The sequence below is a fragment of the Nocardioides stalactiti genome, from assembly GCF_014180715.1.
Taxonomy (GTDB): Bacteria; Actinomycetota; Actinomycetes; order Propionibacteriales; family Nocardioidaceae; genus Nocardioides; species Nocardioides stalactiti.
In genome coordinates this window covers 1-57,671 of record NZ_JACEFC010000009.1, presented here as the reverse complement: position 1 = coordinate 57,671, position 57,671 = coordinate 1, and the positions used below count along the sequence as shown (strand labels likewise).

The following is a 57,671-nucleotide window of genomic DNA, read 5'->3' as shown; positions in this document are numbered from 1 at the left end:
GCCAGATCGACACCGGCAAGCCCCAGCCGCTCGACCGTGACGAGCCCCGACGGGTCGCCGAGTCGGTCCAGAAGATGCAGCTGAAGTACGCCACCATCACCGGCGTCGCCCGCGACGACCTCGAGGACGGCGGCGCCTGGCTGTACGCCGAGACGGTCCGCGCGATCCACGAGCTCAACCCGGGGACCGGCGTCGAGAACCTGATCCCGGACTTCAACGGACAGCCCGACCTGCTCGCCGAGGTCTTCGAGTCGCGGCCCGAGGTGCTCGCCCACAACGTCGAGACGGTGCCGCGGATCTTCAAGCGGATCCGGCCCGCGTTCCGCTACGAGCGGTCCCTCGACGTGATCACGCAGGCGCGTGCGTTCGGACTGGTCACCAAGTCCAACCTCATCCTCGGCATGGGCGAGACCCGCGAGGAGGTCAGCCAGGCGATGCGCGACCTGCACGACGCCGGCTGCGAGCTGCTGACCATCACCCAGTACCTCCGTCCCTCGGTGCGGCACCACCCCGTCGAGCGCTGGGTGAAGCCCGAGGAGTTCGTCGAGCTCCAGGCCGAGGCCACCGACATCGGGTTCGCCGGGGTCCTCTCAGGACCGCTGGTGCGTTCGTCGTACCGTGCCGGACGCCTGTACCGTCAGGCGCTCGAGACCCGTGAGGCCTCAGCAGACACTCGGAAAGAGATGCAGGACAGCCACGCATGAGCACTCCGCTTGACCCGACGACGATGAGCCGTCGCCGGCAGATCCTCGAGACCTACCGGATGACCAGGCAGGTCGACCGCGCCATCGGCTTCTGGATGCTGGGCGCGTTCCTGCTGTTCGGCGGGATCGGCTTCAGCATCTTCTTCTTCCTCCTCCCCGGAGGCGGCGTCTTCAGCCTGGTGATGGCGATCATCAGCGGCATCCTCTTCGGCTTCCTCGCGATGATGATCGTCTTCAGCCGTCGCGCCCAGAAGGCCGCGTACTCGCGGATGGAGGGCCAGGTCGGCGCCGGCGCTCGCGCGCTGACGATGCTGCGCCGCGGGTGGCAGCTCGAGGAGGTCGTCGGCTTCACCAAGCAGCAGGACATGGTCCACCGCGTCGTGGGCCCGCCGGGCATCATCCTCGTCGGCGAGGGCAACCCCAACCGGCTGCGCCAGCTCATGCTGAGCGAGCGCAAGAAGCACGAGCGGGTCGCGGCCGACTTCCCTGTGCACGAGGTGCTCGTCGGCACGGGCGAGGGCCTGGTCCCGCTGCCCAAGCTCGTCAAGCACGTCCGCAAGCTCGGCCGCCAGGTCAAGCCCGCCGAGCAGACCGACCTGCTCATGCGGCTCAAGGCGCTCGATGCCCAGCGGCCCAAGGTCCCGCTCCCCCGTGGCCCGGTGCCGACCAGCATGAAGGGCATGCGGGGGAACCTGCGCGGTCGCTGATGACCAGCGCGCCCTCCGGCACGGCGGTGCCGTTCCCCACCGCGTCCTGGGGCCGCCGGATCCTGGCGCTCCTGGTCGACTGGTTCGCCTCGACCCTGGTCGTCATCGCGGCGGTCGGGCTCGAGGAGTACACCCGCCCCGAGACGACCGCCTCGGACTTCCTGCCGCTCATCGTCTTCGTCGTCGAGGCGGCGCTGTTCACCTGGCTCCTCGGCGGCTCGTTCGGCAAGCTGGTGACCGGGCTGCGGGTGGTCCCCGCGGCCGGGCGCGGGTCGCTGCGCAACCCGTTGACGCTGCTGGGTCGCCAGGTGGCGATCGCGCTCGTCATCCCGCCGCTGGTCTTCCGCCAGGACGGCCGGGGACTCCACGACATCCTGGCCGGCACCGCGACCGTCACCATGCCGACGTACCGACGGCTCACGACGTCCGGCGCCTGACCCGGGAACCTGTTACGTCCCCGAAACATTCGGGCAACCCAGCGAAATCTGGACAACCTACGGTCACCCGGAGGTCGCTCACGCGAGCGCTTGCCACGACCACCAGGGAGATCCACATGACTGCGAACCCGACCCGCTTGGGCGCGATCCGCGACATCGAGGCCAACGAGGCGCCGGCCGCCTTCTTCGACGTCGCCGAGAAGACCGGCGCCATCTTCGGCGAGAACGTCTTCTCCCTGGCGGTGATGCAGAAGCGTCTGCCGAAGTCGGTGTTCAAGTCCGTCGCCGCGACGATCCAGAAGGGTGAGAAGCTCGACCCGGCCGTCGCCGACGTCGTCGCCGCCGCGATGAAGGACTGGGCGATGGAGAAGGGCGTCACGCACTACGCGCACGTCTTCTACCCGCTGACCGGCCTCACCGCGGAGAAGCACGACTCCTTCATGGAGCCGGTCGGCGACGGGACGGCCGTGTGGGAGTTCTCCGGCAAGACCCTGGTGCAGGGCGAGCCCGACGCCTCCTCGTTCCCCAACGGTGGCATCCGCGCGACCTTCGAAGCCCGCGGCTACACCGGCTGGGACGTCCAGTCCCCCGCCTACATCCTGGAGAACCCGAACGGGAACACCCTGTGCATCCCGACGATCTTCGTCTCGATGACCGGTGAGGCGCTCGACCACAAGACCCCGCTGCTGCGCTCGCAGCACGCGATGTCGGAGCAGGCCCAGCGCGTGCTGGCCCTCTTCGGCCACACCGACATCGACAACGTGGTGTCCTACTGCGGTCCCGAGCAGGAGTACTTCCTGGTCGACACCTCGTTCGTGAACTCCCGTCCCGACCTGCTCAACGCCGGCCGGACGCTGTTCGGCGCCAAGCCCCCGAAGGGCCAGGAGTTCGACGACCACTACTTCGGCGCGATCCCCGAGCGGGTCCTCGGCTTCATGCACGACACCGAGCGGGCGCTGTTCAAGCTCGGGGTGCCGGCCAAGACCCGCCACAACGAGGTCGCGCCCGGCCAGTTCGAGATCGCCCCGGTCTTCGAGAAGGCGAACCTCGCCTCGGACCACCAGCAGGTCCTCATGTCGACCTTCAAGTCGATCGCCAAGGTGCACGGCTTCGAGTGCCTCTTCCACGAGAAGCCGTTCGCGGGCGTCAACGGCTCGGGCAAGCACGTGAACTTCTCGTTCGGCAACGGCAACCAGGGCAACTTCCTCAACCCCGGCGACAACCCGCACGACAACGCGCAGTTCCTCGTCTTCTGCGCCGCGGTCATCCGCGCGGTCCACCAGTACGGCGGCCTGCTGCGTCTCTCGATCGCCTCGGCCGGCAACGACCACCGCCTGGGCGCCAACGAGGCTCCCCCGGCGATCATCTCGATCTTCCTCGGCGACCAGCTCCAGGACGTCTTCGAGCAGATCGCCCAGGGCGGAGCGACCTCCTCGAAGCAGAAGGGCGTCCTGTCCGTGGGCGTCGACACCCTGCCGGACCTGACCAAGGACGCGGGCGACCGCAACCGGACCTCGCCGATGGCCTTCACCGGCAACCGCTTCGAGTTCCGCGCCGCGGGCTCGAACCAGACGGTGGCTGCCCCGATGGTCGTCATCAACACGATCATGGCCGAGGCGCTGGACTTCATCGCGACCGACCTGGAGGCCGCCATCGCCGCGGGCACCGAGTTCAACGTCGCGGTCCAGAACGTGCTCGCCAAGGTGATGGAGCAGCACGGCTCCGTGGTCTTCAACGGCAACGGCTACTCCGAGGAGTGGCACGCCGAGGCCGAGGTCCGTGGTCTGAAGAACCTGCGGACCACCGTCGACGCGCTGCCGGAGTACACCAGCCCCGAGGCGAAGAAGCTGTTCTCGACGTACGGCGTCTTCAGCGAGGCCGAGCTCGAGTCCCGCTTCGAGATCGGCGTGGAGCAGTACGTCATGACGGTCAACGTGGAGGCGAACCTGACCGGTGAGATCGCGAAGACCACGATCCTCCCGGCTGCGGTCCGCTACCAGACCGAGCTCGCCTCCAACGTGGCTGCGCTCAAGGCCGCCGGCATCGACGGCGACACGACCGACCTGGTGCGGGTGACCGAGATGATCGCGGCGCTGCGCGCCGGGATCACCGCGCTGGACGACGCGAAGGCGGCCTCGCACGACCACGAGGGCCTCGCCGAGGCGGCCTACTACCGCGACGCCGTGCTGCCGGCGATGCTGCAGATCCGCGAGGCGGCCGACGAGATCGAGACGTTCATCGCCGACGACCTGTGGCCGCTGCCGACGTACCAGGAGATGCTCTTCATCCGCTGACCAGACCCTCCGCGCCGCTGCCTCCGTTCCCTCCCTGGGCGGGGGCAGCAGGCGTTCTCGGGGTTGTTTACACGGACGAAACATGGCGGGGCTGTGCGCACCCTGGGGCATTCGGTAGGTTGCTGAGCGATTGTCAGTGGCTGACCGATGGCTGGGTCGTCCCCAGCCCAGGAGGAACGAATGTTCAACAACAGCGAAGAGCTGCTCAAGTTCATCAAGGACGAAGGCGTCGAGATGGTCGACGTCCGCTTCTGCGACCTGCCGGGCATCATGCAGCACTTCACCGTGCCGGTCTCGTCGTTCGACCAGTCGGTCTTCGACGACGGCCTCGGCTTCGACGGCTCGTCGATCCGCGGCTTCCAGGCGATCAACGAGTCGGACATGTCGCTGTTCCCCGACCCGACCACTGCCTACATCGACCCGTTCCGGAAGTCGAAGACGCTCAACCTGAACTTCTTCATCCACGACCCGATCACCGGTGAGCCCTACAGCCGCGACCCGCGCAACATCGCGAAGAAGGCGCTGGCCTACCTCAACACCACCGGCATCGCGGACACGGCGTACTTCGCCCCCGAGGCCGAGTTCTACATCTTCGACAACGTCCGGTACTCCACCGGCGTGAACGAGGGCTACTACCACATCGACTCCGTCGAGGGCTGGTGGAACTCGGGCCGCGAGGAGGAGGGCAACAACAAGGGCTACAAGACCCGCCTCAAGGGTGGTTACTTCCCCGTCGAGCCCTACGACCACTACAGCGACCTGCGCGCCGACATGGTCAAGAACCTCGAGGCCTGCGGCCTCCAGGTCGAGCGGGCGCACCACGAGGTCGGCACCGCCGGCCAGGCGGAGATCAACTACCGCTTCGACACGCTGCTCAAGGCCGCGGACGACGTGATGAAGTTCAAGTACCTCATCAAGAACACCGCATGGGAGCAGGGCAAGTCGGTCACCTTCATGCCGAAGCCCATCTTCGGTGACAACGGCTCGGGCATGCACGTGCACCAGTCGCTGTGGAAGGGCGGGGACCCGCTGTTCTACGACGAGACCGGCTACGGCGGCCTCTCCGACACCGCTCGCTGGTACATCGGCGGCATCCTCAAGCACGCCCCCGCGCTGCTGGCGTTCACCAACCCGACGGTGAACTCCTACCACCGCCTGGTGCCGGGCTACGAGGCCCCGATCTCGCTGGTCTACTCCTCGCGCAACCGCTCCGCGTCGGTCCGGATCCCGATCACGGGCACCAACCCCAAGGCCAAGCGCATCGAGACCCGCTTCCCCGACCCGTCGGCGAACCCGTACCTCGCGTTCTCGGCGCTCATGCTCGCGGGCCTCGACGGCATCCAGAACAAGACCGAGCCGGCCGCCCCGATCGACAAGGACATCTACGAGCTCCCGCCGGACGAGATGGCCGAGATCGCCCAGGTGCCGACCTCCCTCGGTGCCGTCCTCGACGCCCTCGAGGCCGACCACGAGTTCCTGACGGTGGGCAACGTCTTCACGCCCGACCTGATCGAGACCTGGGTCGACTACAAGCGCGAGAACGAGATCGCCCCCGTGCAGCTGCGCCCGCACCCGCACGAGTTCGAGCTCTACTACGACATCTAGGTCGTAAACTGATCGAATTACTCATATTCGATCGCCGATGGCCCCGGGACTCCCCGGGGCCATCGGCATTGGGGGCCTCGCCGGGATCCGGCATTGTTCCGTAGTGCACGACACGCCCGCCTTCCGGTGTCCTCGTGAGACACGCCGAGGCCGGCGACTGTCACCTCATCGATGCGACTGCTTCGTCGGCTGCCCGCTCGCCGGCGACCACCGCACCTTCCATGTAGGAGGGATGATTCCCGATGGAAGTGTCCGAGCCGGCCCAGTGGACGTTCCCGTTGGGCGCTGTGAGCGCGTCGGCGTACGTCGTGAGGACGCCCGGCGCGGTCATGTTCACGCAGCCATGAATCCAGGGTTCGTTGGTCCACAGTTTCTCGGCGTAACGACCGCTCCTGAACCGCTCGTCGCCGAACACGGTCGCCAGGTCCTCCCCCAGACGAGATGCGCGGAGGGTGGCGTCGTTGACTACGTCGTCGCTCCAGCGCAGGTAGGGGTTGGGTACGGGCGAGTCGGCCACCATGAACGTCACCAGCACGCCTTTGCTGCCATCGGCGGGTGAGTTGTCTGCGACGTACGGCGTCATCATCAGATCGCTGATCACCTGACCGTTCAGCGGTGCGCCGGCGTTCAGGCCCTGTCGCCAGAACGGGGTGTCGTAGACCATGAAGAGCTTGCTCATGGTTCCGCTGCCGCCGTTGCGCTGCAGCCCCGCCGTTCGAGAGGGCAGGTGGGGGGTGAAGTGGATGCGTGTCGCTTCCGTCGGCGACATCGCGACGATCACCTGGCGACAGGTGATGGTCGCGCGCTTGGAGACGACGGTCACCCGGTCGGTGCCCCAGCCACGGATCTCGGACACCGGTGAGCCGAGGACGACCGCTCCCTTCGGCATCTGGTCGGCCATCCGGGCCGAGATCAGCCAGGTGCCACCGTCGACGCGTGAGTCCTGGGCACCGCCGGCGACCGAGATCGGCTCCTCGAACCCGCCAGAGGTGTTGAAGAAGTTCAGCATGTACAGCAAGGACGTGGCGTGTGGGTCCTGGCAGGTGACCAAGGTGTACCCGAGCCCGATCAACCAGCGGGCCTCGGCGTCGAGCACGTTGCGGTCGAGCCAGTCACCGAACGTGGTCCGGTCCCAGGTCTGGGCGAGGAGCGCCTCCCAGGGGCGGCCCGCGGGCACCGTCGCCGCCATCGCACCCAGCTGCGTCTCGGCCTGGAGGAACGCCGGGAGCGCGGTGATCGACTGCGTGGGCGGAATGGTTCCCGTGTAGAGCGCGCGCTTGCCCTTGCGGTAGTAGATCGACCGGCCCTCGTTGTAGGTCTTGAAGGTCGTCAGGCCGAGCTCCGCGATGAGGGCGAGCACCCGGTCCTGGCTGGGGGCGATCCACTGTCCGCCGCCCTCGGTCGTCAGCCCGGATCCGAGGTCGAGCCGGTGGGTGCGACCGCCCACTCGGTCGCTCGCCTCGAGCACGACGACCTTCTTGCCCGCCTGCGCGAGTCGGCGGGCAGCCGTGAGCCCGGAGATGCCCGCACCGATCACGACGACATCGGCTGTGCGCGCCCCAACGACGGGTTCGTCGGCCCCGGCGGCGTTTGCTGGTTCCCGGCCGAGCAAGAGGGAGGCGGCCGCAGCGGCCGCTCCGCCGGTCAGCAGGCCGCGCCTCGACGCTCGAGCAGGCGAGCAACTTTCTTCGTGGGTTGCAGTCATCAGAGCGCCTCCAGGCTGCGCGAGTCGATGGGTGAGTAGAGCGACGTAAGAGGCCGCTGCTAGATCGGCAGGTCCGGCGAGTCCACCCCGACGACTCGATCGCCACAGAAGACGCGCACGGACTCGGCCGGACCATGACCTCCGATGCCCGCCGGACCCCAGAAGCTCTGCGCCGAGTCGTCGCCCAAGTCGGCGAGCTTCGCCCCGTTGATCCGGACCTCGCCGGATTGCACGCGCGAGCCGATCTCGATCGCATGGTCGAGGTCCGTGCCGAAGACGTAGGCGTCGAGCCCCGAGGGGTTGTGGTTCGCGATCCGCAGCGCCTCCGCATCCGAGTCGACCGCATGCAGGGAGATCACCGGACCGAACAGTTCGGCGGTCGCGTCCGCAGGATCGACTCCCGAAGCCACTGTCGGGGATAGGAAGAAGCCGGCGAGGTCCGGGAGCCCGGCCGGTTGGGAGATCCGTGCGCCGGCGCGACGCAGGCCGTCGATCCGGGTCTGCAAGGTCTCGTAGTGGGGCTCGTTGGAGATCGGACCGAGATCCGCGTCCTCGTCGAGCGAGTGACCGATCCGCAGCTCGGCGATCCGCTGCTCGAGGGCAACCAGGAGCGGACCGGCCAGGTGTCGGTGAGCAAGGACCTTGCCCGGTCCCTCACACCACTGCCCGTTCAGCTTGGTCAGTCCCTCGATGATGCCGTCGGCCGCGACGCCGACGTCAGCGTCCTCCAGGACTAGCACGGGGTTGTTGCCCCCGAGCTCGAGCTGCAGGACCTTGAAGTCCTCGGCCGCGGCACGCGCGATCGCACGACCCGCTCCCGGGCCGCCGGTGAAGGAGACCACCTTCACGCGTGGGTCCGAGGTCAGCCGAGCGCCGACGTCGCCGGTGCCGTGCAGCAGTTGGAGGGCACCCGTGGGCAACCCTGCCGCGACGAAGCACTCGACGACGATCTGGGCGCTGCTGGGTGCGTGCTCGGACGGCTTCAGGATGACCGGGCAACCAGCGGCAACGGCGCTGACGACCTTCGCGGCCGGGATGAAGCTCGGCCCGTTCCAGGGAGTGAGGATCGCGGCAGGACCCCACGGCAGGCGATGGAGCCGTACGTCGCGACCCCCCGCCTCCAGCTGCCTCACCCGGGGGATGCTGACCACGTCGGCAGCTGTCGATCGCACGCGCGCGGGCAGGAACGCCGCCAGTGCGCGTGTCGCGCTGATCGGGACGCCGCTGGTCATCGAGTCCGCGCGAGCGATGTCCTCGATGCGATCCTCGAGGTTCGCGGCGACCCGCTCGAGCATCTCGGCCCGTTCCCGGCGGGCGCCGTCGTCCCAGACGCCCACGTCGTAGGCCTTCTCGGCGTGCAGCAGCGCCCGCTCGACGTCGGCCGCGGCAGTGGTTGCCATCGCGTGCACGGGCTGACGCGTGTTGGGGTCGAGGTTCCACGCGCCCGGAAGGCTCTCGGTCTCGGCCCACTCGTCGGCGAGATAGTTCACCGGCCGGGGCAGTGGGATGTGAGTGGTGGACATGGAATCACCTCGTGACGCGGGTCAGGACTGGAGGTCGACGACGATGCGCGTCACATCGCCGGACGTCATGGCGTCGAAGCCTGCGTTGATGTCGGCGAGCCCGATCACCTTGGTGACCATCTCGTCGAGCAGGAGCCGGCGCTGGCGGTAGAGCTCGGCGAGTTGCCGGATGTCCTCGCGCGCCTGGCCTGAGCCCATGTAGGAGCCGATGAGCCGCTTCTCCTGGAAGAAGAAGGCCTCGGCCGGAAGGTTCAGGTGGGTCCCGCCGGGCGCGATCCCAACCAGGCATGCGGTGCCAGTCGGGCGCAGCACGGCCAACGCGGTCTCCGCGGTGCGTGCCGATCCGACGGCCTCGAACGAGTAGTCGACACCGTTGCCGAGCTGCTCGCGCACGGCCGCAGCGACATCGCCGGTCGCGCCGTTGACCACGTGGGTGGCGCCGTACTCACGCGCGGCGTCCAGACGCGCCTCGTCGAGGTCGATGGCGACGACGGCCGACGCCCCCGCAAGCCGAGCTCCCTGGATGATCGCCGAGCCGACGCCGCCGCAGCCGATGACGGCGACGGTGCTGCCGGGACGCACCTCGGCGCCGTGGAAGACCGCGCCCACGCCTGTGATAACGCAGCAGGACAGTAGGCAGCCGACGCGCGTGTCGACGTCGTCGGGCAGCTTGGCGAGGGCGTTCTCGCGCAGCAGGATGTGTCGCGAGAAGGCACCCAGGTCGCCGAGCCGCCCGATCGGCGCTCCGTGTGCGTCCTGGAAGGCCGGCCGCGGGCGGCGTCGAATCTCCTCGGTCCGCTGACATTGGGTGGAGCGACCTGCTTCGCAGTTGGTGCACCTGCCGCAGGACGGGGTAAGCACGCCGACGACCCGGTCACCCGGCACGACGGTGCTGACAGCCGCGCCCACAGACTCGACGACTCCGGCCACCTCGTGCCCCAGTACGACGGGTGCCTCGATCGGCACACTGCCGGTCAGGTAGTGCAGGTCGCTGTGGCACAGACCGACATGGGAGACCGCGATCCGCACCTCGTGCGGCTCGGGCTCGTCGACCTGGATCTCGGTCACGACCAGCGGCTGGTTCGCGGCAACCATCACCGCTGCCTCGGTGCGGATCACGAGCGGGCTCCTGTCTCGACGGGCTCACGTGTGCCGGCCGCACCCTTGGTCTCCCAGAAGCTCTCGATCCCGGCGCGGTAGACCCCGTCGTCCCACGCCTGCTTCGCAGCGACGTCCTCGCGCGCGAAGGCGGCCTCGATCTCCGCCATTCCGGGCCGCAACAGCTCCAGGTGCTGCACCGTTGTGTTGTTCGCCGGCGTCCACCGAAGGATCGTCTCCACCGCGCGCGCGACGAGCCGGTCCGGTTCGACGATCTCGGAGAGGAGGCCGATCCGCAGTGCCTCCTCGGCGGGCAGGCGTCCGGACCCGAGCACCATGGGCAGGGCGTGGCCGCCCACCAGCCGCGGCAGAAGCACGCTGGAAGCGTTGGAGATCGTGATGCCGCGGGCGTTCTCGGGCTGGTAGAACTCGGTCGCCGGCGTCCCGATCCGGGCATCGCAGCACAGCGTGATCTCGGAGGCACCCCCGACGGCCAGCCCGTTGACGGCCGCGATGACCGGGACCCGGGTCTCGAGGATCGCCCGGGTGATGTCGTGGAAGGTCTCGAACGCGACCCGGACGTCGTCGTACGAACTCGGGACCGCGCTGAGGTCCTCCCCCGCCGAGAACGCCCGGCCCGTGCCGGTCAGCACGATGCCGCGCACCTTCGCGCCCGTGCCGAGCTCGCGGACGGCGCTCGCGAGGTGCACCCGCGTGGCCACGTCCATGGCATTGAGCTTCTCCGGTCGGCAGAACCTCAGGATCGCGACGTCCTGCTCCACCGTGACGTCGAGGAAGCCCGGCCTCACGTCTTTCGCGGGCTGAGCCCGGCCGCCGGGGCGAAGGTCGTGGACCACGCCCGGGGAGGCAGTCGCCCGCTCCCTCAGCGTCGGCTTGGAGACGCGCTCGGACGGGGTGCGCGGGAACTCGTCAACGAACTCGACGTAGCGCGGCACCTTGAACCGGGCCAACTGATCGCGGGCACGGCCGATGATCGCCTCGGCGGACTCACGGTCGGCGGGCACGCCGTCGGCGAGCTGGAGGAAAACCTTGACCTCCTCGCCGAGCACCTCGTCAGGCTCGGGCACGACCGCCGCGCCCACGACTGCGGGATCACGCTCGAGCACCGCCTCGACCTCGACGCTGGCGACGTTCTCGCCACCGCGACGAACCATGTCCTTGATCCGACCCACGATTTTGACGCCGCCGTCGGGATCTCGGACCACGACGTCGCCCGTGTGCAGCCAACCGTCCCGCACGACGCGCGCCGTCTCGTCCGGTCGGTTCCAGTAGCCCAGCATCATCGGCAGGCCGCGAACGGTCAGCTCACCCGGCTCGCCGTCGGGCACCTCGGCGCCGTCCGCGTCCACGACGCGCACCTGCTTGGTGGGGACGGGCGTCCCGACCGAGCCGGTCCCGACGGTGGCGGCGTCGTCGAGCGGGGAGACCAGGTCGAAGCCGGACTCGGTCATGCCGTAGAGCTCGCGCCATGGGGCGCCCCACCGGGCCTCCAGGTCCGCGTGCAGGGCCGCGGGGATGCCGGAGCACCACACCAGGCGGAGGTCGTTGTCCCGGTCGCGGGGATTCGGCGGCTGCTTGAACAGCAGGGTCGGCATGGATCCGAGGACGTAGAAGAAGGTGACCCGGTGGCGCCGTACGTCGGCGAAGAATCCAGAGGCCGAGAAGCGCGGCAGCACCACCAGCGGGGCTCCGACGGTCAGCGCTGCCGCCACGTTCCACAGCGGGTCCATGTAGGAGAACGGTTGAGCGGTGAGGAGAACGTCCTCGGCGTGCAGGCCGGCAGCCGCGGCGCAGAGCCACCCGTTGCGCACCCAGTAGTCGTGCGTCAGCATGCACGCCTTGGGGAACCCTGTGGTGCCGGAGGTGTATTGCAGGTTGGCGAGGGTGCTGGGCGCGGCCTCGACGTCGGGCGCGGTGGCGGGGAACGCCTCGGCGCCGTCCGCCGCGACGTCGACGACCCGCACGCCTGCGAGCATCGCGTTGCCGTCCAGGACGTCACGCACCAATGGCAGGTGGTCGCCGTCGGTGACGACGACGCGGGCCCCGGAGTCGGTCAGGACGAACTCCAGGTCGGCCCGCTGGTACGCCGAGTTGATCGGTACGACGACCGCGCCGGCCTTGAGCGCGGCCAGCCAGAACACCGGCCACTGCACGACGTTGGGCAGCATGACCGCCACGCGGTCGCCCGGCTCGACCCCCTCGACACGGATCAGGCGGTGGGCCAGCTGCGACGTCCAGGCGTCGATCTCCCGGAAGCTCCAGGACCGGTCCTCGAAGCGGAGGAACTCGGCGTCGCCGGAGTCGGCAGCGCGCTGGGCGAGCAGTGCGGTCAGGGTTGCGGGGAACGGATCACGAGCCATGCGGTCGGCCGTCACGGTCATCTCTCACCTCTCTCGGGTTGACGGGTCTGCTGGACGCTCATCCGGCGTTCACCGGGCTCAGGCGGAGACGTTCGGCCGCTTCGGCGACGAGCCACCGCAGCGTCGGGTCGGGTCCGGCCATCCATTCGGGATGCCACTGCACCGCGAGCAGGGGACGGTCACGAAGCTCCGCGGACTCGACCACCCCGTCGCTGGTGCGGCCGGTGACGACGAGTCCTTCACCGCAGCGGTCGACGGCCTGGTGGTGCCAGGAGTTGGTGATCGCGCGCTCGCCGAAGAGATCGGCGGCGATCGATCCGGGAACGAAGCTCACGGTGTGGTCGGATGTGCCGTCCGTCGGCGCCGACTCCGGCGAGAGGTGCTGGACCGGGCCGTCGGGGAGGTCGGGCACGAGGGTGCCGCCCAGCGCCACGTTGATCACCTGCAGCCCGCGGCACACGCCGAGAACCGGGATGCGGTGCGCGAGCGCCTCGCGGACCAGCCCGATCTCGTAGGCGTCGCGCTCGGAGTCGTGTACGGCCGGGTCGGTCCGCGGATCGCCCTCGCGAACGATGGCCGTGTCGCCTCCCCAGCGCGCCGGGTGGACGTCCTGGCCGCCGCTGATCACCACGCCCGACAGCCAGGCCACGGCGTCCTCGGGCGCGGCGTCGTACGGCAGGTGCACGGGCACCCCGCCCGCCCGGGCGATCCTGGTCGCGAAGTCGGACATGTAGCTATCCGTCCCCATGGCGGCGTAGCGGTCGTCGGTGCCAGCCACCAGACCGAGCCGGTAACGGCGGCCGGTGATGCCAATCAGTGGCCTGTTCATGCGAACTCGAAGTAGCGCAGGGACTCCCACTCCGAGAGCGGCGCGAACGGGTCACCGCCCTTGGTGTGGAACTCCATCCACTCCCACCGCCGTGAGGCGACCCAGAAGTCGACGAACTCGTCGCCGAGGTACTCACGCAGCAGCGGGTCGGCGTCCAGGGCCCGCCACGCCTTCGACATCGTGTCGGGGATGCGGGCCACCCCCGCGCGTCCGGGCAGGCACCAGGCCATGTCGGTGACCTCGGGCGGGGGATCGATCTTGCCCTCGATGCCCGCCAGGATCCCTGCGAGCATTCCGGCCACGGCGTAGTAGGGGTTCACGTCGGCTCCGGGGAGGCGATACTCCAGCCGCGAGTACTTCGGGTGGTGGGTGATCGCCCGGACCGCCGCGGTCTTGTTGTTGAGGCCCCAGCTCATCGTGGTCGGCGGGCCGCTGAAGTCCTCCAGGCGGCGGTACGACGTGATCTGCGGCAGCGCGATCGACGTGTTGCCGGCCATCGTCGCCATGAGGCCGCCCACGGAGTGCCGCAGCAGGTCGGCGAGCTCGCCGTCGGCGTGGAACTGGTTCACTCCGTCCCGCTGCAGGGACAGGTTGAGGTGAGCGCCCTGGCCGAACCCGGCCGTGGGCTTGGCCATGAAGGTGACCGTGTGGCCCAGGTCGTTCGCGACCTCGCGCATGACCTGCTTGGTCCGCACCCAGTTGTCGGTGATCCTGATCGGGTCCGTCGGTGCCAGGTTCAGCTCGGTCTGCCCGGGCGCGGCCTCGTCCGTCCACGCCTCCCAGACGATGCCGAGAGCGTCCAGGCGCCGAGTGACCGCCTCCATGTAGGCGACCCAGTCGCTGGACCGTGCGATCTGGTACGTCGAGCCCGTGCTGCCTCCGAGAGGAGTCAGGTCGCGATAGCCCTTGGCTCGGGCCTCCTGAATCGACTCCTCGAACAGCGTCGCCTCGATCTCCACGGCGACCGTCGCCGTCAGCCCCTGCTCGGCGAGACGTGCGACGAGGCGGCGGACCATGTTGCGAGGGCACAGTGGCACCGGCGTGCCGTCCTGCTTGTGGAAGTCCCCGATGACCGAGTCCAGGCCCGGCCTCCACTCGATGAGCGTGCTCTGGTCGGGGACCATCGCGATGTCGTACAGGTTGCCGCGCCAGTCCTCGTAGGCGTCGCCGAGCACGAACTGCGTGCCCAGGTCGATCGCGAACAGCACGTCGGCGAAGGCGAAGCCGGATGTCTTGCCCGAGGCGAACTTGGCGGGCGTGACCGTCTTGCCGATCAGCGTGCCGTCGTGGTTGGTCGCCTCGAGGCGGACGTTGTTCAGGTTCTCAGACATCGAAGCGGACCTTCCAGGACGCGGAGCTCATGACGGACAGCTGGGCCCAGGTGCCCTGGATCCGCAGTCCGGACGAGAGGGCGGGGATGAACTCGTCCGCACCGGTGAAGAGCCCGCCGAGGACGTCGGCGGTCCCGGCCACGACGAACTCGGTGTCGCCGGACCCGAACCGAGCCTCGGTCGAGCCGCTCTCGTCCTCGACCACGACGACGAGGACGTCGGGGATCCCCGGGACGCTGCGCGCGGCCTCCCAGAACTGCTCCGCGCTCTCCCGCCAGTGCGGGAACGGCGGGTTCAGCGCGCTGAGCACCAGCTCGGCCAGCCCGGCGTCACCGGCCGGCTCGCCGGTCGGTCGGTACCGCGCCCCCACGTCGACCACGAGGGTCGCATCGGGATCGACGAGGACGCCGCCGCTGACCGAGACCGAACCGGAGTCGATGCTGATCGTGGCGCTCTGCGGGGTGTCGTGCGACCGGACGGCTACGTTGCCGGCGCTGCGAGCGAAGAGCTGCCCGGCATGGCCGACTCGCGCGGACTGTCGCAGCGCTCGACCGATCATGCGGACCAGAGGGGTCGCGTCGTCCTCGAGCGTCACCGGACCCGTCAGGTCGGAAGACGGCGATGTCGTGGTCTGGGTCATGGTGAGGCTCCTGTCTCAGAGTTCGCGAGAGTCGTTGTCGACGGTTCGGCCGGCGACCGGTCGGAGGGCCCAGCCGGCTCCGGCGACGAACGCCGCGACCAGGAACGCGATGAACGCGTAGGCGACCTCACGCGATCCGATCAGCAGCTCGAAGTTGCTCAGCACCAGGCACAGGGTCACCAGCAGGCAGGCCGCCGCGATGCCCGGCGCCACCGTCCCCTTCCACGCCGTCGCCCGGTGCGGCGTGAGACGGAAGTGCACGACCACCGCCACCGAGGTGAGGCACAGCAGGAGGATCAGGCCGAGCGTGCCGGCACCGCCGAACCAGGCGTAGATCTCGACCACGGGGTCGAGGCGCAGCAGGGCCATCACGGCCAGCGCGAGGAAGACCACGCCCGAGGTGACCATCGACGCGACGTGCGGCGAGTGGTGGCGCGGGTGCACGGCGGCGAACCGGCGCGGGAGCACGCCCTTGCCGCCCAGGCTGAAGGTGTAGCGCGACACGACGTTGTGCACGGTCAGGACGCAGGCGAAGAAGCTCGTGGCGAGCAGGATCTGCACCAGGTCGTGGGCGAGGAGGGACACGTACCTCGTCGCGAGGTCGGGGGTCAGCGCGACCGGGTCGCTCGTGGCACTCTCGACGACCTTGTCGGCGCCCGCGCCGACGACGACGGCCCAGGCCGAGATCGTGTAGAGGGCCGCGATGATGAGCACGGCGGCGTAGGTCGCCCGAGGAATGGTTGTGTCAGGGTCCTTGGCCTCGGAGCGGAAGACCGCCGTGGCCTCGAAGCCGATGAACCCGAAGATCGCGAACATGACGCCGGTGCCCACGGCACCCTGGCTGAAGGCATCCCAGGTGAAGGACTGCGTGGTGAGGCCGTGGTCGCCCCCGCGCAGGATGATCGCGGCGTCGAGGACGACGACGATCAAGATCTCGGCGACCAGCAAGACCCCGAGGGCGCGAGCGCTCATCTCGATGTTGTGGTATCCCAGGAAACCGATGGCCGTCAGACAGAGCGCGGAGAGAGCCCACCACGGGATCGAAACGTCGGCGAGCGTGACCAGCACCGAGTGTGCCGCGGCCCCGAGATAGGCAGCAACGGAGACCAGGAGCACGGCGTACGTCGCGATCGCGAGCGCAGCGGTGCCCAGGCCCGCGATCCGGCCCAGCCCCTTCTCGACGTAGGAGTAGAAGGCGCCGGCGTCCTTCACCTCGGGCGTCATCGCCGAGAAGCCGACGGTGAAGAGGACGAGCACCGCACCCATCACGACAAAGTCGAGCGGCGCGCCGACGCCGTTGCCCAGCGCGATCATCAGCGGGATCAGGCCCGCCACCACGGTGAGCGGCGCAGCCATCGCCACCACCATGAAGACGATCTGGGGAACGCCGAGCGTGCGGACCAGCTGGTCCGCACGCTCTGGCGGGTCTTGCACATGGGTCATGCCGGGTCTCCTCACATTCGGCGCGCTCGGGCGATGCCGTGCTGAGGAGTGTGCGGACCGGCGGGTGTTGAGATCTACGTCGATCTGCCGCGCCTTCGGCTCGTGGCCGGCGCACATTGCCGCACCACCTGACGACGCCGCAATCTGCGTCACGCCCGGCTCGAATGCGCGTCACAATGGCCTAGAGCACGTCCTGCTGTCGTCCGCACACTGCTAGACGTGATGAGTGAGCAGCGAGCCGATGTCGTCGTCATCGGCGCAGGGGTCTCCGGACTGACGGCGGCGCGGCGACTGACCCAGGCCGACCACAGCGTGGTCGTCCTAGAGGCCGACAGCAGGGTGGGCGGACGCACCGTCAACCTGGACCTCGGCAACGGCGTGATCACCGAGGGCGGCGGCCAGTGGGTCGGTCCCGGCCAGGACCGGGTCCTGGCCCTGATCGACGAGCTCGGCCTGAGAACGTTCGACACTTTCGTCGACGGCAAGTCGATCTACCTGCGCAACGGGAGGGCGCGGCGCTACGACGGCACCATCCCGCCTCTGCGCCCGCACGTGCTGGCGGACTACGCCCAGGCGCAGCTAAGGCTCGAGCGGATGGCGAGGTCGGTGCCGCTCGAGGCGCCGTGGACCGCCCGGAAGGCCCGGGAGTGGGACGCGACCACCTTCGGCGGATGGCTCGACGCACACACCTTCACCGAGGAGACCCGCCAGCTGTTCACGCTCGCCTTCACGGTGGCCAACAGCGAGGACCTCCACAGCACCTCGCTGCTCCAGCAGCTCTTCCGGATCGCGGCGTGCGGCGGCATCGACCACATCGTCAACATCACGGGCGGCTCCCAGGAGTCCCGCGTGGTCGGGGGCACCCAGGAGATCGCGCGGCGGATGGCCGATGACCTCGGCAGCCAGGTCGTCCTGGGCTCCCCCGTCAGCGCCGTCACGTACGACGAGCAGGAGGTCCTCGTCCGCTCGGCGCGCGTCGACGTCCGCGCCCAGCGGGCGATCGTCGCGATGGCTCCGCCCGACGTCGAACGGATCCGGATCACGCCCGACCTCCCGGTGCGCCGCGCGATGCTGCAGCGCCGCTGGGCGAGCGGCTCGGAGAGCAAGCTCTTCGCTGTCTACGACCGGCCGTTCTGGCGCGAGCAGGGGCTCAACGGCCAAGCAGTCACCGACCTCCCCGTGGCGAGCTACGTCGTCGACAACTCGCCACCCGACGGCAGCGTGGGCATCCTGCTCACGTTTGTCGGCACCGCCTCCTCCGGCTACGGCCAAAACTGGAGTGACGCGCTGCTCGACGACCCGCAGGTCCGGCGCGACGCCTTCCTCGCCGACCTGACCACGATCTTCGGCCCCCAGGCGGCGCACCCGACGACGTACCTCGAGAAGACCTGGTCGCACGAGCCCTGGATCAGCGGCTGCGTCGGCTCTCGCCCGCCCGGCCTGCTCACCCAGTACACCGACGCCGACCGGCGGCCCGTGGGGCGCATCCACTGGGCCGGAACCGAGACGGCGATCGTCAACCAGGGCTACCTCGACGGCGCCGTCAGCGCCGGCGAGCGCGCCGCCGACGAGGTCGGTCGCCTCCTCGAAACCACCACCATCACCAGCGCCAGGAGCAAGTCGTGAAGAAGCCCCAGAACCAGACCCAGTCGGCCATCGAAGAGCTCGACGTCGTCATCGTCGGCGCCGGCATCACCGGCATCGGGGCCGCGCACTACATCACGCAGGCGTTCCCGGACAGGCGGGTGACGGTCCTGGAGGGTCGTGCCGACATCGGCGGCACCTGGGACCTGTTCCGCTACCCGGGCATCCGCTCGGACTCCGACCTGCACACGTTCGGCTACGAGTTCAAGCCCTGGAAGGACCGCTCCGCGATCGCCGACGCGCCGCTGATCCGCAACTACCTGCACGAGACCGTCGAGGAGCACGACCTCGCGCGGCTGATCCGCCTGCGGCACCGGGTCGTCGCCGCGGCGTGGTCCAGCGCCGAGGCGGCCTGGACGCTGGACGTCGAGGTCGACGGACCGGACGGCGCGGTGGCCGAACGCAAGCAGATCAGGACGAACTGGGTCTTCGCGGGCACCGGCTACTACCGCTACGACGAGGGCTACACGCCGCACTTCGAGGGCCGGGAGGACTTCGAGGGCGACATCATCCACCCGCAGCACTGGCCCGAGGGCTTCGACTACGCCGGCAAGGACGTGGTCGTCATCGGCAGCGGCGCCACCGCCGTCACCCTCATCCCGTCGATGGCGAGCGGCCCCGGTGCTGCAGCCCACGTCACGATGCTGCAGCGCACGCCGACGTACATCCTGTCGTTCCCGCGCGTCGACTCCCTGGCGCTGCTCCTCACCCGCCTGTTCGGCGAGCGCCGCGGCTACGCGCTGACCCGATTCAAGAACATCTGGCTCGACCGCGCGACCGTCGTCGGTCTGCGCAAATTCCCCCGTGCCGGACGCGCGCTCATCCGCAGGGTCAACAAGCGACTCCTGCCAAAGGGATTCGACGTCGACACGCACTTCAACCCGCCCTACGACCCCTGGGACCAGCGCCTCTGCCTGGCCCCGGACGGAGACTTCTTCACGACGATCCGCGACGGCAAGGCCTCGGTGGTGACCGACAAGATCGAGCGCTTCACCCGGACCGGGGTCCTGCTGGAGTCCGGACGACACCTGGAGGCCGATGTCATCGTCACCGCCACCGGGCTCAACATGCGGCTCTTCGGCGGCATCCAGCTCACTGTGGACGGCCGGTCCGTCGACGTGGCTGACTCCGTCAGCTACCGCGGGATGCTGCTCTCCGGGATCCCCAACTGGGCCATGGCCGTCGGCTACACCACCTCGTCGTGGACGCTGAAGATCGGCCTGATCTGTCGCTACTTCACCCGCCTGCTCGCGCACATGGACGCCTCCGGCTACGACGCGGCAGTCGCCGTCGCCGAGCCCGGGATGGAGACCCGACCGGTGATGGACCTCAGCTCCGGGTACGCCCAGCGGGCTGCCGGAATCATCCCGCGCCAGGGCACCAAGGCGCCCTGGCGGATGGCACTGGCCTATCCCGAGGACGCCAAGCTGCTCCGTGGGCCACTGTTCGACGACAGCGTCCACTTCTCCTCGCGCGCCGACCGGACCGTCGGCGAGCCGAGCGCGGTGCACGCCGATGCGTGAGCCGATGCAGGACATCAAGCAGGGCGCCGAGCACGATCGGTTCGCCGAGCTGGCCCACGGCACCCGTATCTGCTATCGCGTCGACGGCGCAGCTGATGCCCCGGCGCTGCTGCTCATCGCCGGGCTCGCCGAAGACCTCACCAGCTGGTCCCCCACCTTCGTGGCCGGGCTGGTCGCGAGCGGAACGTGCGTGATCCGCATGGACAACCGAGACTGCGGACGATCGTCGTACGCCACCACGCCACCGCCCAGCGTGATGCGTCAGCTCGCCGCGCGGCCGCGTCCCGACGCCTACACCCTCACCGACATGGCCGCCGACTGCGTCGGGCTGCTCGACCACCTCGGCATCGCCTCGGCCCACGTCGTGGGCCGCTCGATGGGCGGCATGATCGCGCAGACGCTCGCCGCCTCCTGGCCGGACCGCGTCCGGACCTTGACGTCGATCTACTCCACGACCGGCAACAAGAAGGTCGGCCAACCCGCCTTGTCGACGCTGGTGCTCCTGGCCAGCCCGCCGCCGCGGACCCGGGAGGCAGCGGTCCGCGCCCACCTGCGGATCACTCAGCACATCGCGGGCACCGGCCACCGTCCCGACGAGCACGAGGAGACCACCCACGCGCAGAACACCTGGGACCGCAGCGCCGGAGACCAGGCGGCCGGCAGCGCGCGCCAGATCCAGGCGATCCAGGCGCCCGGCGACCGGACCGCGCAGCTGCGCGCGATCACCGCGCCGACCCTGGTGATCCACGGCGACCGCGACCGCGTCGTCGCGCCGACCGGTGGGGCCGCCACCGTCGCCGCCATCCCGGGCGCCCGGCAGGTCGTCGTACCGGGGATGGGACACCACCTCCCCGACTCCCTGGCCGACCGGATCGCCACCGAGGTCGCCGACCACATCACCGGCGAGCCGCGCCGACCGCAGACCCCACGGAGCGCACGATGATGGAACTGCTCTTCCTGATCGCCGACCTCTGGATGATCTACGCTGGCTTCACCTGCGGCTGGAAGTTCATCCGGCACTACGGGAACTACCTGCTCGGGCTTGAGTGGATGGTGGTGGGCACCTCCGGCACGAACTTCCTGCTGTGGTCACTGCTCGGCGGGGACGAGGACAGCCCGTTGTACTGGTTGGCCTACTACTTCGACGCTTTCTCCCGCTCGGTCGGCGTCACCTTGATCGTGGTGCTGGGGCTGCTGCGCGTGACCCACCGCTATCACCCCTCGCGAACGGTCGACGTCGGTGCGTTCGTCCTGGCCGCGATCGCGGGACTCTACCTCCAGCAGTTCCATCACGGATTCCACGCCGGCCCGGCGACCTTCTATGTCGTGGTTGCCTTGCTGACGTCCGTCTTCGTGTTCTGGTTCGCCAACCGGCTGAGGCAGATCGGCGCCCATGGCCACGCGATCGCCACCGCGCTGGTCACCGCGGCCGGCCTTGCCATTGCCATCACCTACGACTTCTTCCCGATCCCGGGCGATGACGAGTACCGCACCATCTTCTATACGCTGGCGCTCGCCACCTGGGGAACGCAGCTGTTCGTCCTCTTCCGCGCCTACGGCGCACTGCACCAGCACAACGTGGCCTCGGGGGTCGAGTCCGCGGTCAACCGTCGCGCAGATGCACGAACGTGAGGGCGGCCGCCACGTTGGTCGCGTTATCGGCCAGCGGTCGCGGAAGCAGGGAATCGGCACGAGCCAGACGCCGCTCGACCGTGCTGCGATGGGCGAACAACCGCTCAGCGGCCGCCGAGGCGTTGAACCGCTCCTCGACATAGGTCAGCACGGTGGCGCGAACCTGCGGGTCGGCACTCGCCAGCGCACCGAGCGTGTCCGCGACGAAGTGCTCGGCCTGGGCCAGGTCCGCGGCGAGCACCGCGACGAGCTGGACGTCCTCGTACCGGACCACCGAGCGAGCGGACCCGAGCCGGGCCAGCACCCGCTGCGCTGCCAGCGCATCGAGGTGGCTGCGCCGGAACCCTTCGAGGTCCCGCGCAGGTCGGCCGAGTGCCACCCTGGCGCCCGGCAGCTCGGCCAAGACCTCCTCCAACGCGTCAACCGATGGCGCCCGGCCGGCGGGTAGCCACAGCCAAAGAGCCGCCGTGCTCGCCACAAGGGTGAGCCGACGACCGGCGCCGCAAGCACGCATCACCTGTTCAGCCGCAGGCTCGAGGCTGGAAGCCGCGTCGAGGGAGTCCACCCAGACGACAGCAGCGAGGTGGTCTCCGGTCAGCGCGTAACCGACCTTGGCCTCGGCCCGCGCGCGGCTGATCGGAGCACCTTCAAGCAGCAACTGGACCGTGGCCTGACGCTCGGCCTGGGCGCCTCGGGCGAGCTCCTGTCGTTCGGTGTCGATGTGGGCCGACAAGACCGCGACGGTGTCGTCCACGAAGGTGGTCATCGAGGCCGCAGATATGTCAAGGAGGTCGCGCAGGTCGGCAGAGTCGTCGGTGGCCTCGAAGCAAGCGTCCAGCCAGGCACGCCATGCGGCTCGCTGCGACGCGCGCCACGAGCCGATGTCATCCATGCCCATTCCGCGCCGCACCAAGTCGCGAGCGAAGGTGAGCGTCTCCTCGTCGACATAGGGCGGCACCCGCCGGCCGGGGTGGTGCATGTTGGCGGTAAGCCAATGCACGAGGTGCGTCCGGCTCAGCCGGCGATCGCTCTCGTACAGAACAGGGTCCTCTGCGATCGCCGGGTAACGAGTGCCGCCTCGCTGCGAAGCTGCGACCACCTCCTCGACGAGCCCTGCAACCGACAGCAACACCCGCTCGGCCACGACGCGGATGAGCACCGCTACCTCGCCGCGCGGTGCAGGCCACAACTCCTCCGGCTCCGCTTGCATGGATGAATGATGCCCGACCCCGGCGACCAAGGTCGCGGCCCCCAAGCCCTGAAGGAAGGAATCAGTCGTGACGACGGTGATCGTGGAGTAGCCGATCCCGCTACACCCGGGGCGGACCGATCGGCGCGACCTCAACAGGTGCTGGACCAGAGACCCGGGGCCGTTCACCCCGATCGCCGTGGGCCCTCGCCGAGCCGACCGCCAGGGCCAGAGTCACAGCCACGTTGTCTCGGTAGATACCGCCGCCATCACTGCTGCGCAGAACCGAGTGAGCAGCCGACATCTAGATCAATCTGGGTGCAGCACTACCGCCTTGGGCCTTCGCAGAAGGAGCTAGTCTGTTACAACTCCGGTACAAACAGCCGGCCGATTTCGACGTTTGCGCAGGTCAACGTGGGTCAGTCAGTCAGAACTACGACATCTGATCGGACGTCGTACGACGGCCCGTCCTGCTTCGGCAGGGCGGGCCGTCGGCCGTCTGGGCCGCGCCACCCCGAAGGCCCCAGCGACCAAGCCGACGTCCCGGCGGAGTGCACCTAGCGCGGGCTGCCGATCCAGTCGCGGATCGTGGCGACAACCAACCCGGGGTCGTCGTACATCGGGACGTGACCGACGCCAGGAAGGACCCGGAACGACGACCCTCGCCTGTTCCCGCCAGGTCGCGATAGGTCATCGAGTCCCCGGAGATCGCGTCCGCCAAGGCCACCTCGTCGGCGTGCACCTCGGCCGCACGGAGGACGACCTCGTGGAGCGGGAGCTCCGGGACGTCCACCTCTGGAAGTGAGCTCGACAGCACGGCATGCCCCCGTCCTCGGCGGCCTCACGTCCCGAGGCCGGACGCCTGAGTCAACAACGACCTCCAGCCGCCCCGCAAGGTGCTCGAGTGCCGCGACAGTGGCGTCCGGTGCCCATACCCGGGTCGAGACCGAAGCCTTCGCCCCCGGCGTGGCCCCACCCGGGCGGGGCACGGTCTGCGTTCAGAGGGGTGACCTCAACCGGATCGAGGAGGTGGCCACCGTGGCTGCACGTAGAGGCCTGGCGACCCTTGTCGCCGTGGGCGCATGCGCTCAGACCATCGTCGGTTGCGACGCCGACGCAGACCGACCTGACGGCAGGGATCCTGCGCCGGCTCTCACTGAAGCATCGACGCCGACCGCGTCGGCGGGACCGGACGACCGGCTCGTCCGGGTCGTCGTCGAGCACGTGTGCACGAACAGCGAGCTGACGCGGTGTCCCGCGCCCGAGGACCGGCCACCTCCGTTGGAGGTCGAGGTGGCGGTGCCCGAGGGATGGCAGCAGCTCGAGGAGTTCCCCAACGTGATCTCCCCCGACCTGCCCACCCCCACCGAAGGTCCGGACGGCGCTGCCCTCCTGCTGGGCTGGACGACCTTCCAGGTGGGCCTGAACTCCGACCCGTGCCTGACCGCTGCGGAGGTCGACCAGTTCCCCGATGGTCACGAGACCCCTGACGTCCGGGTGGGGCCGAGCGTGGATGACTTCGTGGAGGCGGTCCAGGAGGTGCGGGCGTTCGACGTGACCCGCCCGGTGGACACCGAGGTCGGTGGTCACCCGGCGCGGTTCTTCTCCTTGGAGGGACCCGACGACCTCAGCGCCTGCGACCTGTGGCGTCCCTGGGACCCCGGGATCTTCGCGCAGGGAGAGAGCAACCACTGGGACGTCTGGGCTGTCGACGTCGACGGCGACCGGGTCGTGATCCTCGCCCAGCACTTCCCGGACACTCCTCCGCAGGCCGTGGCCCAGCTCGACGCGATGGTCGCGACGATCCGTTTCGAGGCGTAGCAGGACGTCGTGGAACGACCCCCACCCGCGGGAGCCCGAATGTGCGTTAGGAGTGCCGGAGAGGGTCGTCGCGAGGAGAGTGGGGCCATGGACCGGGAAGCCGAGCTGCGCGAGTTCGTGGCGGCGCGGGGAGCTGCGCTCTCACGGGCGGCGTACCTGCTGACCGGCGACCACCAGGCAGCCGAGGACCTGGTGCAGGACACCTACGTGGTCATGGTCCGGCGCTGGCAGAAAGCCGGTTCGGTGGACCCTGAGGCCTACGTCCGCAGGATCCTGTACAGCCGGTTCGTCGACACCTGGCGACGGCGGCGACTGCTGGAGCTGCCCTGGGCTTCACCACCTGACTCAGCGGGGCGGGACGAAGCGGCCGCGGCCAGCGATCGACTGACGCTCGCCGGCGCTCTGGATCGCCTCACGCCGCGACAGCGCGCAGTGCTGGTGCTGCGCTTCTACGAGGACCTCACCGAGGTGCAGACCGCCGACGTGCTCGGCATCAGCGTGAACACGGTGAAGTCACAGGTCCGGGTCGCGCTCCAGCGGGTGCGTGAGCTCGCGCCCGGAAGTGTCGCCGCGTTCGAAGGAGTCGACTCATGACCGGTCTCAATGATGCGTTCGACGAGATCGTCGCCGACGTCCCGGCCTACGGCGACCTCGAGCGCGCGATCGAGCGGGCCGCCCGTGAGGAACGTCGTCGACGGTTCGGGCTCCTCGCCGGCATCGCGGTTGCCGCGGCGGTGACCGTGGTCGCAGGGACGCTGGCGATCACCCGCGAGGACGCCGCTCCTCGACCGGTCGATCCGGTGATCGCCCCGACCGACACCGAGGCGTCGGTCGTCCGCGACATCCAGGACGGTCCGCTGGACCCTGGCCGGTACCGGTACGTCCTGGAGAACGCGTGCGCCGACGTGCCGGGCTGCTCTCGCCCGAGCTCCCTGCCTCCGCCTCTAGATATCGAGGTGACGGTGCCGGCGGGATGGCAGCAGCTCCCGGACTTCCCCAACGTGGTCACGCCGGAGGGCGGTCTCCCGACACGAGCCCCGGACGGAGCCGCGCTGGTCCTGGGCTGGACCAGCTTCTGGGCAGGGCTGTACGCCGATCCCTGTCTTCCGGATGATCCCCGACCACCCGGCATCACGGTGGGGCCCNGGGGCCCGGCGCCGACGACTTCGTCGACGCGGTCCAGGCCAGGAAGCGGCTCGACGTCACCCCGGCGGTGGACGCATCGGTCGGCGGCCACCCCGCGAGGTTCTTCACCCTCAGCGTGCCGGCCGACATCAGCGGCTGCGAGTTCTGGCGCCCGTGGGAGCCGAGCTTCCATGCCCAGGGGCCGAGCAACATCTGGGACATCTGGGTCGTCGACGTCGACGGCTTCCGCGTGGTGATCGTGACCCACTACTTCCCCGACACCCCGCCCGACACGGTCGCCGAGCTCCGCCAGATGGTCCGATCCCTCAGCTTCCGGACCCGGGACTGACAGCCCCGGCTGCTACTGCACGACGAGGCGCGCCGGCACAGAGGCCTGACCTGTCGTTCACCCGGAGAGGCGCTCGCGGAGCTCTCGCTTGAGGATCTTGCCGCTCGGATTGCGCGGCAGGACGTCGAGGAAGTGCACGTCCCGGGGGGTCTTGAACCGCGCCAGGTGGGCGGCGACGTGCTGCTTCAGGTCGTCGGCCGACAGCTCCGGGTCGCGGGCGACGACGAACGCGACGAGCCGTTCGCCGTACTTCTCGTCCGGCGCTCCGATGACGGCCGCCTCGACGACGTCGGGGTGTCCGCCCAGCAGCTCCTCGACCTCCCGCGGGAAAACGTTCTCCCCCCCGGACACGATCATGTCGTCGTCGCGTCCGTCGACGAACAGCCGACCGTCCGCATCGAAGTGGCCGACGTCGCCCGACGACATCAGGCCGTCGATCATCTGCTTGCCGCCTCCCCCGGTGTAGCCGTCGAACTGCGCGGGGTTGCCGACGAAGATCCGCCCGGTGCCGCCGCGCGGCACGCGCGTGCCGTCGTCGTCGTAGAGCCGGACGACGGTGCCGCGCAGCGGGCGTCCCACACAGCCCGGCTCGGCCGCGAGGTCGGCCGGTGTCGCCAACGAGACGTAGGCGACCTCGGTGGATCCGTAGAGGTTGTAGAGCACCGGGCCGAGCCGGTCCGTGGCCCGCCGGCACAGGTCCGCGCCGAGCTGCGACCCGGACAGGAAGACGATCCGCAGCGCGGAGAGGTCCTTGTCCCCCCACGCCGTCGGCGGCAGGTCGACGATCCGCTGGAGCATCACGGGCACCGCGACCAGCACCGTCGGCCGGTGGGTGTGCAGGCTCTCGAGCACCGCCGCCGCGTCGAACCGGCGACGTACGACGAGCGTGTTCCCCATCGCCAGCGCGAGCAGTGCCGTCGCGAACCCGAGCGCGTGGAACATCGGGGCCGCGCACTCGACGACCTCGCGAGTGCGGAACGGGACCCGCTCCAGCAGCCCGCCGAGCGGCTGCAGGCTCCGCGGCTCGGACCGGGTCGCTCCCTTCGGCGTGCCCGTCGTCCCGCTGGTGAGCAGGACGATGCTGGCGGCGGTCCCGGCGCGCGGCGCCAGGGAGGTGTCGCCGTCGACCGGGAGCGTCTCGGTGAGGACGTGGCCGAGCGGGAGGTCGACCCCGTCGAGGAGCGCGGCGTACTCCTCGTCGCACACCAGCAGGGCGGCGCCCTCCCGGGCGGCGACCTCCCGGATCTGAGGGCCGGCGAAGTCGGTGTTGAGCAGCACGATCCGCGCACCGCACTTCGCGGCGGCGAACACCGCGCCGAGGAACCCGCGGTGGTTGCGCGCCAGGATCGCGACGCCGTCGCCGGGCTGCAGCCCGGCCGACCGCCACGCGTGAGCGATGGAGTTGGAGCGGAGGTCGAGGTCCCGGAACGAGAGGGAGACGGTCTCGTCGATGACCGCGGCGCGGTCGCCGTAGCGGATCGCACCGATGCGCGCCAGCGCGCCGAGGCCGCCGTACCTGGCCACCGCCTCGCCCATCTGGGCGAGCTGGTGCGGCCACGCCGGTGCGAGCAGGCCCGACCGAGCGACGATGGAGAGGTGGAGGGTCTCCTCGGCCGCCCGCCGCAGCAGGTTCGTCGCGCGACCTGCGTGGGGGTGCGCCACGAGGTTGACGGTAACAGAGGTATCAGCAACCGTCGGTCCCACGAGATGGGTCTGCCGGCCCGGTGCAGGATCGAGAGGAACGACATGGAGCTCAACCGGAACGCGTTGCTGCGGTCCGCCGCGCGAGCGGCCAACCGGGTCGGCGTGACTCCGGTGGAGCGCGCATCGCTCACGCGCGCGGTCCAGCGGATCGGCGACCCGGGCGGGGCCGCCGCGCTCCGCAAGGCGGTCGACGGCAAGGTGGTCCTGGTGACCGGTGCCTCGTCCGGGATCGGGCGAGCGACCGCGGTCCAGCTCGGTGCGGCCGGCGCTGTCCTCCTGCTGGTGGCGCGCAGCGAGGACCTGCTGGACGACGTGTGCCGCGAGGTGGCCGCCGACGGCGGGGTCGCCCACGCCTACCCGTGCGACCTGGTCGACCTCGACGCCGTGGACGCGCTCGTCAAGGAGGTGCAGGAGACGCACGGCCGGGTCGACATCGTGGTCAACAACGCCGGGCTGTCGATCCGACGCAAGGTCAAGCACTCGGCCGACCGGTTCCACGACTTCGAGCGCCCGATGGCGCTGAACTACTTCGCTGCGATCCGCCTCGTCACCGGGGTGCTGCCCGGAATGGTCGCGCGGAGGAGCGGGCAGGTCATCAACATCTCCAGCTGGGCGGTCCAGGTGCGGCCGTCGCGGTTCTCCGGCTACACGGCCTCCAAGGCCGCGCTCGAGGCATGGTCGGACTGCGTGCAGGGCGAGGTGCTCGACGACGGCGTCGTGTTCACGAACGTCCGGATGCCGCTGGTGCGGACGCCGATGATCGCGCCCACCAAGATCTACCGGCGGATCCCCGCCCTGACCCCGGACGAGGCGGCGGCCGTGGTCTGCAGCGCAGTCGTCAACCGCCCCCGTCGGGTCAGCCCGTTGGCGTCCCGCTTCATCAGCATCGCCGAGGCGATGAGCCCGAGCGCGGGTGACCGGATCCGCAAGAACGCCGTCTGACAGCACCCGATACGCCGGGAGCGAGCTCGTCGATGCCAGGCGGATGCGGATCGTCTCGCGCCGCGGGTCGAACGACGTGCCAGGGTCGTCCTACCGCGCTGTGGAGCGGACCTTGGAGGGTGGCAGGTCGAACCAGCGTCGACACGCGCGGGTCAGCGCGCTCTGCTCGCTGAGACCGAGGACGCCGGCCAGCTGGCCGAGCGGCATCTCGGTGTCGCGCAGGTATCGCTCGGCTTCCTCGCGTCGTACGTCGTCGACGATGGCGGCGAAGGAGGTGCTCTTCTTCGCCAGGTCGCGTTGGAGCGTCCGGGGATGCACCGCCAGCTGGGCGCAGACCAGCTCGAGGGTCAGGGCGCCGGTCGGCAGCATCGTGCGCACCAACCGCCGGACGTTCTCCCCGGTGCTCGTGGCGTCGGGCAGTGCGACCGTGTCGAGGTACTCCTCGACGACGGCGTGCACTGCGCTGTCGGCGTCCATCGGCAGCGCGAGGACCGAGGCGGGGAACCAGAAGCCGTAGGCGTCACCGGCGAACTCGACCGGACAGCCGAAGTACTCCTCGTAGGCGTCGGCGTCGGTGAGCGCCTGGTGCCGGAGCCGGACCCGGGTGGGACGGAACTCGGGTCCTGCCAGGAGGCGGAACACCTGGCAGGACACACCCAGTGCGAGCTCGGCTGCCTGCCGGTGCGCCGGTGGTCGCTCAGCGATGATGCGCCACTCGAACCTCGCCAGGTCGTCGCCCGCGGACCAGGTGACGGTGATCGAGATGGCAGGGCTGTAGATCGCCATGTACTTCTCGATGGACGCCAGCGCCGCACCCACGGAGGGTGCGGTCTTGGCGGCGACGCCGAGCGGGCCGAGGATGTCGAGTCCTTGCCGGTGCGCCAGCAGGCGGCCGAAGTCACCAGCGCCGGTCGCCCGTGCGGCAGCCTCGAGCGCCGCGATCACGCCGCGGTACTCCAGGTAGCTGTCGTGGCTGCCGACGCCAGCCGGGTCGAGGTGCGCTCGGCGAAGCAGGGGGTACGGGTCGGCACCGAGGTCGCTCGCGAGGTCGACGAAGCCTTGCAAGGCAGTTCCTCGAATGAGCGACATGTCGTCCAGAGTCAAGAAGATGTCGTCGAGAGTCAATACCTGGTGCGGCGGTCCGGGTGACCCTTGAGTGCCCGCCAGGGCCACTCACCAAGGGAGAACCTCATGAGTCGTTTCGACATCACCCAGACCAACATCGCCGTCGAGCGCCTGCTCGAGACCACCACCAACCCGCGGCACCACTGGCTGCTGCAGGCCTACAACCGTCATCGCTACCTGGAGATGGCCGGCCGCTGGAAGGACATCTTCGCCCCGGAGATGACCGTCGAGCACCCCGTGTACCACTTCAACGTCTTCGGCATCAACACCGTCCTCGAGGGCGCTGAGGCGGTCCAGGCCGTCTACGAGGAGTGGTCCCGCACGGCCCAGTGCGTCTTCTACGCCACCGACGAGAAGCTCGCCGTCGGCGACAACATGATCGTCTCGACGGCCACCATCTACCAACAGACCCCCGGCCGGCTCCTCGTCGAGGCCGGGGCGCCCGTGGACCCCCAGAGCCACTACCTGGTCGCCAACGTCGAGCACATGATCTGGCCCTACGACGACGAGGGCCGCCTGGTCGGCGAGGACGTCTGGGAGGTCGACGAGGCCCAGCGGCAGATCATCCCGCTCGACCCGTCCGAGGTCCTCACCGTCGAGCAGTCGTCCCAGCTGCTCGACCCGCTCATCAAGCCCCTCCCGCCCCGCCCCTTCTGATCACGGGTGGGGCGTCCCGCGCTCGTCCTCCACCATCGACGTCAGGATGCGACGGGCGCGGAGGGCGGCGCGGTCGGCCTGGACGTTGACGTAGCGCCGCGGGGTCGCGTCCTCGTCGAGGCAGCGCTGCATGGTCTCCAGCACGGCGAAGTCGCGGGTGGCCATCTCGTGGAAGACGGCCGCGAGCCGCTCCCCCACGTCGGGCGAGACCGCGGTGCCGCGCCAGGAGAGCTGGAGGAAGACGTGGGTCGACCCCGCCGACGCGGGGGTGAAGCCGTGGGTCCGCACGAGCTCCAGCACGGGGCCGTCGGAACCGGTGATCGTGTAGGTCTGCCGGTGCAGGCCAGGGCTCACGAACGCGCCCGTCTCCTGGCGGCCGTACGACGCGACGTCGTCGAGGCCGGAGACCTGCGCCTCCCACGGCGCCAGCGGCGCCTTCGGCAGCTCGCGCTTGTAGGACACGGCGACCTCGGACACCTCGACCTCCTCCAGCGGCGGCAGCGCCTCGATGCCCGGCGGCACCATCTCCGGGTGCATCGCGAACACGTTGGTCAGGTCGAGGTAGTGCTCGTGCAGCAGCATCAGGTTGGCGGCGACGTCGCGCCGCTCCCCCACGCTGCTCCAGCCGTCACCCTGAAGACAGGGCGTGGCCGGCGGTGGCCGCAACCGCTCGCCCCCGGGCGTGCCGGTCCAGACCCAGACGAACGGGGCGCGCTCGACCACCGGGAAGGCGCGCACCTGCGCCCCTGAGGGCGGGTTGTCCTGCGAGGGCACCCGCACGCAGCGACCGGTGGCGTCGTACGTGCAGCCGTGGTAGCCGCACACGACGAGGTCGCCCTCGCGGTGGCCGGCCGACAGCGGGTAGGGCCGGTGCGCACAGCGGTCCTCCAGCGCGGCGATCGACCCGTCGGCGAGGCGGAGGAGCACGACGGGCCGGTCGACGATGCGCCGAGCGGTGAACCCGTCGCCGACCTCGTCGGAGGTGGCAGCGACGTACCAGCAGTCCTGGGGGTAGCTCATACGTCCAGCACCAGCTTCTTGGAGAGCGATCGGGAGACGCAGGTCATGATCGTGTCGCCGCGTTCGCGCTCGGACTTGGACAGGATCGAGTCACGGTGGTCGGGCGTGCCCTGGAGGACGTCGGCCTCGCAGGTGCCGCAGATCCCTTCCATGCAGGAGCCGAGCACGTCGACGCCGGCCTTCTCGACCGCCTCGAAGATCGAGACGCCTTCGGTGACCGTCACGGTCACTCCCGTGCGCGTGCACTCCACCTCGAACGAGTCGAGCGCGTCCTCGGACGCCACGACCTCCTTGGCGGCGAACCGCTCGAGGTGGACGCTGCCGTCCGGCCAGGCGCTGCACGCGTCCTCGACCGCGTCGAGCAGGCCGCTCGGGCCGCAGCAGTAGACGAGCGTCCCCGCCTGCGGCGTCGCCAGGAGCGACGGGAGGTCGAGCCGGTCTCCCTCGTCGCGCGGCGCCAGCGTCACGCGCGCATCCCCCTCGAACCGGTCGAGGAAGGCCATCGACGCGCGGGTGCGGCCGGCGTACAGCAGGCTCCACTCGGCGCCGCGCGCCTCCGCCGCCTCGATCATCGCGAGGATCGGCGTGATGCCGATGCCGCCGGCGATGAACTGGTAGCGCGGCGACGCGACGAGCGGGAAGTGGTTCCGCGGTCCGCGCACCCGGACGGTCGCGCCCTCCGTCAGCTTCTCGTGGACGTACGACGAGCCGCCGCGGCTCTCCGGGTCGAGGAGGACCCCGACCTTCCACGACGACTCGTCGGCAGCGCTGCCGCACAGGGAGTACTGCCGCGTCAGCGACGGCTCGAGGACGAGGTCGATGTGCGCGCCCGCGGTCCACGACGGGAGCTGGGCGCCGTTCGGTGGGGCGAGCGTGAGCTCGACGACCCCGTCGGCCACCTCGCGACGGGCGGCGACCTGCAGGTCGACCTCGCTCTCCGCGGTGCCGGTGACCCAGCCCTTTCGGGATTCGATGCGCGTGGGCTGAGGCACCGCCGCCGCGCGGGTCCGGGGCCGAGGCTCCTGACCGATCGGCGCGAGAGTCACCATCATCTTCGTGTAGCCACGGACGAAGTTCGACTGCAGGTACTCCGGCTCCTCGACGACCTCGATGTCCGAGAACCGGGCGAGCAGCTCCTCCCACAGGATCCGCAGCTGCATCTCGGCCACTCGGCTCCCCATGCAGCGGTGGACGCCGATCCCGAACGAGAGGTGGTGGCGTCCGTTGTGACGGTCGATCACGAAGTCGTCGGGGTTCTCGAACGTGCGCTCGTCACGGTTGGCCGAGGCGTACCACATGACGACCTTGTCGCCCTTCCGGATGAACTGGCCGTTGAGGACGGTGTCCTTCGTCGCGATCCGACGCATGTAGGCCAGCGGCGTCTGCCACCGGATGATCTCCTGGACGAGCTTCGGGATGAGCTCGGGGTTCGCCTTGAGGCGGTCGAACTCGTCCGGGAACTGGTTCAGCGCGTAGACCCCGCCCGACATCGAGTTGCGGGTGGTGTCGTTGCCACCCACGACCAGCAGGATGAGGTTGCCGAGGAACTCCATCGGCCGGTTGATGAGGTCCTTGGTGTCCTCCGACATCTGCATCAGGGTGATCAGGTCGTAGCCCGGCTTCTCGCCGCCGGCGAGACGGGCGGCCTTGTCGTGCCAGAGGGTGCTGAAGCTCTTCGCCATGTCGGCGACGCCCGTGTACAGCTCGTCCATGTCGACCGCACCGCCGGTCGCGGAGGCGCTCGCGCCCGCCAGCTCGGTCCAGTACACGAGCTTGCGGCGGTCCTCGTACGGGAAGTCGAGCAGGGTGGCCAGCATCCGCGACGTGAGCTCGATGCTCACCTTGTCCACCCAGTCGAACGGCTCGCCGACCGGCAGGGAGTCGAGGACCTCCGCCACTCGTGAGCGGATCAGCCCCTCCATCTCCTCGAGGTTCTGCGGAGCCACGACACCCTGGACGGCGTTGCGCTGCTGGTCGTGGCGCGGCGGGTCCATGGCGATGAACATCTCGATGTCCAGGCCCTCCGGCGGGGTGCCGATGACGATCTGCGGCTCGGCCGAGTACGTCGAGAAGTCCTTGTCCACGGTGACGATGTCGTCGTACCGGGTGATCGACCAGTACGGACCGAAGGGGCTGTTGGCCTGGTAGTGCACCGGCGCCTCGTCACGGAGACGCTTGGCGTAGGGCAGCCACTGACCCTGGCCGTAGAGGAACGGGTTGCTGAGATCGATCTCGGTCAGCGGGACGTCGTCGACGTCGGGGATCTCCTCCTCGATGAAGACCGGCTGCCGGTCACCGAGCACCAGCTTCTTGGCCTTCTGGAACAGGTGCAGTCCCTGGACCTGACGCTCCATCGGGATCGTCGCCTGGGCCTTGTTGATGATCTGGTCGAGAACGCTCATCGTCTGGACCTCCTCGCCGCTAGTTTCGTGGGACACCCCGACCACTGCAACAAGGAAGACCGCGGGTCGAGTCGCCGGAGTCGTCAGACTCGCACCCCCGGGCGACGCGACTCTCGTACCTTTCGCACAACTTCCCCGATCCGTCTTATAGGACTCGCCAAACCCGACCGTCGGCGCCACCCCGCGACCGGCCCACTCGAAGGAGCCAGGCCATGCTCAGCAAGCTGCTCAACGGATTCACCTTCGCGAACGTGTGCTCGTTCCTCGCGCTGACGATCGCCCTCGGCTCGGGCACCGCCTACGCGGCCAACACCATCTTCAGCACCGACATCGTCGACGGCGAGGTCAAGACCGCCGACCTCGCCAACAACAACGTGACGAGCGGGAAGATCACCAACAACAACGTCTCCTCCCTCGACGTGCGCGACGACACCGAGGTCGACGGCGGGCTGGCCGCCGTCGACCTCGCCTCAGACTCGGTCACCACCAGCGAGGTCCTCAACGCCACCCTCACCGGCCTCGACATCGCCACCGGCTCGATCACGGGTGAGGACATCGCCGCGTCGTCGATCTTCAGCAGCGACATCTCCGACGGCTCGATCACGGGTGATGACATCGCCCCGTCGTCGATCTTCGGCGCCGACATCTCCGACGGCTCGATCACGAGCAGCGACGTCCTCAACGGCTCGCTCGGCACCTCCGACCTCGCCACCTCCTCGATCACCTCGAGCCTCATCGCCACCTCGGCGGTCACGAGCTCGGAGATCGCGAACCGCACGGTCGCCATGGACGACATCGACGGCGCCGACCGCAGCGGGTCGATCAGCATCGGCTCCCTGTCGAACGGGAGGTGCACGACCATCAGCGGCAACGTCTCCGGGGCAGAGGCCGGTGACGTCGCCCTGCTCACGATCAACGGGACGATCCCGGACGGCATGACGATCACTGCACAGCGCGCGCTCACCGACGTCGTCCACATCAAGGTCTGCAACCTCTCCGGTGCCACCACGGCGGGGCTCACGGTGCCGGTGCGGGTCATCACGATCCACTGAGGAAGCCCCTTCGGCTCGGGAAGCCTCATCACCACTCCGCCACGCCCGGTCCTGGGACCAAGGTCCCCCGGGCAGGGGCACTGTTGCCGTGCACCGCCGCCCCGGAGGACTCCTAGCGTGAACGTGTCCGTACGACGCGCATGCCAGGAGAAGCCGTGGATCCCACCGATATCGCCCGGTGGCAGTTCGCCATCACGACCGTCTACCACTTCCTCTTCGTCCCCATCACGATCGGGCTGTCAGCGATCATCGCCGGCTACGAGATCACCTGGCTGCGCACCCGGAACCCCCAGTGGCTCCGACTGACGAAGTTCTTCGGCAAGCTCTTCCTGATCAACTTCGCGATCGGCGTCGTCACCGGCATCGTCCAGGAGTTCCAGTTCGGCATGAACTGGAGCGACTACTCCCGGTTCGTCGGCGACGTCTTCGGCGCCCCGCTGGCGGTCGAGGGCCTGCTCGCGTTCTTCCTCGAGTCCACCTTCCTCGGCCTCTGGATCTTCGGCTGGGACCGCCTCCCCGAGAAGATCCACGCCGCCTGCATCGCGCTCGTCCACGTGGGCACGCTCTTCTCGGCGTACTTCATCCTGGCGGCCAACTCCTGGATGCAGCACCCGGTCGGCTACGCCTACAACCCGGAGACCGGCCGGGCCGAGATGAACGACTTCGCCGCGGTGCTGCTCAACAAGGTGCAGCTCGTGACCTTCCCCCACGTCGTGCTGTCGGCCTACATGACCGGTGCCGCGTTCGTCGTCGGCGTCGGGCTGTGGCAGATGCTGCGCAAGGCACCGAGCGAGGACCGCGCGCTCTACCGCAAGGCGGTGCGCACCGGTGCCGCGATCGTGATCGTCAGCGGGATCGGCGTGGTGATCAGCGGCGACGTCCAGGGCAAGATCATGACCGAGGTCCAGCCGATGAAGATGGCGGCGGCGGAGGGCCTGTACGAGGACGAGGCGCCGGCCGACTTCTCCCTCTTCCAGCTCGGCACCCTGGACGGGACGGAGGAGACCTTCTCGGTCAAGGTCCCCGGCCTCCTCTCGCTCCTCGCGACCGGCACGAGCAACGGCGAGGTCGAGGGCATCAACCCGCTGCGGGAGAAGTACATCGAGACCTACGGCCAGGACCCGGGAGCCAAGTACTACTCCCCCGGCGACTACACGCCGGTGATCCCGCTGACCTACTGGACGTTCCGACTGATGATGGGCCTCGGGCTGGTGGCCACGGTCCTCGCGGCCTGGATCCTGTGGGCCACCCGCCAGGATCGGACCCCGCAGGGACGACTGGTGCTGTGGGCGGCGATCGCGCTGCCCTTCCTGCCGCTCCTCGCGAACGCGTTCGGCTGGATCTTCACCGAGGTCGGACGCCAGCCGTGGGCGGTGTTCGGCCTGATGACCACCGAGCAGGCCGTGTCGCCGGGCGTCAGCGCGGCCGAGGTGCTGACCTCGCTGATCGTGCTGACCGCGGTGTACGGCGTCCTCGCGGTCGTCGAGGTGCGGCTGCTGCTGACCTACATCGCGAAGGGGGCCGAGCCGCTGGTGGACGACGGTCCCGACGCCGGTGCCGGAGACGACCGCCCGCTGGCGTTCGCGTACTGAGAGCAGGAGGAGACATGGAGCTCACCACCGTCTGGTTCACCCTGATCGCGGTCCTCTGGATCGGCTACTTCTGCCTCGAGGGCTTCGACTTCGGCGTCGGCATGCTGCTGCCGGTCCTCGGTAGGAGCGACGTCGACCGGCGGGTGATGATCAACACGATCGGCCCGGTCTGGGACGGCAACGAGGTGTGGCTGCTCGTCGCGGGCGGCGCGACCTTCGCCGCCTTCCCCGAGTGGTACGCCACGCTGTTCAGCGGGTTCTACCTGCCGCTGCTGCTGATCCTAGTCGCCCTGATCGTGCGCGGCCTGGCGTTCGAGTACCGCGCCAAGCGCGACGACGACACCTGGCGCCAGCGGTGGGACCTGGCGCTCATCGTCGGTTCGTTCGTGCCGGCACTGTTGTGGGGGGTCGCGTTCGCGAACATCCTGCGGGGCGTGCCGATCGACGCTGACCACGAGTACGTCGGCGGCTTCTTCAACCTGCTCAACCCCTACGCCCTGCTCGGAGGGGTCACGACCCTGCTGCTGTTCCTGACGCACGGTGCTGTCTTCCTGGCCCTCAAGACCGACGGCCCGATCCGCGAGCGTGCCGGCAAGCTGGCCGTGCCGACCGCGGGGGCCGCCGCTGTCGCATCGGTCGCCTTCCTCGGGTGGACGCAGGCGGAGACCGGGACCGCCGCCTCAGCGATCGCCTTCGTCGCCGCGGCCGGGGCCTTGGTCGGAGGCCTGTTCGCTGCGATCCGACGACGCGAGGGGTGGGCGTTCATCGGCACCTTCGTCGCGATCGCGCTCGCGGTGGCGGGTCTGTTCCTGGCGCTCTTCCCGGACGTGATGCCCACGACCCTGGCCGCCGGGGACGGGCTGACCACCACGAACGCGGCGGCGACGCCGTACACCCTGAAGATCATGACGGTGGTGGCTGTCGTGTTCACGCCGCTCGTGCTCGCCTACCAAGGGTGGACGTACTGGGTCTTCCGGCAGCGGATCGCGGCTCACCACATCCCGCCGACGACCGCGCCGGCATCGGTGCCGACGGCGCCGTGAGGCCCTCCGACCCGCGGCTGCGTCTGTTCCTGGCTCCGGCACGCCGTCAGCTCGTCGGCGTCGCCGCGATGGGTGCCACGAGCGGCATCCTCGTGATCGCCCAGGCGTGGGCGGTCGCGGGGCTCGTCGTCGCCGCGCTGCGCGGTGACGACCTGGTCGGGTGGGGTCTCGCGACAGCCGCTCTGCTGGCCGCCCGTGGCATCGTCACCGGGGCCGGGGACGTAGGGGCAGCCCGCGCAGCCGATGTCGTCAGCACGGTCCTGCGCCGTCGGCTGGTGCTCGCGACGATCGCCAGCCACGAGGTCGACCGGGGTGGCGAGCGGGCGGTGCTGACGACGCGCGGTGTGGCCGCCATCGAGCCGTACCTGACCCGGTACCTGCCGTCCCTGGTCGTGGCGGTGGTGCTCCCGCCGCTGACCGTCGTCGCCATCGCCACCCAAGACGTCCTGAGCGCGGTGATCGTGCTCGCGACCCTGCCCCTCGTGCCCCTCTTCGGTGCCCTGGTCGGGCTCGCCACCCGGGACCGCGCCCAGGAGCAGTGGCGGGAGATGGCAGCACTCTCCGGCCACTTCCTCGACGTGGTCCGCGGTTTGCCGACCCTCGTCGCGCACCGACGGGCGAGGGCCCAGTCGGACCGGATCGCCGAGATCACTGATCGGTACCGCCGGGCGACGCTCCGGACGCTCCGCGTCGCGTTCGCGTCGTCGGCCGTGCTCGAGCTGGTGGCGACCCTCTCGGTGGCGCTGGTGGCCGTGACGATCGGGGTCCGCCTGGCATCGGGAGGCGTCGGGCTGCACACCGCGCTCGTCGTCCTCCTGCTCGCACCCGAGGCCTACTGGCCCCTGCGCAAGGTCGGCGCCGAGTTCCACGCGGCGGCCGAGGGCACGGCCACGTTCGAGCTCGCGAGCGGCGTGCTCGAACCGCGACCCGCAGGGCCGGAGCGGGCCGCCCCCGCAGGTGCAGCCCTTCGAGCTGACCGGGATCGAGGTCACCTATCCCGGGCGCGCCGTACCGGCTCTCGCGGTCGCGCATGCCCGGATCCCCGCGACCGGCGTCACCGCCGTCTCGGGTCCGTCCGGGTGCGGCAAGTCCACGCTCCTCGGCGCTGTTGCCGGCCTGGTTCCGACGGCGGGCACCATCACCGCAGCGGGCGAGCCGATCGGAGGGCGCGCCTGGCAGGCGGAGGTCGCCTGGCTCCCCCAGCAACCACACTTCGTCGAGGGCACGATCGCGGACAACCTCCGGCTCGCCCGGCCGGACGCGTCCGAGGCCGAGCTCTGGCGTGCACTCCGCGAGGTCGCGCTCGAGGTCCGTGTCGAGACGCTCCCTCAGGGCCTCGACACACCGCTCGGCGAGGACGGCGTGAGCCTCTCCGCTGGCGAGCGCGCCCGTCTCGCGCTGGCGCGGGTGGTGCTCGCCGACCGTCCCTGGGTGCTCCTCGACGAGCCGACCGCCCACCTGGACGACCTCACGGAGCGGATCATCGTCGAGACCGTCATCGCGCTGGGTCGCCGCTCAGCGGTCGTGGTGGTCGCTCACAAGGCCGCGATGATCGCCGCCGCCGATCACCTCATCGAGCTGGTCGCGCCCGACCGTGACCGGGCCGATCTCCCGGTAGTCGCGACACCCCGGAACGAGGACCGCCCGATCACGCGGGCGGCGCCGCCTCCCCTGCCGGACGCGATCGAGCCCCCGACCGGCAGCCGCGGGCTTGCCGTCAGCACCGTCGTCGGTGCCCTGGCATCGGCCTCGGGCGTGGCCCTCACCGCGACCGCCGGGTGGCTGATCGTGCAGGCCTCCACCCGTCCCGCCGTGCTGACGCTTCTCGTGGCGATCGTCGGGGTCCGCACGTTCGGCCTCGCCCGCCCGGTCCTGCGGTACGTCGAGCGCCTCCGCTCCCACGACACGGCCCTGCGCCTCCTCGCCCGCCGCCGCGTCGAGGTGTACGACGCCCTCGTGCCCCTGGTGCCCGCCCGGCTCGGCCGTCGGCGGGGCGATCTGCTCAGCGCTGTGGTCGACGACGTGGATGCGGTCGTCGACCGCGAGCTCCGGGTGCGGATGCCCGTACGCCAGCTCGCCCTCGTGGCTCTCCTGACCGTGCTGGTGGCCGCCAGCATCCACCCGCTCGCAGGTCTGGTCGTGGCAGGCTTCCTCGCCCTTGCCGGCCCGGGTGCCTACTTCCTTGCCCGGCACGGTGCGCAGCGAGCCGAGCACACCCTGGTCGAGCTGAGAGCGCGACTCTCGGCCCAGGTGGTGGAAGCGTTCCAGGTCGGCGACGAGCTGCGCATGTGGCAAGCCGTCGACCGGACAGCCGATCGGATCGCCGCGGTCAGCGCCCGGATGGGACGTTCCTCCGTCGCCGAGACCACCTGGCTCGCGGCGGGCCGTGCCCTCGTCCTCGGGTTGACGGGCGTCGCCGTCGCGGGTGTCGCGACGATCACGAGCGCAGCCGTGGCGGACGGAGCCCTGTCCGGTCCGATGATGGCCCTGCTCGTCCTGCTTCCGCTCGCCGTCGCCGAGGTCGTCGCACCGGTGGCCGACGCCGGTGCGCTCTCCGTCCGGTGCCGCGCTGCCGAGAGCCGCCTCCACCGCTTGGCTCGGACCGCGCCCGCCGTGCGGGAGACGGTGGCGACGGCGGCGGCGGGCAGCGCCGAGGTCGACGTCCGGCATGCGCGGACGAGCTGGGAGCGCGGCGCCCCCCTCACGCCGCCTGTTGACCTGCGCCTCCAGCCCGGCGGCCGGGTCGCCGTCGTCGGCGCCTCCGGCTCGGGCAAGTCGACGCTCGCGGCCCTCCTCGTGCGGTTCCTCGACCCTGTCGAGGGCAGCGTGCGCCTGGGCGGGCAGCGCTTGCACGACCTGCCGCTCGACGACGTACGGCGACTCACCGGGCTCGTCGACGACCACCCCCACGTCTTCAGCACGACCCTCGTCGAGAACGTCAGGCTCGCTCGTCCGACGGCCACGGACGTCGAGGTCGAGGTCGCCCTGCGCCGGGCCCGCCTGGGGCGCTGGCTCGACTCGCTCCCCGACGGCCTCCACACCTGGCTGGGCGACGGCCACGCCGCGGTGTCCGGTGGCGAACGCGCGCGGATCGGGATCGCACGGTCGCTCCTGGCAGACCAACCGGTCCTGGTGCTCGACGAGCCGGCTGCCCACCTGGACCACGCCACCGCCACCGAGCTGGCCGGCGAGGTGCTGGGGGGCACCCGGGACCGCTCCGTCGTGTGGATCACCCACGGCACCGCCGGGCTCGACCTGGTGGACGACGTCCTCGACCTGACCAGCTGAGCCGGGCGGACGGGGCGACATCCGCTCGAGGCACCCCCGTCCGGGCTCGCCACGAAGGTGGCGCGACCCTGCGGCTCACGCCATGCGGCCACGGCCCCGCCCCGCCTACGGCGAGCTCGGCCCCGGAGCGCCCTCGGCGTTGCCGTCGATGGACGCACGCCGGTTGAGGTGGTCCCAGAGGCTCCGCTCCACGGCCAGCACCTGCGGGCTGGCGCCCTTCTGGTGGGCTGTCGCTCCACGCGTGGACACGGCGACCAGGTCGGCACCGGAGTCGAGCACCTTCGCCAGCCGCTTCGCGTAGCCGCGCGGCACCCGGCCGGCGAGCTCGTCCGCGCCGTCGGCCTGCACCGCGATCACGCTCGGGTCGTCCGCGTCGTCCGGGTCGCGCACCAGCCGCACCGGCGCGCCCGGGCTGAAGTCACCGCGCTGCGCGGCCTCGGCGTGGTCGGGACCGACCTGGACCTCGAACGACCACAGGCCGGCGCGGCTGGCGGCCGTGCGGCTCCTCGGGTTGACCGGTCCTCGGGGCGTCACGACCAGCAGCCGGTCCCCCACCTGCTCCAACCACGCGTCCGGGAACCCGTCGGGCCCGGGCGCGAGCGCCTCGGCCTCCTCCTCGGGGGTGAGGACCTCGGTACGACGCACCGGACCGGCGACCTCCGGCTCCGGGGGTGCCGCGGCGGGCGGGACCACCGGAGTCGGTGTCGGTGTCGGTGTCGGCGTCGGTGGCGGGCCGCTGCCCCGCGGCACCATCGCGCCGATGCGCGCCTCCGTCTTCCGGAGGAGGTGGTCCGACGCCGGGTCCGACGGCGGTTCGGGCGACGTCGGCCGTTCCGGCGCGCCGGCGCCGACCGCGACCGGAGCATCCATCACCCGACGCGCGACGACCGCGAACAGCGCGAGGCTCAGCACGATGAACCCGAGAATCCAACCCATGGCCCGACGGTAAGCCGAACCTCGTCCTCTTGACTCCGGAATGCGCATGCCGCGACCCAGTTGTGACGGAGGGGTGCGGCACCGCGACCCGTGCTCACCTCGTTCCGGCCCGGACGTCCCGCCGTCGACGTAGAGTGCGCGCACCGGCCGGTCTCGGGCAGGGCGGCCGGTCGCCGCTCCTGGAGGTTCGCACTGTGACGTCTTCGCCCCTGGCCCGATGGGCCACAGCCGCCCTCGTCGGCATCGTCCTGCCGTTCACCGCCGGCGTCGGACTCGGCTCTCCCGCTGAGGCGGCCGTGAAGAAGTGCGGCTCGCTCCGCAGCGACGGCTACGTGCTGGCCAAGAAGATCACGGCCAAGAACACGACCTGCGCGACGGCCAAGCGCAAGATCCGCCGCTACTTCCTCCCCGGCATGGACCTCGACGGCTTCACCTGCGAGGGCTACCCGCGCCAGACCTGCACCAAGAACCGGGTCGTGATCGCGTTCACCTACCCCTGACGCACTCGCGTCGATCGCCCGCGCGCGGCAGTGGGCCGTCGAGCAGAACACCGGGAGCATCGAGGCCGCCGAGAAGTTCGTCGCTGCCCAGGAGGGTCTCTACGCCGAACGCCGGGCGACCACCCTCCTGCTCGGGGCGTTCCTCACCGACTACTACAAGCTCGTCGCCGACTGGGCGGACTGGGCCACCCGCGAGGTCGAGGGCTGGCCGCAGGACATCGCGTCGCACCGGGTCGCTCCCGACCGCACCCGCGAGGTGCTCGCCCGTGCCCGGTGGTCCGAAGCCGAGCAGCTGCCCGGCTGATCCCCTAGTTGATGATCTCGGCGCGCTCGACGTTCATCTGCGCGATCCGGTCGCGCCAGGCCTGGAGCTCCGCGGGAGCCAGCCGGGGCCAGTCGGTCACCTCGCCCAGAACCCGGATCGGCTCGGCGCTGCGGTAGGACCGGGTGGGGTTGCCGGGGAACTTCTTGTCGGTCACGTTGGGGTCGTTCTCCCACGGACCGGTCGGCTCGACCAGGTAGACCCGCGGCTCGGCGTCGCCGGCGGCGAGCTCGGCGGCCAGGCCGGCACCGCTCACCAGCGCGGTGAAGTAGATGTGGTTCATCACGATCTCTGGCCGGTAGTTGGAGCGGAACCCCGCGACGAGCAGGTCGCCCTCGCGCAGGTCGGCCTTGGTGCCGTGGAAGAACGGACCCTCGTCGAGGACGTCGGTCATCCGCGCTCCCCCGCGATCCCCACCAGGCGCTTCATCGAGGCCTTGAGGTCGCCGGTGATCGTGCGGCCCGCGACCGAACCCATCGGGCCCTTGAGCAACGGGTGCGAGAAGTCGGCGTTGAGGGTCACCGCGGTCCCCGAGCCCTGGGTCTTCAGCGTGAACTCGAGCGCCACCTTCGTCCCGCCGACACCGACGCCGGAGAGCCGGACGTTCGACGGCGGGTCGAACGCGGTCACCGTCCAGGTGACCCGGTTGCGCAGTCCCTTCGCCTTGACGACGGACGCGACCTCCAGACCGACGTACAGCTCGGCCGGCACGTCGCTGCGCCACCCGTCGTGCAGCGAGAGCCACGCGTCGAACAGCTGGAGGTCGCTCACGAGCTCCCAGGCCCGGTCGATCGGCACCGGCACGGTCTCTGACACACGGATCTGAGCCATGCCGCAGACCGTATCCGGTCGGCGCGCACCCGGACCTCGCCACCCGCAGGCGCTAGGTTCGCCGGGTGCGGACTCCCCTGCGCCAGCCCAGGATCGCGATCATCGGTGCCGGCATGTCCGGCATCTGCCTCGGCGCGCTGCTGACGGACGCCGGCATCGAGGACTTCACGCTGTACGAGAAGGCCTCGTCCGCGGGAGGGACGTGGCGCGAGAACTCCTACCCTGGCATCGCCTGCGACGTGCCCTCCCGCTTCTACCAGTACACGTTCGCGCGGAACCCGGACTGGAGCCGGCCCATGGCCCCCGGCGCGGAGATCAACGCCTACTTCGCCAAGGTCGCCCGCGACACCGGCGTCCACGACCGGATCCAGTACGGCGCCGAGGTCGCGCGCATCGACTGGGTCGACGGGCGGTGGTCAGTGACCACCACTGCCGGGGCCAGCGCGGCCTACGACTTCGTGATCTCGGCGACCGGCATCCTGCACCACCCCCGCTACCCCGACCTCGACGGCCTCGACACGTTCGCCGGACCCGCCTTCCACTCGGCCCGGTGGGACCACGCGGTCCCGCTCGAGGGGCGCCGGATCGGGGTCATCGGGACCGGATCCACCGGGGCGCAGATCGTCACCGACCTCGCCGGGAGCTCCGCGGAGCTGGTGGTGTTCCAACGCACGCCGCACTGGGTGATGCAGATGCGCAACCCCGAGTTCTCCCGCCTCACCCGGTGGCTGCACCGCCGCTTCCCCCGGTACGACGCGCTGACCTACCACGGCAGCCGTCTCTTCATCGAGTCGTTCTCCTCCGCGCTGCTGCGGCCCGGCCTCGCCCGGCGGTTCGGTCAGTGGCTCATCAGGCGCCAGCTGAGACGGATCGAGGACCCGACGTTGCGCGCGCGGCTGACGCCCGACTTCGAGCCCATGTGCCGCCGGCTGATCATCTCCACCGGCTACTACGACGCCGTGCAGCGCGACGACGTCCGTGTCGTCACGGAGGCCATCGATCAGGTCGAGCCGACAGGCGTCCGCACCGCTGACGGAGTGCTGCACGAGTGCGACGTGCTGGTCCTGGCGACCGGCTTCGACTCCCACGCCTACCTGCGTCCCGCCGCGATGACCGGACCGGGCGGGCTCACGCTCGACGACGCTTGGGCGGACGGACCTCGGGCCTACCGGACCATCGCCGTCCCCGGGTTCCCGAACTTCTTCATGTTCATGGGCCCGAACTCACCGGTCGGCAACTACTCCCTCGTGGCGATCGCCGAGGCGCAGGCCAGCGCCATGCTCGCGTGGATCGAGCGCTGGCGGCGCCGAGAGGTCGACACCGTGGCACCGACGACCGAGGCCACCGACGCCTTCTACCGCGACGTCGACGCGGCCATGCCGGCCACTGTCTGGGCGACCGGCTGCACCAGCTGGTACGTCGGTCAGGGCGGCCGCGTCGAGCTGTTCCCCTGGGCGCCGAAGCGGTTCCGGTCGATGCTGGCGGCGATCGACGACGACGCCTTCGAGACGACGACTCCCGCCTGACGCCGACGCTCCTCGTGCGAGTCAGGCCTGCTGGCGCCCGCGGGCGATGACCGCCTGCCGGTTGGCCTCGAGGTCCTGCACCTGTCCCCCGCTGACCCACGCCTCCGCTAGTTGCGAGCCTCCGGCCGGTTCATGGTGAGGATCGCGACCCGGTCGACACGCTGGACCAGCACCAGGTCGATCACGCCGCTCAGAGCCCCATGCTCTTGGCGATGATCGTCTTCATGACCTCCGAGGTGCCGCCGTAGATCCGGGTCACCCGGGTGTCGGCGTAGAGCCGCGCGATCGGGTACTCGTTCATGTAGCCGTAGCCGCCGTGCAGCTGGAGGCAGCGGTCGATGACCCGGCCGGCGACCTCGGTGCAGAACAGCTTGGCCGAGGCGGCATCGACGGGCGAGAGCTCGCCGGCGTCGAGGGCCTCGATCGCCCGGTCGCAGACAGCCTCGGCCGCGTCCACCTCGGTCTGGCAGGCCGCGAGCTCGAACTTCGTGTTCTGGAACGACGCCACGGTCGTGCCGAACACCTTGCGGTCCTCGACGTAGGCCTTGGTGAAGCGGATCGCTGCCTTGGCCTGGGCGTAGGCGCCGACCGCGATGCCGAGCCGCTCCTGCGGGAGGTTCTGGCCGAGGTAGGAGAAGCCCTCGTTCTCCTCGCCGAGCAGGTCGGCCACCGGTACGGCGACGTCGGTGAAGGACAGCTCGGCGGTGTCGGAGGTCTTGAGGCCGATCTTGTCGAGCTTGCGGCCGACCTCGTAGCCCGGCGACTTCGTGTCGACCGCGAAGAGGGAGATGCCGTGGCGCCGGTTGTTCTCCAGCGGCGGCGAGGTGCGGGCGCACACGATCACCCGGTCGGCGAGGACGCCGCCGGTGATGAACGTCTTCGAACCGTTGAGGATGTAGGTGTCGCCGTCACGCTTGGCCGTGCTCTGCATGCCGGCGAGGTCCGAGCCGGTGCCCGGCTCGGTCATCGCGATCGCCCACATCTCCTCACCGGAGATGAAGCCGGGCATCCAGCGCTGCATCTGCTCGGGCGTCGCGAGCTTCTTCAGGTACGGCAGGCACAGCTCGAGGTGGACGCCGACCCCGCCGAGGTGGATGCCCGCGCGCGCGGACTCCTCGCTGAGGATCGCGGAGAACTTGAAGGACTCGACCCCGGCGCCGCCGTACTCCTCGGGCACCTCGATGCCGAGCACCCCGAGGTCGCCGACCTTGGTGTAGAGCGACCTGTCGACCAGGCCGGCGTCGTACCACTCCTGGTAGTGCGGGACGACCTCAGCCTCGATGAACGCCCGCATGGTCTTGCGGAAGTCCTCGTGCTCCTCGGTGAAGATGCTGCGACGCATGATGTTCCTCTCGCGAATAGCCTGCGGACCCCATCCTTACACCACTAGTGTCACGGTGGTGGGGGGTGGGACGCTGCTGGGCACGCGGATGCCGCCGCGAACGGACCGACGCGACGACCCCCCGGCTCTCCGACGGCGCCCCCACCCGGTCCCCCTGGTCCTCGCCCTGATCACCCTCAAGCTCCTGCTCGCGCGCGTCCTGATGTTCGGATGGCCGACGCCGGGAATGGTCCTCACCGACCTGGCTTCCGCCGCCGTCCTCGTCGGGCTGGTGGGCCTCGTCGCCCACGGTGTCACGACGTCGACGGCGTTGTGGGCGCTCAACTCGGGCGTCAGCATCTTCCTGGCCTCGATCGTCGTGTACTACAGCTACTTCCAGACGCTCCCGACCTTCACCGCCCTGCACGAGGCGGACCAGGCCGACGACGTCCGCAGCAGCATCGCCGAACTGCTGGACGCACACCTCCTCCTGTTCTTCGCCGACCTGCCGGTCGCCGCCGTCGCGGCCTGGTTCCTCCTCGGTGAGCGCTGGCTTCCGCCCCGCCCGATCGACCTCCCCTCGCGCTTGCGGATCCTGGGCGCTCTCGTCCTGATCGGGACCTCGGCGACGGCCGCTGTGATCGACGCCAACGCCGACGTCCGCAACGAGCAGTACCGCGCCGAGGAGCTCGGGGTCATCGGCTACGAGCTCGACGCCCTGCTGAGGTCGTGGCAGCCGCCCCCGCGACTGGACCTCGCCACGGCCTACGACCAGGTCGCAGCCCTCAAGTCGGGCAACCACACGACCATCACCGACCCGTCGGACGCCCGGGGGTTCGGTGCTGCAGCAGGCAAGAACCTCATCATGGTGCAGATGGAGTCGCTCCAGCAGTGGGTCCTCGGGCTGGAGGTGGCCGGCCAGGAGGTGACCCCGCACCTCAACGACCTCGCCAGGTCCAGCTACTCCTTTCCCCATCACTACCAACAGGTGGGAAGGGGCAACTCCGTCGACGCGGAGTTCGCGACCAACACGTCGATCTACCCTGTGGGCGAGACCCCGATGTCCACCGCGTACGGCGATCGTGAGCTCCCCAGCCTGCCGAAGCTGCTCCGGTCGCGGGGCTACACCTCCGAGACCTTCAACGTGAACTGGGCCGAGTTCTGGGACCACGACAAGCTGTTCGCGGCAGTCGGGTTCGACCAGTGGCACGAGAAGGACTACTTCCCCGGACCGGACTTCAACGTGTGGGGCGCCTCCGACGACGTCCTCTACGCGCGTGGCCTGTACCGGCTCCTCCAGCTCCGCGCCGAGGGCGCACCGTTCTACGCCCAGCTGGTCACCGCCTCCGGGCACGGTCCGTTCGACGTGCCGGACCACCTCGTCGGGCTCGACCTCCCCGACGAGCTCCGAGGGACGCTCGTCGGGGCGTACCTGCAGGCCCAGAACTACGCCGACCGGGCGCTGGGGACCTTCATCCGGGGTCTGAAGCAGACCGGCCTGTGGGAGGACAGCCTCTTCGTGGTCTACGGAGACCACGCCGGCCTGAACACCGAGGACACGGTCGAGGACGTCCGGCGCCTCGTGCCCGACTACGACTTCGGGCGACGCTTCAACACCGCGCTGCTGTTCCACGTCCCCGGCCAGGTGCCGTCGGTCGAGACGCAGGTGGCCGGCCAGCTCGACATCCTGCCGACGGTGGCCAACCTGCTCGGCGTCTCGCTGGCAGAGGAACGCTTCGTCGCCTTCGGCGTCGACCTCCTCAACACCGACCGGCACGCGCTCTCGGTGCCCTACCACGCGCCCACCGGGACCTTCGTCAACGATGAGGTGATGTTCAGCCCGGGCCGCGGGTTCGCGGACGGTCGGGCGGCCCGGCTCGACGACGGCGAGCAGACGAGCATCGACGGTCTCCGCGACGACTACGACTACGTGCTCGACCTCATCGACCTGTCCCGCGCCTACGTCGAGTCCCTCCCGCGCCGCTGACCGAGGGCGGGTGACAGCGGTGTGGGCACCCTGTCGATACGGTGGCCCGGTGCGGGCACTTCTCCTGGAGAACATCCACCCCTCTGCGGTCGAGGTGCTGGAGGGTCGCGGCTACGACGTCGAGCTCCGGCCCGGCTCACTGGCGGAGGACGAGCTCGTCGCGGCCCTGGCCGGCGTCGAGCTGCTCGGGATCCGCTCCAACACGACCGTCACCGCGCGCGTCCTGGAGGAGGCGCCCGACCTGCTGGCGGTGGGGTGCTTCTGCATCGGCACCAACCAGGTGGACCTGGCGGCCGCGGCGCAGCGGGGCGTGGGCGTCTTCAACGCGCCCTACTCCAACACGCGCAGCGTCGTCGAGCTCGTGATCGGCGAGATCATCGCCCTCGCCCGGCGGCTCCCCGAGAAGACGCAGCGCATGCACGAGGGCGTGTGGGACAAGTCGGCCCGCGGCAGCCACGAGGTGCGCGGACGGACGCTCGGGATCGTCGGCTACGGCAACATCGGCACCCAGCTCTCCACCGTCGCTGAGGCGCTCGGGATGCGGGTGCTGTTCTACGACACCGCGGACCGGCCCGCCCACGGCAACGCGCGGCGGACGAGGTCGCTGGCCGACCTGCTCGCCGCAGCCGACGTGGTCAGCCTCCACGTCGACGGGCGGCCCGGCAACGCCGGCTTCTTCGGCGCCGACGAGTTCGCGGCGATGAAGGCGCGCTCGCTGTTCATCAACGCCTCGCGCGGCATGGTCGTCGACGACAAGTCGCTGCGTGACCACCTGGAGTCCGGGCACATCGCCGGCGCCGCGGTCGACGTCTTCCCGACCGAGCCCAAGGCGCAGGGCGACCCGTTCGACTCGGTGCTGCGCGGCCTCGACAACGTCATCCTCACCCCGCACATCGGCGGCTCCACCCAGGAGGCGCAGGAGGAGATCGGCTGGTTCGTGGCCGAGAAGCTCGCGCGCTTCGCCCTCGAGGGCAGCACCGCCCTCTCGGTCAACCTGCCGGCGGTGCTCCCGCCCGCGCTGACCGCCGGCCACCGACTGGGGCTGCTCCACCACAGCGTCCCGGGCGTGCTCGCCGAGCTCAACGCCGCGCTGGCCGCCGCGGGCGACAACGTCGTCGACCAGACCCTCGCGACCCGCGACCAGCTCGGCTACGTCGTCACCAGCACCTCGGCGCCGATCTCCGCCGAGGTCGTCGACCACCTCGTCAGCGCCGACTCCTGCGTCTGGGCGCGGACCTGGTGACGGGCTGAGACCGTCGCCGAGGACCTACACCTAGCCGATCAGCGGGTAGGTCGGGTACTCGACGCCGGAGATGCTCTGGACGACGCGGACCACCTGGCAGGAGTAGCCGAACTCGTTGTCGTACCAGACGTAGAGCATCGCCTGGTCGCCGTCGACGAGCGCCGCGTTGGCGTCGATCACCGAGGAGGCGCGCGAGCCGACGAAGTCGCTGGAGACGGCGTCGTTGGCGGTCGTGTAGTCGAGACAACGGCTGAGCGGGCCCTCGAGCGAGGTACGCCGCAGGTGCGCCAGCACGTCGTCGCGGGTGGTGGAGGTCTTGAGCTGGAGGCTGAGGATCGCCATCGACACGTCCGGCGTGGGCACCCGGATGGAGTTGCCCGAGATCGACGCCTCGAGGTCCGGGAGGACCTTCTTCACGGCCGACGAGGCACCGGTCGCGGTGAGCACCATGTTGATCGGTGCGGAGCGGCCGCGGCGGTCGGCCGGGTGGTAGTTGTCGAGCAGGTTCTGGTCGTTGGTGTAGGAGTGCACCGTCTCGACGTGGGCGCGCAGCAGCCCGAACTCGTCGTCCATCGCCTTGATCGTGGGGACGATCGCGTTGGTCGTGCAGGACGCGCACGACAGGACCCGCTCGGCCGGGTCGACGCCGAGGTGGTTGACGCCGTGGACGATGTTGGGGATGTCACCCTTGCCCGGCGCGGTGAGCAGCACCTTGGCGATCCCGGGGCGCAGGTGCTTCTCCAGGCCCGCGCGGTCGCGCCAGATGCCGGTGTTGTCGACCAGGATCGCGTTGCTGATGCCGTAGTCGGTGTAGTCGATCTCGTCGGGCGAGCCCGCGTAGATCACCTGGATCGCGGTGCCGTTGGCGATGATGAGGTTGTTGGCCTCGTCGATCTGGATGGTGCCGTTGAACTGTCCGTGGACCGAGTCGCGGCGCAGCAGCGAGGCGCGCTTCGCGAGGTCGTCGTCGCCCTTGCCCTTGCGGACCACGACCGCCCGGAGACGCAGCCCGGTGCCGGCGCCCGCCTTCTCGACGAGGAGCCGGGTGACCAGCCGACCGATCCGGCCGAAGCCGTAGAGGACGACGTCGCGCGGCTCGGCACCGGCAGGCTTGTTGTCGCCACTGATGTCGCTGAGCGCGTCCGCGACGAAGTCCTCGATGCTCAGGCCGCGGTCGTCGGCGTCGTACGCCGCGTGGAGCCGGGCGAGGTCGATCTTGACCGAACCGATGTCGAGCCCGCTGACGGCCCGGAGGAACGGGAACGTGTCGCGGACCGACAGCTCCTCGCCGCTGACCCGCCGGGCGAAGCGGTGGGTCTTGATGATCCGGACGGCGTCCTTGTTGACCAACGAGCGGCTGTGCAGGACGACGGTCACGCCCTTGTCGCGGTTGAGCGCGCCGATCAGCGGGATGGACGCCTCGGCGACCTCCTCCCGCCCGTTCCACTCAGCAAGGGTCTCCAGGTACGTCGACATGGCGCGCATTCTTTCACTCACCCAGGGGTGCTCCCGGCGCGATCCCGCGGCCGACGAGACGCATCTCACGCAGACGCGGGGGCCTCCCCGGCCAGCAGACCCTTCGCGATGTGGGTCGCCTGGATCTCGTTGGCTCCGGCATAGATCATCAACGACTTGGCGTCCCGGGCGAGCTGCTCGAGCGGGTACTCCGACATGTAGCCGTTGCCGCCGAAGAGCTGGACCGCCTCCATGGCCACCTCGGTCGCCGCCTCCGACGAGTAGAGCTTCATCGCGGACGCCTCGGCGAGCGTCGGCTGCTTGCCGGCGGCCGCCATCTCCAGCGTGCGGAACACCATGTTCTGCACGTTGACCCGGGCGATCTCCATCCGCGCCAGCTTGAGCTGGACGAGCTGGTAGTCGCCGATGGGCCGCTCGAACTGGATCCGCGTCCGCGCGTAGTGGACGCACTGGTCGAGGCACTCCTCGATGATCCCGAGCGCCATCACCGCGATGCCGGTGCGTTCGGCGACGAAGCCGGTCTTGGCGCTGTCGCGCCCGTCGCCGCCCTCGTGCTCCTCGGTCTCACCGAGCAGCCGGTCGCGCTCGAGGCGGACGTCGTCGAAGAAGAGCTCACCGGTCGGCGAGGAGTGGAAGCCCATCTTGCGGAACGGCCGACCCTGGGTGAGACCCGCCATCCCGGTGTCGAGCACGAAGGTCAGCACCTTGCGGCTGCGGGCGTCGGCCTCGCCGTCGTCGAGCTTGGCGTAGACGACGATCGTGTCGGCGTAGGGGCCGTTGGAGATGAAGGTCTTGGAGCCGTTGAGGACGTAGCCGTCGCCGTCGCGCTTCACGTAGGTCTTCATCGAGCCGAACGCGTCGGACCCGGCACCCGGCTCGGTCAGCGCCCAGGCCGCGACCTTGTCGAGGGTGACGATGTCCTTGACCCACCGCTCCTTCTGGGCCAGCGTCCCGCGCGCCAGGATCGTGGCTGCGCCGAGTCCGAGGCTGACGCCCATCGCGCCGATGAGGCCCGGGGAGACCCGGCACAGCTCCTTGATGAGGACGACGCCCATGCTCCCCTGCGCACCCATCGGGCTGCTGGCACCGGCGTCCCGCGGCGACGCGGGCTCGCCCGACTCGGCGCGCGCCCGCTCCTTGGCGAGGAGCTGGTCGATGCTGTCGCCCAGCATCGCGTCGAGCCCGAACGTCTTCCACAGCTTGCGCAGGACGCCGTACGGCGGCAGCTCGCCGAACTCCAGCTCCTCGCGGATCGGCCGGATCTCGGCGTCGACGAACTGGCGGACCGCCTCCTGGACGGCCAGGTCCGTCTCCGACCACTCGATCACGTGAAGCTCCTGACGGCGTCGGCGATGGTGTCGAGGTCCCAGTCATCGTCGGTCTCGGCGGTCTTGTCAACCGTCCAGCCCCGGAGGCGCTGCACCGCACCGCCGGTGATCGCGAAGACCTGGCCGGTCACGTCGCACTTCTCGGTGGCGAGCCAGGCGACCAGCGGCGCGACCTGCGCGGGCGAGAACAGGTCCGCCTCGCCCTCCTCCGGCTCGACGGCGAAGATCGCGCCCATGCCCGGGGTGGCCAGCGTGAGCCGGGTCCGGGCGATCGGTGCGATCGCGTTGACCCGGACGCCGAAGCGCGACAGCTCGTCGGCGGCGACGAGGGTCAGCGCGGCGATGCCGGCCTTGGCGGCGCCGTAGTTGGCCTGCCCGGCGTTGGGCATCGTGGTCCCGCTCGCCGAGGCGGTGTTGATCACCGAGGCGGAGACGGGCTCGCCGGCCGCCGCCTGCTGCTTCCAGTACGCCGCCGCGAAGTGCAGCGGGGCGAAGTGGCCCTTGAGGTGGACGTCGACGACCGCGTCCCACTGGGACTCCTCGAGACCGGCGATGAAGCCGTCCCGGAGGATGCCGGCGTTGTTGACGAGCACGTCGAGCCGGCCGAACGCGGCGACCGCCTGGTCGACCAGCGCGCGGGCGCCGCCCCAGGTGGCGACGTTGTCGGTGTTGGCGACCGCGCGACCGCCGGCGGCCTCGATCTCCGCGACGACCTCGGCCGCGGGACCGGCGTCGGCGCCGGACCCGTCGTTGCTGCCGCCGAGGTCGTTGACGACGACCGCCGCGCCCTCCCGGGCGAAGAGCAGCGCGTGCTCGCGGCCGATCCCCCGGCCTGCTCCGGTGATGATGGCGACCCGTCCGGTCAGCGCACCCATGTCAGCTCTCCCTGTCGTTCTCGGCAGTGGTGTCGGCGATCTCGACGAGACCGTCCTTGATGACCAGGTCGCCGTCGACGGCGCTCTGGAAGGCGTACGTCGTCACGCCGTCGGCGCCGTCCGGGCTGCCCACCCGGTAGAAGGTGGTGACGACGTCCTGCCCGGGCAGGACCGGCTTGGCGAACCGGACAGCGTGGCGCCGCAACCGGCCCACGTCGGATCCGGCCAGCTCGGTCAGCGCGGCCCAGGACGTGAACGCCTGCGTGCAGAGACCGTGGGCGATGATCCCCGGCAGCCCCATCTCCTTCGCGAACTCCTCGTCGAGATGGATCGGCATCGGGTCACCGGCGGCCGGGCCGTAGCGGTAGGTCTGGTCGTCGTCGATGTGCTGCTTGGTCTCGGCGACGGGCTCGGTGGCGAGCAGCGTCTCGTCGAAACGGTGCTCGGGTGCGAGCTCACCGACCGTGTCGCCGTTGTCGAAGCCGCGGACGAAGAACGTCACGTACTGCTCGTTGACCAGCTCTCCCGTCCCCTCGGCCCGGCACTCGATGTGGACACAGGCCGCGGTCCCGTTGGGCAGGCCCTGCCACCCGGTCATCCGGCTCCGCGACACCAGCACGTCGCCGGGCCGGACGGGACGGTGGAACCGGAAGTCCTGCTCGCCGTGCACGATCTTGCCGATCAGCCCCATCGGCACGACCTCGAGCGCCGGCTCGATGAGCGACTGGAACACCGGCACGATCGCGAACACCGGGCTCGCGACGTCGCCGGCGCGATGCGCCTCGATCGGGTCGTTCGTCGCGGCGGCGTACTCCTGCACCCGCTCGCGGGTGACCTCGAAGCGGGACTCCTCGGTCCAGACGCCGAGCCCGTCGCGGTTGAACGTCTGGTCGTTCTGCTGCGTCACGGGTCAGCCCAGCAGGGCGGCGAAGTTGTCGAGCGAGCTCTCGAGCTCGGCCGCGCCCTGCTTCTCGATCGCCTTGCCGAGCGCGCCGACGATCATCTGTCCCTCGAAGGAGCAGGACAGGTCGAAGCGGGAGCCGCTGTCGGTCGGCGTCGCCGCGAGCGAGATCGCGACCTGCACGCCGGCCATGCCGGTGCCGGAGATCGCCAACGTGCTCGGGGCGTCGTACTCGTCGACCGTCCAGGTGATCGTGTTGGGCATCCCCATCATGGAGATCACCTCCGTCATCTGGGTGCCGACGGCGAGCTCGGCAGGGATGTCGCCCTTCCACTTCTGGTGGAGGGTGAGCCACTTCTCGAAGTTGTTGGGGTCGGAGGCGAGGGTCCAGACGTCCTCGGCGGAGGCGGAGAAGTCGCGGGTGGCGGTGAGCTGTCCCATGGTCGGTTTCCTTTCGAGGGTCGGGTTCTCAGCGCTCGGCGCGCTGGTAGAGGGAGACCACGGCGGAGCCGCCGAGGCCGACGTTGTGCTGGAGAGCGGCCCCACTCGGTTGCAGGACGCCCTCGACCTGGCGCGCGTCGGCCGTGCCGCGGAGCTGCCAGGTCAGCTCGGCGCACTGGGCGAGGCCGGTCGCGCCGAGCGGGTGGCCCTTGGAGATGAGGCCGCCGGACGGGTTGACGACCCAGCGGCCGCCGTACGTCGTGTCGTCGTTGTCGATGAGCTTCCCTGCCTCGCCCTCGCCGCAGAGGCCGAGCGCCTCGTAGAGCCAGAGCTCGTTGGCGGAGAAGCAGTCGTGGAGCTCGATGACCTGGACGTCCTCGGGGCCGAGTCCGGCCTGCTCGTACGCCGCTCGCGCGGCGTGGACGTTCATGTCGTAGCCGATGATGTCGCGTGCCGTCCGGCTCTCGAAGGTCGAGGGGAGGTCGGTGACGAGCGCCTGGCCCACGATCTCGACGGCCTGGCCGGCGAGGCCGTGCTCGTCGACGTACCGCTCGCTCGCGAGGACCGCGGCGCCGGAGCCGTCGCTGGTCGGCGAGCACTGGAGCTTGGTCAGCGGGGAGTAGATCTCCGGTGAGCCGAGGATCTCCTCGAGGGTGTACTCCTGCTGGAACTGCGCGTACGGGTTGTTGACCGAGTGCCGGTGGTTCTTGAAGCCGATCTTGGCGAAGTGCTCGGGCGTGGTGCCGTACTGCTCCATGTGCTCCCGACCGGCGGCACCGAACATCCACGGCGCCGGAGGGAACTTCACCTCGGAGATCTCGGCGAGCAGCTGCATGTGGTCGCCCATCGGCTGCTCGCGGTCGTTGAACGTCGTGCCGAGCGAGCCGGGCTGCATCTTCTCGAAGCCCAGGGCCAGGGTCACGTCGCTCTGGCCGGAGCGGATCGCCTGCGCGGCCAGGTAGAGCGCGCTGGAGCCGGTCGAGCAGTTGCTGTTGACGTTGAAGATCGGGATGCCGGTCAGGCCGAGCTCGTAGGCGGCCCGATGGCCGCTGCAGGACTCGCCGTAGACGTAGCCGACGTAGGCCTGCTGGATCGCGGCGTAGTCCACGCCGGCGTCCACGAGCGCCTTGGTCCCGGCCTCCTTCGCCATCTGGGGGTAGTCCCAGCCCTCCCGGCGACCCGGCTTCTCGAACTTCGTCATGCCGACACCGATGACGAACACGCGGTTGCTCATGGCCGCAACGCTCGCACCCGGAGGCGCCGGCGGGGGTGACACGAGCCGCCGACTTGCTTAACCGAACCGCTCACCACCGGGGTGTAGCGTTCCGCGTCATGGCCGACGACCGCACGCTGCCGATCGAGCTGGTGCGGGCCGCCGTCTCGTTCGCGATCGCCCAGGAGTGGGACGTCAACGCGATCCTCCACGAGGCCGGGATCCCTCCGCTGCTGCTGGCCCAGGGGCGGTCCCGGGTCACCGAGGCACAGGCGACGAGCATCGTGCAGGCGCTGTGGGCACACACCGACGACGAGGCGCTCGGCATGGGCACCCACCCGTTGCCGCGCGGTTCCTTCCGGCTCCTCCTGTACGGCGCCAGCGGTGCGCCGGACCTCGGCACCGCGCTGGAACGCGTGCGTGGCTTCGGGCGGGCGATGCCGGCGCTCCCCCCGGTCCAGCTCGACGTCGACAACGACGAGGCTCGGATCGTGCTCGACGTCGAACGCGGCTTCGACGACCCGGAGCACCTCGTCACCTTCACCGGCCTGGCCGTCGCCCACCGCGTCATGTGCTGGGCGGTGGCCCGGCCGATCCCGCTCATCCGGGTCGAGCTGCCGTTCCACGCGCCCGCCAGCAGGGAGATGCCGGACCTGGTCTTCGGCGCACCCCAGGTCTACGAGGCGCCGCGGCCTGCCCTCGTCCTCGAGTCCTCGTGGTTGACCGCGCCGCTCATGCGTGACGAGGCCGCGGTCGACGAGTTCGTCGCCCGCTCCCCCGCCGGGCTGCTGGCGCGACCGACCGCCGACCGGACCAGCACCGCCGACCTGGTGCGCCGACTGGTCGTCCAGGGCCTGCGCGCCGACCAGCCGACCGGCGACGAGATCGCCGAGCGACTCGCGATGAGCCCGCAGACCCTGCGCCGCAGGCTCGCCGCCGAGGAGACCTCGCTGCGCCGCCTCCGGGACGACGTGCTGCGCGACGCGGCCGTCGCGGCGCTCGTCGCGGGCGAGGAGTCGATGGCCGAGATCGCCGAACGCCTCGGCTTCTCCGAGCCGAGCGCCTTCACCCGGGCGTTCCGTCGCTGGACCGGCAGCCCGCCGAGCGCCTACCGCTGAGCCGTGGCCTCAGGGACCTCGGGGACCTCGGGGACCTCGGGGCGCCGCGCGACGTCGAGCACCGGCGCGACCACCTCGACCACGCCGACGACCTCGGCTCCCAGCCCGATCCAGATGACGCCACGGTCGTTGCGCAGGACCGGCCGCCCGAACTGCCGGCCGACGACACCGGCGACGAGCGCGCCCCGCTCCCGGACGACGACCACGTCTGCCCACTGCGGGCGTCGGGCCGGGTCGAGGAGCACCTCGGTCCCCGCCGGCCAGCCGCGGGCCCGCGCCAGCTCGCCGCCGAGGGCCACGATCAGCGGACGTACGGCGCCCTGCGGCGGCCGCCGTACGCCGTCGGCGCGACCCGGCCGGACGGCGTACGGCGCCCTGCGGCGGCCGCCGTACGCCGTCCGGCCGGGTCGCGCCGACGGGTGCCTCGAACGGCAACGGCTCCTGGCCTGCGACCTCGCCATGCGAACGCATGTTCGAACGATAGCCCATGCGTCCGGCCCCGGGACCGGTGCTGCGGTCAGGAGTCCGGCGACGTCGCCCGCTCGCACTCCTCCGCACGTCCGAGCAGCAGCACCTGCTCGCTGTCGTTGCGGGTGAGGGCCGCCGCCCCACGGAACGCGACGGCGGCATCGGCGTGCCGGCCGGCGCGGGCGAGCAGGTCGCCGCGGACGCTCGGCAGCAGGTGGGAGCCCGCGAGGGCGCCGTCGGGGATCGCGTCGAGCACGGCCAGGCCGGCGTCGGGGCCGGCGGCTCGCCCGTGGGCGACCGCGCGGTTCACCTCGACGACCGGACCGGGCGCCGCCTCGGCGAGGACGTCGTAGAGCCGGGCGATGGTGGTCCAGTCGGTC

At 70.2% G+C, this 57,671-nt stretch carries 47 protein-coding genes and 2 pseudogenes (1 of these 49 running past the window's edge); 24 read left to right on the top strand and 25 right to left on the bottom strand.

Features of this window, described 5'->3' with window-relative positions:
• The 5 genes from lipA to glnA all read left to right on the top strand — a co-directional run.
• Positions 1–704 carry the 3' portion of a lipoyl synthase gene (gene lipA / locus H0487_RS03300; protein ID WP_183092802.1) on the top strand. The gene continues 265 nt to the left of window position 1, outside the view, so only the last 704 of its 969 coding nucleotides appear in the window; the start codon falls outside the window, past its left edge; its stop codon occupies positions 702–704.
• A complete protein-coding gene (locus tag H0487_RS03295) occupies positions 701–1,411 on the top strand; it encodes a DUF4191 domain-containing protein (RefSeq protein WP_183092801.1) in 711 nt (236 codons plus the stop codon). The genes lipA and H0487_RS03295 overlap by 4 nt, the downstream gene beginning before the upstream one ends.
• Complete coding sequence (locus tag H0487_RS03290; RefSeq protein WP_183092800.1) at positions 1,411–1,848, top strand: RDD family protein; 438 nt, start codon at positions 1,411–1,413, stop codon at positions 1,846–1,848. The genes H0487_RS03295 and H0487_RS03290 overlap by 1 nt, the downstream gene beginning before the upstream one ends.
• A gap of 116 nt (positions 1,849–1,964) precedes the next feature.
• On the top strand, positions 1,965–4,142 hold the full coding sequence (locus H0487_RS03285) for a glutamine synthetase III family protein (protein ID WP_183092799.1): 2,178 nt from the start codon (positions 1,965–1,967) through the stop codon (positions 4,140–4,142).
• A 180-nt stretch (positions 4,143–4,322) separates the two neighbouring features.
• Positions 4,323–5,747 (top strand): type I glutamate--ammonia ligase, encoded by a 1,425-nt coding sequence (gene glnA / locus H0487_RS03280; protein WP_183092798.1) that lies wholly within the window; start codon positions 4,323–4,325, stop codon positions 5,745–5,747.
• A 160-nt stretch (positions 5,748–5,907) separates the two neighbouring features.
• On the opposite strand, the gene H0487_RS03275 is transcribed toward glnA, so the two are convergent.
• The 8 genes from H0487_RS03275 to H0487_RS03240 are packed head-to-tail and all read right to left on the bottom strand — an operon-like array spanning position 5,908 to position 16,697.
• Complete coding sequence (locus tag H0487_RS03275; RefSeq protein WP_183092797.1) at positions 5,908–7,452, bottom strand: flavin monoamine oxidase family protein; 1,545 nt, start codon at positions 7,450–7,452, stop codon at positions 5,908–5,910.
• A 59-nt stretch (positions 7,453–7,511) separates the two neighbouring features.
• Complete coding sequence (locus H0487_RS03270; protein WP_183092796.1) at positions 7,512–8,975, bottom strand: aldehyde dehydrogenase family protein; 1,464 nt, start codon at positions 8,973–8,975, stop codon at positions 7,512–7,514.
• Positions 8,976–8,996: 21 nt separating this feature from the next.
• A complete protein-coding gene (locus tag H0487_RS03265; protein ID WP_183092795.1) occupies positions 8,997–10,094 on the bottom strand; it encodes a Zn-dependent alcohol dehydrogenase in 1,098 nt (365 codons plus the stop codon).
• Entirely contained in the window at positions 10,091–12,475 is a 2,385-nt protein-coding gene (locus H0487_RS03260; protein WP_183092794.1) for an AMP-binding protein, read from the bottom strand. Before H0487_RS03260 ends, H0487_RS03265 begins: the two co-directional genes overlap by 4 nt.
• A gap of 37 nt (positions 12,476–12,512) precedes the next feature.
• On the bottom strand, positions 12,513–13,283 hold the full coding sequence (locus tag H0487_RS03255) for a gamma-glutamyl-gamma-aminobutyrate hydrolase family protein (protein ID WP_183092793.1): 771 nt from the start codon (positions 13,281–13,283) through the stop codon (positions 12,513–12,515).
• Positions 13,280–14,614 (bottom strand): glutamine synthetase family protein, encoded by a 1,335-nt coding sequence (locus H0487_RS03250; RefSeq protein WP_183092792.1) that lies wholly within the window; start codon positions 14,612–14,614, stop codon positions 13,280–13,282. The genes H0487_RS03255 and H0487_RS03250 overlap by 4 nt, the downstream gene beginning before the upstream one ends.
• A complete protein-coding gene (locus H0487_RS03245) occupies positions 14,607–15,254 on the bottom strand; it encodes a hypothetical protein (protein ID WP_183092791.1) in 648 nt (215 codons plus the stop codon). The genes H0487_RS03250 and H0487_RS03245 overlap by 8 nt, the downstream gene beginning before the upstream one ends.
• Positions 15,255–15,269: 15 nt before the next feature.
• Positions 15,270–16,697 (bottom strand): APC family permease, encoded by a 1,428-nt coding sequence (locus H0487_RS03240; RefSeq protein WP_183092790.1) that lies wholly within the window; start codon positions 16,695–16,697, stop codon positions 15,270–15,272.
• Positions 16,698–16,916: 219 nt separating this feature from the next.
• On the opposite strand from H0487_RS03240, the gene H0487_RS23155 reads away from it, so the two are divergent.
• The 4 genes from H0487_RS23155 to H0487_RS03220 are packed head-to-tail and all read left to right on the top strand — an operon-like array spanning position 16,917 to position 21,496.
• Positions 16,917–18,323 (top strand): flavin monoamine oxidase family protein, encoded by a 1,407-nt coding sequence (locus H0487_RS23155; RefSeq protein ID WP_312855805.1) that lies wholly within the window; start codon positions 16,917–16,919, stop codon positions 18,321–18,323.
• A complete protein-coding gene (locus H0487_RS03230; RefSeq protein ID WP_312855804.1) occupies positions 18,320–19,864 on the top strand; it encodes a flavin-containing monooxygenase in 1,545 nt (514 codons plus the stop codon). Before H0487_RS23155 ends, H0487_RS03230 begins: the two co-directional genes overlap by 4 nt.
• Entirely contained in the window at positions 19,857–20,807 is a 951-nt protein-coding gene (locus H0487_RS03225; RefSeq protein WP_220793037.1) for an alpha/beta fold hydrolase, read from the top strand. Before H0487_RS03230 ends, H0487_RS03225 begins: the two co-directional genes overlap by 8 nt.
• Entirely contained in the window at positions 20,804–21,496 is a 693-nt protein-coding gene (locus H0487_RS03220; protein WP_183092788.1) for a transporter, read from the top strand. Before H0487_RS03225 ends, H0487_RS03220 begins: the two co-directional genes overlap by 4 nt.
• Here H0487_RS03220 and H0487_RS03215 read toward each other — a convergent pair.
• Positions 21,468–22,706, bottom strand: a complete 1,239-nt coding sequence (locus H0487_RS03215; RefSeq protein WP_183092787.1) for a PucR family transcriptional regulator — start codon at positions 22,704–22,706, stop codon at positions 21,468–21,470. The two genes, H0487_RS03220 and H0487_RS03215, sit on opposite strands and share 29 nt — an antisense overlap.
• A gap of 1,017 nt (positions 22,707–23,723) precedes the next feature.
• Between H0487_RS03215 and H0487_RS03210 the strand changes: the two genes are divergently transcribed.
• The 3 genes from H0487_RS03210 (at position 23,724) to H0487_RS03200 (ending at position 25,980) form a co-directional block, all read left to right on the top strand.
• The gene (locus H0487_RS03210) at positions 23,724–24,506 is read left to right on the top strand and encodes a hypothetical protein (protein WP_183092786.1); all 783 of its coding nucleotides are present in this window, start codon (positions 23,724–23,726) and stop codon (positions 24,504–24,506) included.
• Positions 24,507–24,593: 87 nt separating this feature from the next.
• The gene (locus H0487_RS03205; protein ID WP_183092785.1) at positions 24,594–25,100 is read left to right on the top strand and encodes a SigE family RNA polymerase sigma factor; all 507 of its coding nucleotides are present in this window, start codon (positions 24,594–24,596) and stop codon (positions 25,098–25,100) included.
• Positions 25,101–25,719: 619 nt separating this feature from the next.
• Positions 25,720–25,980: a hypothetical protein gene (locus H0487_RS03200; protein ID WP_183092784.1), complete on the top strand. Its 261-nt coding sequence runs from the start codon at positions 25,720–25,722 to the stop codon at positions 25,978–25,980.
• 57 nt (positions 25,981–26,037) lie between these two features.
• On the opposite strand, the gene H0487_RS03195 is transcribed toward H0487_RS03200, so the two are convergent.
• Complete coding sequence (locus H0487_RS03195) at positions 26,038–27,642, bottom strand: AMP-binding protein (RefSeq protein WP_183092783.1); 1,605 nt, start codon at positions 27,640–27,642, stop codon at positions 26,038–26,040.
• 84 nt (positions 27,643–27,726) lie between these two features.
• Between H0487_RS03195 and H0487_RS03190 the strand changes: the two genes are divergently transcribed.
• Entirely contained in the window at positions 27,727–28,626 is a 900-nt protein-coding gene (locus tag H0487_RS03190; protein ID WP_183092782.1) for an SDR family NAD(P)-dependent oxidoreductase, read from the top strand.
• Positions 28,627–28,716: 90 nt separating this feature from the next.
• Here the strand turns inward: H0487_RS03190 and H0487_RS03185 are convergent, their stop codons facing one another.
• Positions 28,717–29,691, bottom strand: coding sequence for an AraC family transcriptional regulator (locus H0487_RS03185; protein WP_220793036.1), 975 nt, complete (start codon positions 29,689–29,691; stop codon positions 28,717–28,719).
• A 126-nt stretch (positions 29,692–29,817) separates the two neighbouring features.
• On the opposite strand from H0487_RS03185, the gene H0487_RS03180 reads away from it, so the two are divergent.
• Complete coding sequence (locus H0487_RS03180) at positions 29,818–30,408, top strand: hypothetical protein (protein WP_183092780.1); 591 nt, start codon at positions 29,818–29,820, stop codon at positions 30,406–30,408.
• Here H0487_RS03180 and H0487_RS03175 read toward each other — a convergent pair whose 3' ends face one another.
• Positions 30,409–31,428 carry an aromatic ring-hydroxylating dioxygenase subunit alpha gene (locus tag H0487_RS03175; RefSeq protein ID WP_183092779.1) on the bottom strand — a complete coding sequence of 340 codons (1,020 nt, stop codon included), beginning with the start codon at positions 31,426–31,428 and terminating at the stop codon, positions 30,409–30,411.
• Positions 31,425–33,830 carry a cytochrome P450/oxidoreductase gene (locus H0487_RS23145; protein WP_183092778.1) on the bottom strand — a complete coding sequence of 802 codons (2,406 nt, stop codon included), beginning with the start codon at positions 33,828–33,830 and terminating at the stop codon, positions 31,425–31,427. The genes H0487_RS03175 and H0487_RS23145 overlap by 4 nt, the downstream gene beginning before the upstream one ends.
• A 212-nt stretch (positions 33,831–34,042) precedes the next feature.
• Here H0487_RS23145 and H0487_RS03165 point away from each other — a divergent pair, with 212 nt between their 5' ends.
• The 5 genes and pseudogenes from H0487_RS03165 (at position 34,043) to cydC (ending at position 40,805) form a co-directional block, all read left to right on the top strand.
• On the top strand, positions 34,043–34,882 hold the full coding sequence (locus H0487_RS03165) for a hypothetical protein (protein ID WP_183092777.1): 840 nt from the start codon (positions 34,043–34,045) through the stop codon (positions 34,880–34,882).
• Between the two features lie 155 nt (positions 34,883–35,037).
• On the top strand, positions 35,038–36,474 hold the full coding sequence (locus tag H0487_RS03160) for a cytochrome ubiquinol oxidase subunit I (protein WP_183092776.1): 1,437 nt from the start codon (positions 35,038–35,040) through the stop codon (positions 36,472–36,474).
• Positions 36,475–36,488: 14 nt separating this feature from the next.
• A complete protein-coding gene (cydB, locus tag H0487_RS03155) occupies positions 36,489–37,517 on the top strand; it encodes a cytochrome d ubiquinol oxidase subunit II (RefSeq protein WP_183092775.1) in 1,029 nt (342 codons plus the stop codon).
• 68 nt (positions 37,518–37,585) lie between these two features.
• Positions 37,586–38,248: pseudogene (locus H0487_RS03150) on the top strand (ABC transporter transmembrane domain-containing protein); the annotation flags it as partial.
• 226 nt (positions 38,249–38,474) lie between these two features.
• Positions 38,475–40,805, top strand: a complete 2,331-nt coding sequence (gene cydC, locus H0487_RS03145; RefSeq protein ID WP_183092774.1) for a thiol reductant ABC exporter subunit CydC — start codon at positions 38,475–38,477, stop codon at positions 40,803–40,805.
• A 105-nt stretch (positions 40,806–40,910) separates the two neighbouring features.
• On the opposite strand, the gene H0487_RS03140 is transcribed toward cydC, so the two are convergent.
• Positions 40,911–41,741 carry an HIRAN domain-containing protein gene (locus H0487_RS03140; RefSeq protein ID WP_183092773.1) on the bottom strand — a complete coding sequence of 277 codons (831 nt, stop codon included), beginning with the start codon at positions 41,739–41,741 and terminating at the stop codon, positions 40,911–40,913.
• A 194-nt stretch (positions 41,742–41,935) separates the two neighbouring features.
• Here H0487_RS03140 and H0487_RS03135 point away from each other — a divergent pair, with 194 nt between their 5' ends.
• Positions 41,936–42,241, top strand: coding sequence for a hypothetical protein (locus H0487_RS03135; protein ID WP_183092772.1), 306 nt, complete (start codon positions 41,936–41,938; stop codon positions 42,239–42,241).
• A gap of 308 nt (positions 42,242–42,549) precedes the next feature.
• Here H0487_RS03135 and arr read toward each other — a convergent pair whose 3' ends face one another.
• Together arr and H0487_RS03125 are read right to left on the bottom strand one after the other, a co-directional pair.
• Positions 42,550–42,957 (bottom strand): NAD(+)--rifampin ADP-ribosyltransferase, encoded by a 408-nt coding sequence (arr, locus tag H0487_RS03130; RefSeq protein ID WP_183092771.1) that lies wholly within the window; start codon positions 42,955–42,957, stop codon positions 42,550–42,552.
• Positions 42,954–43,394 (bottom strand): type II toxin-antitoxin system Rv0910 family toxin, encoded by a 441-nt coding sequence (locus H0487_RS03125; protein WP_183092770.1) that lies wholly within the window; start codon positions 43,392–43,394, stop codon positions 42,954–42,956. The genes arr and H0487_RS03125 overlap by 4 nt, the downstream gene beginning before the upstream one ends.
• A 65-nt stretch (positions 43,395–43,459) precedes the next feature.
• On the opposite strand from H0487_RS03125, the gene H0487_RS03120 reads away from it, so the two are divergent.
• On the top strand, positions 43,460–44,920 hold the full coding sequence (locus tag H0487_RS03120; protein WP_220793034.1) for a flavin-containing monooxygenase: 1,461 nt from the start codon (positions 43,460–43,462) through the stop codon (positions 44,918–44,920).
• Positions 44,921–45,110: 190 nt separating this feature from the next.
• Here the strand turns inward: H0487_RS03120 and H0487_RS03115 are convergent, their stop codons facing one another.
• Positions 45,111–46,262 (bottom strand): acyl-CoA dehydrogenase family protein, encoded by a 1,152-nt coding sequence (locus H0487_RS03115; RefSeq protein ID WP_183092769.1) that lies wholly within the window; start codon positions 46,260–46,262, stop codon positions 45,111–45,113.
• A gap of 58 nt (positions 46,263–46,320) precedes the next feature.
• Here H0487_RS03115 and H0487_RS24160 point away from each other — a divergent pair, with 58 nt between their 5' ends.
• A complete protein-coding gene (locus H0487_RS24160; protein ID WP_183092768.1) occupies positions 46,321–48,228 on the top strand; it encodes an LTA synthase family protein in 1,908 nt (635 codons plus the stop codon).
• Positions 48,229–48,277: 49 nt separating this feature from the next.
• Entirely contained in the window at positions 48,278–49,471 is a 1,194-nt protein-coding gene (gene serA, locus H0487_RS03105) for a phosphoglycerate dehydrogenase (protein ID WP_183092767.1), read from the top strand.
• A 30-nt stretch (positions 49,472–49,501) separates the two neighbouring features.
• On the opposite strand, the gene H0487_RS03100 is transcribed toward serA, so the two are convergent.
• The 6 genes from H0487_RS03100 to H0487_RS03075 all read right to left on the bottom strand — a co-directional run bounded on the left by H0487_RS03100 (position 49,502) and on the right by H0487_RS03075 (position 55,726).
• Positions 49,502–50,947, bottom strand: a complete 1,446-nt coding sequence (locus H0487_RS03100; protein ID WP_183092766.1) for a glyceraldehyde-3-phosphate dehydrogenase — start codon at positions 50,945–50,947, stop codon at positions 49,502–49,504.
• Positions 50,948–51,012: 65 nt separating this feature from the next.
• Positions 51,013–52,275, bottom strand: coding sequence for an acyl-CoA dehydrogenase family protein (locus H0487_RS03095; RefSeq protein WP_183092765.1), 1,263 nt, complete (start codon positions 52,273–52,275; stop codon positions 51,013–51,015).
• Positions 52,272–53,150 (bottom strand): SDR family oxidoreductase, encoded by an 879-nt coding sequence (locus H0487_RS03090; RefSeq protein ID WP_183092764.1) that lies wholly within the window; start codon positions 53,148–53,150, stop codon positions 52,272–52,274. The genes H0487_RS03095 and H0487_RS03090 overlap by 4 nt, the downstream gene beginning before the upstream one ends.
• Position 53,151: 1 nt before the next feature.
• Positions 53,152–54,057 (bottom strand): MaoC/PaaZ C-terminal domain-containing protein, encoded by a 906-nt coding sequence (locus tag H0487_RS24155; RefSeq protein ID WP_183092763.1) that lies wholly within the window; start codon positions 54,055–54,057, stop codon positions 53,152–53,154.
• 3 nt (positions 54,058–54,060) lie between these two features.
• A complete protein-coding gene (locus H0487_RS03080) occupies positions 54,061–54,492 on the bottom strand; it encodes a type II toxin-antitoxin system Rv0910 family toxin (protein WP_183092762.1) in 432 nt (143 codons plus the stop codon).
• 28 nt (positions 54,493–54,520) lie between these two features.
• Entirely contained in the window at positions 54,521–55,726 is a 1,206-nt protein-coding gene (locus tag H0487_RS03075) for a lipid-transfer protein (RefSeq protein WP_183092761.1), read from the bottom strand.
• A 98-nt stretch (positions 55,727–55,824) separates the two neighbouring features.
• Here H0487_RS03075 and H0487_RS03070 point away from each other — a divergent pair, with 98 nt between their 5' ends.
• Entirely contained in the window at positions 55,825–56,823 is a 999-nt protein-coding gene (locus tag H0487_RS03070; protein ID WP_183092760.1) for an AraC family transcriptional regulator, read from the top strand.
• Here the strand turns inward: H0487_RS03070 and H0487_RS03065 are convergent.
• Both H0487_RS03065 and H0487_RS03060 read right to left on the bottom strand, forming a co-directional pair.
• Complete coding sequence (locus H0487_RS03065; protein WP_183092759.1) at positions 56,814–57,284, bottom strand: hypothetical protein; 471 nt, start codon at positions 57,282–57,284, stop codon at positions 56,814–56,816. The two genes, H0487_RS03070 and H0487_RS03065, sit on opposite strands and share 10 nt — an antisense overlap.
• A 56-nt stretch (positions 57,285–57,340) precedes the next feature.
• Positions 57,341–57,671 (bottom strand): annotated as a pseudogene (locus H0487_RS03060) (RNA polymerase subunit sigma-24); the annotation flags it as partial.

Excerpts from the sequence above, each read along its gene's own strand:
- arr (WP_183092771.1), bottom strand. The coding sequence starts at position 42,957 with ATGACCGACGTCCTCGACGAGGGTCCGTTCTTCCACGGCACCAAGGCC.
- H0487_RS03070 (WP_183092760.1), top strand. The coding sequence starts at position 55,825 with ATGGCCGACGACCGCACGCTGCCGATCGAGCTGGTGCGGGCCGCCGTC.
- H0487_RS03290 (WP_183092800.1), top strand. The coding sequence starts at position 1,411 with ATGACCAGCGCGCCCTCCGGCACGGCGGTGCCGTTCCCCACCGCGTCC.
- H0487_RS03220 (WP_183092788.1), top strand. The coding sequence starts at position 20,804 with ATGATGGAACTGCTCTTCCTGATCGCCGACCTCTGGATGATCTACGCT.
- H0487_RS03090 (WP_183092764.1), bottom strand. The coding sequence starts at position 53,150 with ATGGGTGCGCTGACCGGACGGGTCGCCATCATCACCGGAGCAGGCCGG.
- H0487_RS03255 (WP_183092793.1), bottom strand. The coding sequence starts at position 13,283 with ATGAACAGGCCACTGATTGGCATCACCGGCCGCCGTTACCGGCTCGGT.
- H0487_RS03295 (WP_183092801.1), top strand. The coding sequence starts at position 701 with ATGAGCACTCCGCTTGACCCGACGACGATGAGCCGTCGCCGGCAGATC.
- H0487_RS23145 (WP_183092778.1), bottom strand. The coding sequence starts at position 33,830 with ATGAGCGTTCTCGACCAGATCATCAACAAGGCCCAGGCGACGATCCCG.
- H0487_RS03180 (WP_183092780.1), top strand. The coding sequence starts at position 29,818 with ATGAGTCGTTTCGACATCACCCAGACCAACATCGCCGTCGAGCGCCTG.
- H0487_RS03165 (WP_183092777.1), top strand. The coding sequence starts at position 34,043 with ATGCTCAGCAAGCTGCTCAACGGATTCACCTTCGCGAACGTGTGCTCG.
- H0487_RS03175 (WP_183092779.1), bottom strand. The coding sequence starts at position 31,428 with ATGAGCTACCCCCAGGACTGCTGGTACGTCGCTGCCACCTCCGACGAG.
- H0487_RS03225 (WP_220793037.1), top strand. The coding sequence starts at position 19,857 with ATGCGTGAGCCGATGCAGGACATCAAGCAGGGCGCCGAGCACGATCGG.
- H0487_RS03065 (WP_183092759.1), bottom strand. The coding sequence starts at position 57,284 with ATGGCGAGGTCGCAGGCCAGGAGCCGTTGCCGTTCGAGGCACCCGTCG.
- H0487_RS03270 (WP_183092796.1), bottom strand. The coding sequence starts at position 8,975 with ATGTCCACCACTCACATCCCACTGCCCCGGCCGGTGAACTATCTCGCC.
- H0487_RS03285 (WP_183092799.1), top strand. The coding sequence starts at position 1,965 with ATGACTGCGAACCCGACCCGCTTGGGCGCGATCCGCGACATCGAGGCC.
- H0487_RS03245 (WP_183092791.1), bottom strand. The coding sequence starts at position 15,254 with ATGACCCAGACCACGACATCGCCGTCTTCCGACCTGACGGGTCCGGTG.
- cydB (WP_183092775.1), top strand. The coding sequence starts at position 36,489 with ATGGAGCTCACCACCGTCTGGTTCACCCTGATCGCGGTCCTCTGGATC.
- H0487_RS03250 (WP_183092792.1), bottom strand. The coding sequence starts at position 14,614 with ATGTCTGAGAACCTGAACAACGTCCGCCTCGAGGCGACCAACCACGAC.
- H0487_RS03125 (WP_183092770.1), bottom strand. The coding sequence starts at position 43,394 with ATGGCTCAGATCCGTGTGTCAGAGACCGTGCCGGTGCCGATCGACCGG.
- H0487_RS03075 (WP_183092761.1), bottom strand. The coding sequence starts at position 55,726 with ATGAGCAACCGCGTGTTCGTCATCGGTGTCGGCATGACGAAGTTCGAG.
- H0487_RS03115 (WP_183092769.1), bottom strand. The coding sequence starts at position 46,262 with ATGCGTCGCAGCATCTTCACCGAGGAGCACGAGGACTTCCGCAAGACC.
- H0487_RS03240 (WP_183092790.1), bottom strand. The coding sequence starts at position 16,697 with ATGACCCATGTGCAAGACCCGCCAGAGCGTGCGGACCAGCTGGTCCGC.
- glnA (WP_183092798.1), top strand. The coding sequence starts at position 4,323 with ATGTTCAACAACAGCGAAGAGCTGCTCAAGTTCATCAAGGACGAAGGC.
- H0487_RS03275 (WP_183092797.1), bottom strand. The coding sequence starts at position 7,452 with ATGACTGCAACCCACGAAGAAAGTTGCTCGCCTGCTCGAGCGTCGAGG.
- H0487_RS03140 (WP_183092773.1), bottom strand. The coding sequence starts at position 41,741 with ATGGGTTGGATTCTCGGGTTCATCGTGCTGAGCCTCGCGCTGTTCGCG.
- H0487_RS03080 (WP_183092762.1), bottom strand. The coding sequence starts at position 54,492 with ATGGGACAGCTCACCGCCACCCGCGACTTCTCCGCCTCCGCCGAGGAC.
- H0487_RS03260 (WP_183092794.1), bottom strand. The coding sequence starts at position 12,475 with ATGACCGTGACGGCCGACCGCATGGCTCGTGATCCGTTCCCCGCAACC.
- H0487_RS03215 (WP_183092787.1), bottom strand. The coding sequence starts at position 22,706 with ATGCAAGCGGAGCCGGAGGAGTTGTGGCCTGCACCGCGCGGCGAGGTA.
- H0487_RS03100 (WP_183092766.1), bottom strand. The coding sequence starts at position 50,947 with ATGTCGACGTACCTGGAGACCCTTGCTGAGTGGAACGGGCGGGAGGAG.
- H0487_RS03205 (WP_183092785.1), top strand. The coding sequence starts at position 24,594 with ATGGACCGGGAAGCCGAGCTGCGCGAGTTCGTGGCGGCGCGGGGAGCT.
- H0487_RS03190 (WP_183092782.1), top strand. The coding sequence starts at position 27,727 with ATGGAGCTCAACCGGAACGCGTTGCTGCGGTCCGCCGCGCGAGCGGCC.